Here is a 57,671-nt window from a genome sequence, read left to right on the forward strand (position 1 = left end):
GAAACTTCTGACCTACAAGATTTATTAGTTGCTGTATTGCAAAGCTTATCTGCAAGTGCAGTCACTGCCCGCTCACTGGGTATTATTGACCATGATATTGATAGTTTTGCTCCGCGCGCATTTTTCTCTACTTTAACCAACGTCAATTTTGATTCAGAGCGTATTATCGGTTACGCCCGTGAAGCTATTTATTTACGTGATAAATTAATAAAACATTGCCAATCCGTGAATAGTGTAGTGGCTTTCAATCATCCATTAATTAATTTGCAATTAAATGGTACTGACATTCCAACCTTACAGGCACAAGCGGCTCAATTTTCATTAGATATTGATAAAGCTGAAGTCGGCGAAGACATTCACGGTTTACGTATGTTATGCCTATATGGCTTAAAAGGGGCGGCAGCCTATATGGAACACGCCCATGTTTTAGGTCAGTATGATAATGAGGTTTATGGCCAATATCATGAAATTATGGCTTGGCTTGGAACATTGCCATCGGATATGAATGAACTGCTTGATAATGCCATGGCAATTGGTCTAATGAATTTCAAGATCATGGAAATTTTGGATGCAGGTGAAACGAGCGAATTTGGTCACCCAACGCCAACGGAAGTCAACGTTCGTCCAGTCGCAGGGAAATGTATTTTAATTTCAGGTCATGACCTGAAAGACTTAAAAATGTTGTTAGAACAAACTGAAGGTACGGGTATCAATGTTTATACCCACGGCGAAATGCTGCCAGCACATGGTTACCCAGAACTGAAAAAATACCCTCATTTAGTCGGTAACTATGGTAGCGGTTGGCAAAATCAGCAAGTGGAATTTGCAAAATTCCCTGGGTCTATCTTGATGACCTCTAACTGCATTATTGACCCTGATGTTGGGGATTATAAAGACCGTATCTGGACGCGTAGTATTGTGGGTTGGCCTGGTGCAAAACATTTAGTGGGTGATGATTTTTCTGCAATGATTGCTCAAGCTCAGTCACTTGCCGGTTTCCCGTATACCGAAATCGAGCACAAAATTACGGTTGGTTTCGGTCGTCAAACACTGTTAGGTGCGGCAGACGCGGTGATTGATTTAGTTTCACAGAAAAAACTACGTCACGTATTCCTTGTTGGTGGTTGTGATGGTAGCCGTGGCGAACGTAGCTATTATACGGATTTTGCCCGTAGTGTACCTGAAGATTGCTTAATCCTTACACTCGCATGTGGTAAGTATCGTTTTAATAAATTAGATTTTGGCACATTAGAAGGGCTACCACGCTTACTGGATGTGGGCCAATGTAACGATGCATATTCTGCCATTATGCTTGCGGTGAATCTATCAGAGAAACTTGGTTGTGGTATTAATGACTTGCCATTGAGTCTTATTCTGTCTTGGTTTGAGCAAAAAGCGATTGTCATCCTTTTAACATTATTAGCGTTGGGTGTGAAAAATATTTACACCGGCCCAACAGCACCTGGTTTCTTAACTGAAAACTTATTAAATGTGCTAAATGAGAAGTTTGGCATGCGTAGTATTACGACAGTTGAGCAAGATCTGGCAGAAATTTTACCTGCATGATCAATAAACCGATAGAAAAAGCTTAAAAACGATGTGAAAGATGGGGGCTGCGACCCCCTTTAAAGGAGTAGCGCGATGACCATGCCAAGCAGTTTATGTCCAAATAGAATGCAAGTTCATTCTATTATTCAAGAAACATCAGATGTCTGGACAATCAACCTTATCAATCATGATTTTTATACATATTCACCTGGTCAATATGCTTTGGTCAGCATTAAAAATAGTGATGATGTCATGCGTGCTTATACTCTTTCATCATCACCGGGGCAAAGTCGTTTTATTTCCATTACTGTCAGGCGGTTAGACGATGGTGAAGGGTCAAATTGGTTAACACGTTCGGTTAAAGAAGGCGACTATCTTTGGCTTTCTGAAGCGCAAGGGGAATTCACCTGCGCTAATCTAAAAAACACTGAGTATTTGATGTTAGCTGCTGGATGTGGTGTGACACCAATTATGTCAATGACACGTTGGCTGATGGTGAACCGCCCGAGCTCCCATGTAAAAGTACTATTCAATGTTCGCGATGATAAACAAGTTATTTTTGCCGAGGAATGGCAAAAACTCGTCCGCTTATATCCAGAACGGTTGCAATTGTGTGTTATGGCAGAAACACCAGATAATGGCGATATTGCACAAGGACGTTTAACTGAAGAGAAATTGAAAGCGTTAGTACCAGATATTGATTCACGAATTGTGATGACGTGTGGGCCTGTGCCTTACATGAAAAATGCACAGCAATTTGCTGCTAATTTAGGCGTCCCTGCTGAACATTTCTTTATGGAGCGTTTTTCAACTGAACCAGAGGTTGTTGATAGTGAAGATATTCTTACATTAAAAATCCGTCAACGATTGGTCGACTTTAAAGTCCCTGTAGGTACTTCTTTATTATCTGCACTGGAGCAAAATAAACAGCCCGTTATTGCAGCTTGCCGAGCAGGGGTTTGTGGAAGCTGTAAAACAAAAGTGTTATCAGGTAAATACACAACAACAAGCACAATGACATTAACTGAAGCAGAAATAGCTGAGGGCTATGTTTTAGCTTGTAGTTGCCAATTACAGGGTGACACTGAAATAGCGTAAAATTATATAACATGTGCAAACTGTCTCATTAGAGTATTAATGGGACAGTATTATTTAAAATAAATCATAGTAATTATTTACAATACTCAAAATGAGAGTGCAATTAATGTTTCGGTAGTGAGCTATGTAAAAAATAAATAGATAATTTACTTAATGTATTAATCGCTGATACAGCAACTTCTTTGTTTGGGTCCTGACATAAGTCTATGATTCGTATGATGGCATCATTATATTCAATCGTTGCTTTGAAATCACCTAAAGCAGAAATGGCAGCAATTTTGATTTCATCGTTTACGCGAAATGTTAGTTTCGTTAACATTCCAACAATTACTTTATCCATAATAAAACTTTCACTGTTATATAAAATAAAAAATATTCTAAGATAATTCTTGTAATATTTAATACTAAATTGATATCTGCAATTAAATATTAACAATTTAAAAGAATGCTTTTTAATGATAATTTCGAATTAAATAATGCCTTAAGTGTATTTTCTTACTTCATTATTTGTTTGTTGGCTTATTTTTAATATAAAAAACCAACTAATGACTGATATTAGTGATTACTTGTACTCTAATAAAGCGTTTTAATTATATTAAATTGGGCTTACTCCTTTATATTGTTTTTTTGTATTGTACGGTAAATAGAGAATTAAGTTTTGATTAATTATCGGTAAGGTTTACTAAATAATATTACAAATGATACTTTGATTTCTCAAAGGGTTGGTTATTGATAAGTAAATAAATATATTTACTTCAATTCTAATATTCATTCTTATTATTAGTTACATTTTGTTACTTTATAAAGATATATTTAATATAAACTTAAACAGAACCTAAACAATAAGTTTTCCATGCGTAAAAAAACGTAGATATAGGGTGGCAATTAATTCACCAATGGGTATAATTCGCGCCGCATCCAAAGTGCAGTATCTCGTTAGGCGAGGCTCCTATACAAACATAGGTTACTGATCTGACGACGTCGAGAGACGCCCAAGATTAGGACAGGATATATCGACCGAAGGTATATCCCCATGTAACTTCCTGCTAAGTCAGGATACGTTGTATAGTGCTAAAACCGAGACGAAGAGATAGCTTTCGCATTCTCTCATCTGGTTTCGCCCCTATGTGAGTACTGTTTGAGTAACCAACAGTAATAGGGACTAAAAAAATGACATTCACTACCCAGAACAAAGCGGGAGCAGTTGCTATTGCTCAATCCGCAATGAAAGGCGCACGCCTCAAAGACAATAACACACAGCCAGCAAAAGTTGATGATGCAACAGTCAGCGCTTATATGAGTCAATCATATTTGCCAGTATCTGTCGCAGACTCAATAGCTTGCGTGAAAAAAAATCTTATTGAACATCTTGATGGCGAGCAAATCCCAACCTATTTATTTGTTGTCGACAATGACAATTATTTAAATGGCATTCTTTCAGTTAAATCATTATTAGCTTCACCTGAAAATTTATTAGTGTCTGATATCATGCGACACAATTATTTTTCTGTTGCCCCAGAACAATCACGTCATGATGTTTATGATCTGATTAATCATAGCGGTTTAGATATGATACCTGTGGTGCAATTTGGCAAATTAATGGGTGTTTTGCGTCCGCAAGATATCGCCGAATTGATTGAAGATGAGAATACACTCGATGCGCAGCTACAAGGCGCTACTACCCCATTAGATGAGCCCTACTTAACGACAAGCCCTGTAACTTTATGGCGTAAACGTGTCGTTTGGTTGTTGATGCTATTTGTGGCTGAAGCGTATACAGGAACTGTATTAAAAGCATTTGAAGAACAGCTCGAAGCCGCAATTTCGTTAGCGTTTTTCATTCCGCTGTTGATTGGTACAGGCGGTAATAGTGGAACACAAATTACATCAACATTAGTCCGTGCAATGGCACTGGGTGAGGTGAGTTTACGTAACCTGGGTACCGTACTGAAGAAAGAGGTTTCTACCTCATTTTTAGTAGCGGTGACCATCGGTGGTGCGGCATTAATTCGTGCATGGATTTTAGGTGTTGGCCACGAAGTGACTATTGTGGTTAGCTTAACCATCGTTGCCATTACAATGTGGAGTGCGATTGTTTCTTCAATCATTCCAATGGTATTGAAGAAAATGAAAGTGGACCCAGCAGTTGTTTCTGCCCCGTTCATTGCAACTTTCATTGATGGTACAGGCTTAATTATCTACTTTGAAATCGCAAAATTAGTGATGACGGAGTTTGCTTAAGCGCACATCTCAAACTTGATGCGGCAGAAAGTCTAATTTTCTGCCGCAGTGACAGAAATCCCTTCTTGTTTCAATACTTCTCCACATTTTCGACATAAATATTGGTTTTCACCACGTAGTACTTTGTTGTGGCGGCGTATGGTTAATTCATGGGACGCTTCACAGGCACAACGGTAGAGAAATGTTTTACTTTTTACTGTTGTAACCGCAAAGTTGTGCGTACGTTTCGCCGTGACTTCCAGTACGTGTTGCATCATCCATTTCCATTCTTTGCCATGCGGTGCGATACCTTTGCGGCCAAATACATGAAAAACCAACAAATGCGCTAATTCATGAGGCACAACTTCATCAATAAATTGCTCTGTATTTTCGATAAGTAAACTGGGGTTAAGGCGAATTTCCCATTCTTTTAAGTAAGCACTACCCGCAGTTGTCCCCCGTTGTTTGTAATTAACCGTTGGCTCTGAAAATGACTGTTCGAGTTTGTGTTCTGCAAGTGCGAGTTTTTCTCGCAATGTGCGCATGACTTGTTGCTGTAAAAAGAGTGGAACACGGATTGTTTTCATGGGGTAAAGGATACGTGAAGGTAATGGACATAAACAAGCAATAATTGACAGTAATTATATAAAAACATATATTGTATTTTTATATAATATTAACTAGAAATAACATATGCCCAATAATACCTCTGAACCGCAACTGTTAGCGATGAAGCAGGCCGCATCAGAAACGGCTTCATTATTGAAAACACTAGGGAATCCAGATCGCTTAATTTTATTATGCCAATTAACACAGGGTGAAGCCTGCGTTAGCGAGTTAGAAGAGCAGTTAGGAATATTACAACCGACACTCTCTCAACAATTAACAGTATTGCGTAATGAAGGCTTAGTGATGACGCGTCGAGAAGGAAAGCGCATTTACTATGCGATAGCAGATGAAAAATTATTTACGTTGCTCAATACGTTATATCAGCTTTATTGCCCTGTGAAGGAGAAATGAAATGACAATAGATTGGGCTAATTTTACGCCACTTTCTGCCGCGATTGGCGGTGTGTTGATTGGCTTAGCCGCAGCAATTTTATTAGTGTTTAACGGTCGTATTGCAGGTATCAGCGGTATTTTAGGCGGGTTATTGAAACCAGCTAAGGGGGATACTGCATGGAAATTGGCATTTATTATTGGTTTGATGAGCGCCCCAACGTTGTTTACTTGGTTGGCGTATACACCAGAAGTTAACATTGCGACCAGCACACCTATTTTAGTATTAGCTGGGTTATTTGTCGGTTTTGGCTCACGACTGGGAAGTGGCTGTACTAGCGGTCATGGGATCTGCGGTATGGCAAGGTTATCCCGTCGTTCAATTGTTGCAGTATTAGTCTTTATGATTGTTGCTTTTGCGACAGTCGCACTAGCCAACCATTATGGGATAGGGAGATAAAGCAATGCCTATTCTTATCGCATTAATTTCAGGGATACTGTTTGGTTTAGGATTGGTCATTGCCGGGATGGGAAATCCAGCAAAAATTTTGGCATTTTTAGATATTACGGGAACGTGGGATCCTTCTTTATTAATTACGATGGCAGTTGGAATGGTAATCAGTGGTATTGCTTTCTTAGGGGTTAAAAAACGCTCTGTTAGTGTACTTAATTGCCCATTGCAAATTCCTACCAATCAAACGATAGATAAAAAACTAGTCACCGGAAGTGTGTTATTTGGTGTGGGGTGGGGGTTAGCAGGGATCTGCCCAGGACCTGCATTATTGTTAACAGGAATGGGATTGACACAAGGGATAATATTTACATTAGCAATGGTTGCGGGGATGGCTATCTTCCAGTTTACGCAAAAAAATTAATCGCTCATTGTGAGCAATAAAAAACCCATCATTTGATGGGTTTTTGTATGTGACTTATTGACTAAAGAGATTACAGGCCTGCAGCGGCACGCAATGCTTCAGCTTTGTCAGTTTTTTCCCAAGGGAACTGAGAACGACCAAAATGGCCATATGAAGCAGTTTGTTGGTAAATCGGGTGTAATAAATCAAGCATTTTGATTAAGCCATAAGGGCGTAAATCAAAGAATTCACGAACTAATTGAATCAATAATGACTCATCAACTTTACCTGTTCCAAAGGTTTCTACCATAATCGATGTCGGTTCTGCCACGCCGATAGCGTAAGAAACTTGGATTTCACAACGGTCAGCAAGGCCCGCGGCAACAATGTTTTTTGCCACGTAACGTGCTGCATAGGCTGCTGAACGGTCAACTTTTGACGGGTCTTTACCAGAGAATGCCCCACCACCATGGCGAGCCATACCGCCGTAAGTATCTACAATAATTTTACGGCCTGTTAAACCACAGTCACCCATAGGACCACCGATAACAAAGCGACCCGTTGGGTTAATAAAGTATTTTGTATCTTTTGATAACCATTCTGCCGGTAGGACTGGCTTGATGATTTCTTCCATCACGGCTTCATGCAGGTCTTTTTGTTGAATATCTTCAGAATGCTGAGTAGATAAAACAACAGCGTCAATACCGACAATTTTATTATTGTCATATTGGAAAGTAACCTGACTTTTTGCATCTGGGCGTAACCATGGCAATGTGCCATTTTTACGGACATCTGCTTGGCGTTGAACTAAGCGGTGTGCATAAGTAATAGGAGCAGGCATTAATACATCAGTTTCGTTGGTTGCATAACCAAACATTAGGCCTTGGTCACCAGCACCTTGTTCTGATGGGTCAACACGGTCAACACCTTGATTGATATCGGGCGACTGTTTACCAATCGCACTTAAAACGGCACATGAATTGGCATCGAAGCCCATTTCGGAACTGGTGTAGCCAATTTCGCGAACAGTTTTGCGCGTGATTTCTTCAATATCAACCCAAGCACTGGTGGTGATTTCTCCCCCGACCATTACCATACCTGTTTTGACGTAGGTTTCGCAGGCAACGCGAGCTTTCGGGTCTTGTTCCAGAATAGCATCAAGTACTGCGTCAGAGATTTGATCAGCAATTTTATCTGGATGCCCTTCTGATACAGACTCAGAAGTAAAGAGATGTGTAGCCATGAGATTAATACCTTAAGAATTCGCAAATTTATAATTGGATGTTTTAACATCTAGACGGCTATTTTAGTCCCATACAGTAAAAATTTCTACCTGTATTTATATAAAAAACGAATAGAGACATAAAACAACCATTGGTAAAGTTTTATCGCAATTTAGTCATTTTGGTTTTGCTTTTTGAGCGCAATAGATGTATAAACTGCGACCGTAACGGATGGTTGTTATTTCCCGTTATATACCAGCAGAATAATATAAAACTTCTGCTATCTATCAGGAATGTTTATAAACTTTTGAATTTCAATAAAAAATAAGGTGATATAGCTTAAATCAACAGGTCAAACTGCCAAAATAGTGCTACCACATTGAAATTTTAAAGGGGTAAACAGTTATATTGGGGGTTAATGGGTAATGATCCATAATCTACTGAATAACAGTATCCAACCGTCATATGCGGATCGCCGCGTGACTTTGGCATTTACTTTCCTGTCATTCTTTACTTCATCACGAAGTTACCGTCACATCTTTAATACACCTTCGAGGCTGAGTCATTAATCTGTCAGCTTAAGGTCGTATATTGTCACTGTTTAGAAGTTCTAAGCACTTTTTATTAAAATCTGAGTATTGCCGTTTCCCCGACATAACTGCCTTGCAGTGTTATGTCTTCACTGACATACATCAGGAAGGAGAACGCGTCACTCACCCCTCCATAAAAGGAGTTTATTATGAATGATAATATCGCTCGCAAAATGCGTCAGACGTACAACATCGCGTATTGGGGTGGTGGTTACTATCAGGTGAATGAGCGCGGAAATGTCTGTGTTTGCCCGAACCCTGAGAACCCTGACACCTTTGTTGATTTAGCTGACCTCGTTAATCAGGTTAAAGAAGAGCAGGAGCATTTACGCTTGCCTGCACTGTTTTGTTTCCCGCAAATCTTGCAGCACCGTTTACGTTCAATAAACGCAGCATTTAGACGTGCACGTGAGTCTTATGGCTATAAAGGCGATTATTTCCTGGTTTATCCAATAAAAGTTAACCAGCAACGCCGAGTCATTGAATCACTGGTTAATTCTGGGGAACCGTTAGGGCTTGAAGCGGGTTCAAAAGCTGAATTAATGGCCGTTTTAGCGAACGCAGGTAAAACACAAACCGTTATCGTCTGTAATGGATATAAAGACCGTGAATATATCCGATTAGCATTAATTGGGGAAAAATTGGGTCACAAGGTTTACCTTGTTATCGAAAAAATGTCTGAGATTGAGATGGTATTGGCAGAAGCGGAAAGCTTAAATGTCACGCCACGCTTAGGGGTTCGTGCCCGTTTGGCTTCCCAAGGCTCAGGTAAATGGCAGGCAAGTGGCGGTGAAAAATCTAAATTTGGTTTGGCTGCAACTCAAGTACTGCAATTAGTGGAAATTTTACGCAATGCTAATCGCCTAGATAGCCTGCAGTTGCTTCATTTCCATTTAGGCTCCCAGATGGCTAATATTCGTGATATCGCAACCGGTGTCCGTGAATCAGCCCGTTTTTATGTTGAATTGCATCGCCTAGGAGTCAACATTCAGTGCTTTGATGTGGGTGGTGGCCTAGGTGTTGACTATGAAGGTACTCGCTCTCAATCCGATTGCTCAGTCAACTATGGCTTAAATGAATATGCCAACAATGTCATTTGGGCGATTGGGGATGCGTGTGAAGAGTTTGATTTACCACATCCAACGGTAATTACGGAATCAGGCCGTGCGTTGACAGCGCACCATACGGTGTTAGTGTCCAATGTGATTGGGGTTGAACGTAATGAATTTACCAAAACAACACCGCCTCATGAAGATGCGCCACGTTCATTAATTTCCTTATGGGAAACGTGGGAGTCAATGCAGCACCAAGGTAATAGCCGTTCATTACGCGAATGGTTGCATGATAGCCAGTTCGACTTACAAGAAGCGCACACTCAATATGCTCATGGTGTGTTAGATTTGACCCAACGTGCATGGGCAGAAGAGTTATACCTAAATATTTGCCGCCGTATTCAACAGGATTTAGATCCAAGTAATCGTGCTCATCGTCCGATAATCGACGAACTCCAAGAGCGCATGGCTGATAAGTTTTATGTGAATTTTTCCTTATTCCAATCGCTACCAGACTCTTGGGGAATTGATCAAGTGTTCCCAGTATTACCGATTGAAGGGTTAGATAAACCATTAGACCGTCGTGCAGTACTGTTAGATATCACCTGTGACTCAGACGGTATTATTGACCATTACGTTGATGGTGATGGCGTTGAAACCACAATGCCAATGCCTGCATATGACCCAGAAAACCCACCAATGATAGGTTTCTTTATGATTGGGGCATACCAAGAAATTTTAGGTAATATGCATAATCTGTTTGGTGATACCGCAGCAATAGATGTCTGGGTTGATAGCCAAGGTAATCTGCGTTACTTGCAAAGTGAAGAGGGCGATTCTGTCGCAGATATGCTGCAATACGTCAAATTAGTCCCAGAAGTCCTATTAGAAAGCTTCACAGAGCAAGTAAAAGGGACAGGCTTGAGTGAGCAGTTACAAAAAGACTTTGTCGCTGAGTTCGAGAATGGTTTGTATGGGTATACTTATTTAGAAGACGAATAAATGCTCAATGCGCGTTATATTTCGCACCGTCGCGTTGTTGGCTGCATTTGCCAACCCTAGTCACATACTTGTGTATGCTCCTAGGGATTGGCTCATTTTGCCGTCTAGCGACAGCACGAACTATTTAGCGCATTAAGATACTGAACAGATAATAACTTTGTGCAAATAACATGATTTGTTTATTATTTATACTGTGCGAAGTTGATTTAGGTAGAACGATTCGAATCGAATATTAAAAGGGCTTGCTAACGGGCAGGCCTATTTTGAGGAACAGAAATGATAAATAGTACTTTAGGCAATCAAGTTGATAATTCACTGGTTTCTAACGCATTTGGTTTCTTACGTTTCCCGCTGAATTTTCAGCCTTATAGTTCAGATGCAGAGTGGGTGATCACCGGTGTACCCTTCGATATGGCAACTTCAGGTCGTGCAGGTAGTCGTCATGGGCCAGCCGCAATTCGCCAAGTTTCCACAAATCTTGCATGGGAAAGCCACCGCTGGCCTTGGAATTTCAAGTTAACAGACCGTTTGAATGTTGTTGACTGTGGTGATGTGGTATTTGCTTTTGGTGATGCGCAAGACATGAGTGACAAGCTGCAAGCACACACTGAAAAACTACTTGAATCAGGTAAACGTTGCTTGACCTTTGGTGGTGACCATTTCGTTACACTGCCATTGCTGCGAGCTCATGCGAAACACTTTGGTAAAATGGCCTTAGTTCATTTCGATGCACACACGGACACCTATGGCAATGGTAGCAAATTTGACCACGGAACCATGTTCTATCATGCACCAAAAGAAGGTCTGATCGACCCAAATCATTCAGTACAAATTGGTATTCGTACCGAACATGACAGCGACAATGGCTTTACTGTATTGGATGCAGGTCAGGTGAATGATCGTAGTGTGGATGATATGGTTGCGCAAATCAAAGAGATTGTTGGCGACCTACCTGTTTACTTGACTTTCGATATTGACTGCCTTGATCCAGCGTTTGCGCCGGGGACAGGAACCCCTGTTATTGGTGGTTTAACGTCAGATCGTGCATTGAAATTATTGCGTGGAATACAGTCTTTAAACATCGTGGGTATGGATTTAGTCGAAGTGGCTCCGGCTTATGACCAATCTGAAATCACGGCACTCGCCGCAGCGTCTATTGCATTAGAAATGCTGTATATCCAAGCTGCTAAAAAATAAGTTATTTATATTTTACTGTATCAAGAAGCCACCGATTGGTGGCTTTTTTATATCCACAATTTATCTATGTGATTATTATTTATACTGAAAATGAAGGAATCGCACTTTTTGTTTATTGAGTTGAGAATGATTTTTATTAACAATAATCTTGTAATTTACGTATATATGCTTTTTTCTACGGTAAAAAAAATATATTCACCATGTTAATAGTGTAATATTTTTTATAAATATTAAATGTTAGAGTAAAATCATTGCTTTGTAACTTATTGTTATTGTTGCTAACTTAATATTAAAGGTGAACTAGTCAATTTGGCTATTACTCAGTAGGAGATAAGTATGGCGTTAAATAATAAAGTTATTTTAGTTACTGGTGCAGCTCAAGGGATTGGCCGTGGTATCGCATTACGTTTAGCGAAAGAAGGGGCTGATATCGCACTGGTAGATTTGAAAAAAGACAAGCTCCAAGATGTTGCCAAAGAAATTGAAGCTTTAGGCCGTAAAGTAACAACATTTGCCGCAGATATCAGTCAACGTGACCAAGTTTTTGCTGCGGTGGCTCATGCAGAAGCTGAGTTAGGTGGTTTTGATGTAATGATTAATAACGCAGGGATTGCACAAGTTAAGCCAATCGCTGATGTTCGCCAAGAAGATATGGATTTAATCTTCAAAATCAACGTAGATGGAACCATGTGGGGAATTCAAGCTGCCAGTGAAAAATTCCAAGAACGTAAACAAAAAGGAAAAATCATCAACGCCTCCTCTATTGCAGGACATGATGGTTTTGCAATGTTAGGAGTTTACTCCGCTACAAAATTTGCGGTACGTGCATTAACTCAAGCGGCTGCAAAAGAGTATGCAAGTTCAGGTATAACTGTGAATGCTTATTGCCCAGGTATTGTTGGAACAGATATGTGGGTAGAGATTGATGAGCGCTTCTCTGAAATCACCGGTACGCCAAAAGGTGAAACCTATAAAAAATATGTCGAAGGCATCGCATTAGGTCGTGCACAAACGCCAGATGATGTGGCTGGTTTGGTTGCATTCTTAGCGAGTGATGATTCTGACTATATTACTGGTCAATCTATTTTGACTGATGGCGGGATTGTGTACCGTTAATTCACTTATGTGAATCTAAGGTGTAAATAATAGCCGCGATGAATGACTCATCGCGGTTTTTGCTTATGCAGTGTGCTGTTGAATATCGGCTAAAATAGCTTCTGCTTGTGTCCAAAGTAGGGAGCCTCCCTCATCACTTAATAAATGATGTTGGCAATTGGGAAAACGGCTGGCTAATATTTTGCCAAAATCAGGGGAATGAACTGTGCTCATATCGAGTTCGCCATACCATAAAGAGACTGGCACGCGGGTCGTTTCAGGGGTGAATTCCCATTTCTGTAATGCAATTAATAAGTCTTGAACATAACCTTGGTTGCCTTGGGCGAAAGCACGTCGCATGCAATGGCTATATGCCTCAAGGAAATGTTCTTCATTATAGAGTTGCTGGTCTATTTCTGCGCTGCAATTAAGAATAAATGCTAATAACCACTCACCAGTGACATTTTTTAATAACCAATCAGACAGCGCTTTAGGGGTGTTAAGGGCTTGTTCTTGCATGTTCACAACATCAGCACTGAGTACCGCACGAGTTGCAGGGTATTCAAATTGGTCTTGTCCTGACACGATAGACAGTGAAATAGGTTGGCAATAGTGGGCGACGGCCATGGCAAAAACGGCGCCTTGAGAAAAACCGACAACTGAAAATTGAGTAATAGATTGTTCATCTAGTAGGGCTTGAACATCCATAGCAAAGCTTTTCAATGATTTTTCAGGGTGAAATGTTGACTCACCAAGACCCGCGCGTTCAGGAACAATTAAACGAATATTTAGTTTTTCGAGTAAATCCAAACCAAACCCTAATGAACCACTCATTCCCGCTCCAGTACAAAAAATAACAGGAAAACCTGTTTTAGGACCTGATTCGAACCAGCAAAATAGACGGCTATCAGGTAATTTCATCGTGTGTTGATTCAGGTTGGTTAGTGGAACGTTATACATGGTGAATTCCTAACACAGAGCAGGTACAGATTGGGTGATAAGATAGGTCAGTTAATAATTATTAAAACTGGCATTGTTATAGTTACAATTTTAAAGTATTAAATAGGTAAAATGCAAAATATTAGCGTAATAAACATCAATTCATTAACAAAGAGAAGAGTAAAATGGCATTTTCCGAATCAGAAAAGCAGATTTTGTTGGCCGTTAAAGGTGTCGGTCCCATGGTGATTAGCCGCTTAGAACAAATGGGTTTTAGCTCACTCGCACAACTGAGTGAAGCATCTTACGATGAAATTTTAATTTCTGGTGCTGCATTGACAGGTTCAAGTTGCTGGAAAAATAGCCCGCAAGCAAAAAAAGCGGTAGAGGGGGCTATTTTAGCGGCTAAACAGGCGGTTAGGTCACCATCTTAATTAGTTTGATTTCTGGTTTTCCATTTTTTGCTGCGCAAGATATTAAGGACTTGTACTGCCATGGAAAAGAACATCGCAAAGTAGATATAGCCTTTTGATACGTGAACTTGAACACTTTCAAGTAGTAAAGTGAAACCAACTAGAATCAAAAACGATAAGGCTAAGATTTTTACGGAGGGGTAGCGCTCAACAAAGTCGCCAATGGGTTTGGCCGCAAGCATCATAATGAGTACAGCGATGACTACCGCTGCCATCATGATAAATAAGTGGTCTGATAGCCCCACTGCGGTGATCACGGAATCTAAACTGAAGATAATGTCTAATAAAGCAATTTGCACGATAGCGCCCCAAAATGAGCTCACTTTTTTATTTGCTAGATTATTTTCACTTTCCCCTTCAATCGTATCAAAAATTTCTTGGCTTGCTTTCCAAATAAGGAAGATCCCACCTGCGCATAATATGAGATCGCGAGCGGATACAACATGGTCTGCGACAGTGAAAAGCGGCGTGGTAAGGCGTGATAACCAAGCAATCGAAGCCAATAACGCAAGGCGCATCACCATTGCCGCAATAAGGCCTGTCCGTCTGGCACTATTTTGCTGGTGGCTTGGAAGCTTGCTCACCACAATACTGAGGAAAATAATATTATCGATGCCTAGGACAATTTCTAATATGGTTAGTGTGGCGAGTGCCATCCAAGCATTGGGGTCCAGTATCCATTCAAACATCTTAGTACCTTCTAATTAACAAATTAAACAGTGATAATAATTTATCGTCTGCTTTGGTACAGGCGATGGTTAGCGACTAACTTAGATTAAAATGCCGCGCTAACAGGGGCGCGGTAAAATCTTTTTTGAGATAAAAACCACGAGGTAGCGTCATAATCGGTTGACCGAACTCACCAATCGCTTCAGTTAGTGCCTTATTGTTTGCGGCCTTAGGGCGGATCTGTAATACCTGCCCATGGCGTGCAGTGATACTTTCCACTTTGCCTAATACAATGAGGTCCATTAGCTCTTCCCAATCTTGTCTTAGTAACTGTTCTTCAAAGGGAGATGGGCTCCAGATTAACGGGTTTGCGACTCTGCGTTGTGAGAGTGGAATTTGCCTTTCCCCTTCGATAGGAAACCATAAAATGCGGGATAGTTTGCGGCGAACATGGCTATTTTCCCATGTTAAGCCACTATTCCCCGTTAATGGTGCTACAGAAACAAAGGTCGTTTCGAGTGGAGCACCATAACGGTCAATAGGAATGGTTTTTAATTCAATCCCAATATGAGCGAAATCTTGCTCTGCCTTGCTTCCCGCACTCGCACCTAAATAATATTCCAATAGCATACCAACCCAGCCTTTATCTCGTTTGAGGTCAGGAGGGATAGGGATAGCAGCATGTTGGGCGAGCTCACCAAGCGTATAGCCAGCAAGGGCTTGCGCTCGACCCATTAAGGTTGCTTCGTTATCAGGTGGCGGTGGCGCAATAAATGGCATCATGGTTTGAATATTAATGTATAAAAAGTAGCCAGTGAAAATACATAGAACTGAAGAAGTATAACACTTTTTCTTTGATGTTTTTAACTATTTGATATATAGGGATATAATGTTATTTATTCATCCAGGTCATAAATTATAACAGAGGTTATTCAAGTTCATCCCAAGATAATCACAGGATCATGCACTAGGTTATCCACAGGATTTCTGGATAACTGTGAAAAATAGAGATTACTGTGTGTATTTACAGCCTTGACTAAACGGTTTTTATGACGAATATCACAAAATATGAGTAAGTTGAGCACATATCTTGTGGATAAATACAACGTTGTTTGATCTTTGCTCAGTTAAAGTCTTAAGTATTTTAGCTAGAAAAATAGCCAGTGGATAAAACGCTTTTTTGTTATTTACTTCTTTGATTTATCAATGATTATTTGACTATTCTTTTTTTTGATAAAAAAGTGGCTTGGGGATATACCCTGATTACCATGAGGTTGTTCACATGGATATCCACAGAAAAAGTGAATAACATCCTTATTATTCATTTTATCTGTTTATAACTATCATTATTTTGCTAGGTTATCCTCAGAGGGTTTAAACCATGCAGATTTAAAATCAAACCAGCCAAAGGTATTCATCCGTACGCCGCGCATGGTTTTTTGGCCTTGTAGTTCAAGCCAATGATGAAAAATAGGGTGGAAAATTTGCGAGTCAATTAAGCTTTCACACCAGGCTTCTACATCTAATTGGTTATTACGCCATAGATTAAGTTCATCGCGGAGAGTGTTATTAAGGCATTCGCGCAGTAATGGCATTTCGTACAAGGTAGCAAAGATAGAAAATTCAAGAGGTTTAAAAAAGTTAGCTGTTGCTAACCAAATATCACTTTGCCCATTGCCATTAAACCAATCATCATAATCAATGATATTAATCTTGAGCTCCACGCCTTGTGTCTGTAACACGCGTTTCATAATTTGGCTAATCGCATAGAACTCATGGTGGTTGCGATAAAAAGTAACAGTCAGCTCAGTCAAATCTTCAGGCTTAGGGAACAAGGTTAGCATTTTACTATGATGCCAATGGAGTAATAAGCCATAAGCTGGCGCCCAATGGCGCTGATAAAACGGTTCACAATGGGCAAGTAGGTTGACAGGTGTTAAAAAGCTACATAACCATTTACGGACATCTTCACGCTGAGCAACCGGTGAGCGCTGATCCATTAAGAGGAAATAGCAGCCTTCTTCCATGCGGCTTTCAAGTGAATCATTATGGTGCTTGTCACCATCCATTTTTAATGTCGTACAAACCATTTGTTCTGAAAGTTCAGGAACCACCCAAATGGTCACTTCATCTAGCAGTGCACGATAGCCAAAATAGCGGTCGAAAGCCGTGATAGTCAGCTTTTGTGGCAAGTTTTTTTCTACTTGATAGGGGCCAGTGCCGATAGGACAACGGCTAAAGTTTTCGAGGCTCTCCCACTCTTTCGGTAAAATAGCCGCATGATGGCTACCTAACAACCAAGGTAGCTGCTTATCAGGCTCACTTAACATGATATCAATGACATAAGGTTGCGGTGAGCTGACGGATTGTATATGTGAAAATAGCGGCCAACAGGTTTTTAAGCGTAAAAGGGAATAGATAATATCGTCGGCAACCATTTCTCGTCCATGGTGGAAATAAATAGCAGGGCGCAAATAGAAACGCCATTGGGTATCACTGATGGGCTGCCAATGGTGGGCAAGGCCATCTTCCACTTCCCCTTTTTCCTCATTTATATGGGTAAGACCATTAAATATTTGGCTCATCAAGTGAATTTCTGAGCGGCGCATGGGGGCGCCAGGAAGAAGTGTCGGGAAATCTCGATAATAAATAATCCGTAATAAATTCTTACCTTGTCGATAGCTGCGTTCCAGTTCAGACAATACCATTTGGCGAATGGTTTCCTTATCACCCACTAGGGCGACAAGTTTTTCAATACTTTCTTCTTTGAGTAGTTGTTCAGCCTGTGCCTGTTGTAGCTCTAAGCCATTAACATGAAAAATAAGGGCCGAGCGTTTTCCTCGACCAGACTCAGCCTGCCAACTGAGCCAACCTTGTGACTGCATATTATTAAGTAGCGTCCGAACATGACGGCGAGAGCAAAACAGTGTATCAGCGATATCTTGCAGAGTTGTTTCACTGTCTTGGCCCTGAAAGTGTTGCCAGAGACGAATGAACTGGGTTTGTAATCGTGAATTAGACATAAAAGAGGAACTCCGGCAAAAAATACATCAATTTTAATTTCCTAAAATCTCACGATAATAGAAGGCAGTAAGTAGCTCGTTTGGTCTGCATGTTGCAGGCCGACTCCCCCATTTAGAGTAATGGTGTTTATCACCGAGCCGGTTTTTACCGGCTTTTTTTTATTTTTTCGTCATATTTCGCACTGTCGCGTTGTTGGTTTCGTTCAGCTACTTGGGTCACATACTTATGTATGCTCCCCAAGATATCTTCTCTCACCGCCTAGCTACAGTGCGAACTATTTAGAAAAAATCGTTCAGTTAAAGGCAAAAATCTTATTTTGTTATTAATTATACAGGAAGAATTTAATGAGGAAGTAGTTTGAGGTCGTAAATTTGTTAATAAGGATTAATTCCGCATTTTTGGTGCGAAGTAGGCGGTTTAGTTGGATAATTAGAGCTAAAAGAGGAACTACGCCCACCAAAGTAGGCGTAGAAAAGGATTTACTGCATAAAGGATGGAATCTTGCTTTCAAAATCGGTGATCTGGTCGACATGCTGCAACGTCAAACCAATACTATCCAAGCCATTCATCATGCAGTGGCGGCGGAAGCTATCAATTTCAAAATGATAGGTTTTATCACCAGCAGTCACGGTTTGAGCTTCTAAGTCTACCGTAAACTGGCAACCTTCATGGCTATTAACATAGTTAAACAGCTCATCTACTTCAGTTTCACTTAATTTGATTGGTAATAATTGGTTGTTGAACGAGTTACCATAAAAAATATCAGCAAAACTTGGGGCGATAACCACTTGAATACCAAAGTCAGTTAATGCCCAAGGTGCGTGCTCACGGGATGAACCGCAACCAAAGTTTTCGCGAGCTAATAAAATACTTGCCCCTTTAAAAACTGGCTTATTCAAGACGAAATCAGGGTTAGGTTGTTGCCCGTTCTCATCTAAAAAGCGCCAGTCATTAAACAAGTGTTGCCCAAAACCTGTGCGAGTCACTTTTTGCAAAAACTGTTTAGGGATAATGGCATCAGTATCCACATTAGCTGCATCTAAAGGAGCGACAATCCCGACGTGTGTAATAAACTTTTCCATCATTTTCTCCTTAGATTTGAATATCACGTACATCAGCAAAATGGCCATTAATCGCTGCGGCAGCTGCCATTGCTGGGCTAACCAAGTGAGTACGACCTGCGCGACCTTGGCGGCCTTCAAAGTTACGGTTACTGGTTGATGCACAGCGTTCGCCAGGGTTTAAGCGGTCATTATTCATCGCTAAACACATAGAGCAACCCGGTAAACGCCATTCAAAACCCGCTTCAATGAAAATTTTATCTAAACCTTCTTGCTCAGCTTGGGCCTTAACAGGGCCAGATCCCGGAACAACAATAGCTTGTACGCCATTAGCCACTTTTTTACCTTTTGCAATTGCAGCAGCGGCACGTAAATCTTCAATACGTGAATTCGTACATGAACCAATAAATACTTTGTCAATTTTGACATCAGATAATTTAATGCCAGACTCTAACCCCATGTAAGCTAATGCTTTTTCAGCGGAAGCTCGTTCAACAGGGTCTGCAAATGACTCAGGAGCAGGGATCGGCTGGTTGATGGCAATCACCTGCCCAGGGTTGGTTCCCCAAGTGACTTGTGGCGCGATGCTACTTGCTTGAATAGTGATGACTTTATCAAATTGTGCATCATCATCCGTTTTTAATGTTTTCCAATAAGCAACCGCATCGTCCCATTGTTGGCCTTTAGGTGCAAATTGGCGACCTTTCATATAGGCAAAAGTGGTTTCATCCGGTGCGATAATTCCCGCTTTCGCGCCTAATTCAATTGCCATATTGCATACCGTCATGCGGCCTTCCATGCTTAAGTTTTCGATAGCTTCACCACAAAACTCAACAATATAGCCAGTACCGCCTGCGCTGCCCGTTGTACCGATAATCGCTAAAACGATATCTTTTGCGGTAATACCTGCTGGAGCTTTGCCTACGACTTCAATTTTCATTGTTTTAGCGCGTGCTTGTTTCAGCGTTTGAGTCGCCATCACGTGCTCAACCTCAGATGTTCCGATACCAAAGGCTAATGAGCCAAATGCGCCGTGTGTTGCGGTGTGGGAGTCTCCACATACAATGGTCATACCGGGTAAAGTAATACCTTGCTCAGGCCCCATCACATGGACAATACCTTGGTATGGGTGATTCAAATCATATAAAGTTACGCCAAACTCTTTACAGTTTTTCATCAACTCTTGCATTTGAATACGAGCCATATCGCCACACGCATTAATATCTTTGGTTTGCGTTGATACATTGTGATCCATTGTGGCAAAAGTTTTTCTTGGTTGATGTAAAGGACGTTTCTTAGTTCTCAAACCATCAAACGCTTGAGGTGATGTCACTTCATGTACCAAATGGCGATCGATATAAATCAAAGGGATTTCATTTTCGACCTCACGGACAACGTGGGCATCATACAATTTTTGATATAAAGTCTTGGCCATGTTAAACCCCTTCTGCAATATAACGAGCAATAATATCGCCCATTTCACTGGTACTTATTGACTGACCTGCACCCGCTAAGTCGGATGTTCTATAACCTTCTTCTAAGGCTTTATTGACCGCACGTTCGATTGCATCTGCTGCATCGGCTTGGTCTAAGCTAAATCTTAACAACATGGAAGCAGATAAAATTTGTGCAATTGGGTTGGCAATATTTTTTCCAGCAATATCTGGTGCAGAGCCTCCCGCAGGTTCATACAAACCAAATCCAGCTTCATTTAAGCTCGCAGAAGGTAACATGCCCATGGAACCGGTGATCATTGCACATTCATCAGAAATGATATCGCCGAACAAGTTAGAACATAACACCACATCAAACTGAGATGGGGCTTTGATCATTTGCATGGCTGCGTTATCGATATACATATGGCTGACTTCAACATCTGGATATTCTTTTGCGATTTGATTAACCACTTCACGCCATAAGACCGAGCTTTGTAACACGTTTGCTTTGTCGATTGATGTGACTTTGTTATTACGTTTGCGGGCTGATTCAAAAGCAATACGTGCGATACGCTCGATTTCATAGCGGTGATAAACTTCAGTATCAAATGCGTATTCTTCTTGGCCTTCACCTTTGCGGCCTTTTGGTTGACCGAAGTAAATCCCACCTGTTAATTCACGCACACAAAGAATATCAAAGCCTTGAGCTGCGATGTCTGCACGTAATGGGCAAAATGCTTCTAATGCTTGATATAAGCGAGCAGGGCGTAAATTACTGAATAATTTAAAATGCTTGCGTAAAGGCAATAATGCACCACGTTCAGGCTGGCTATCAGGTGGCAAGTGTTCCCATTTCGGCCCACCGACAGAACCAAATAAGACAGCGTCAGCTTCCTCACAACCTTTTACTGTGGCCTGTGGTAATGGTTCACCGTGCTTGTCGATTGCCGCACCGCCAACATCATATTCAGTGGTGTCGATTGTTATTGCAAAACGTTTGCTGATAGCAGCTAAAACCTTGTGAGCTTGCGCCATCACTTCTGGACCGATGCCATCTCCCGGTAATACGGCAATTTTATAACTAGACATTGTTAAACAGCTTCCTTTGTGTTTGATTGTGATTCTTGATTTATTTTTTGTTTTTCTTTTTCAACTTGCTCTGAGCGCCAAATGCTATTCAACACATGCACCATGGCTTTTGCTGAAGATTCAACGATATCTGTCGCTAACCCCATCCCGTGGAACTTACGGTTATGGCATTCAACCACGATATCCACTTGGCCTAATGCATTTTCACCGTGGCCTTTAGCTGACAACTGATAAGAGACTAACTTCATAGGGAATTGTGTAATGTTGCTGATAGCTTGGTAAATCGCATCAACGGGGCCATTACCGGTTGCAGCTTCAGATTTCACTTCATCACCACACTGCATTTTGACCGTTGCTGTCGCAACAATACTAGAGCCTGATTGCGTACTGAAATAGTCCATGACGAAGTGGTCAGTTTCATCTTGTTGTTTAGTAAAGAAAGCTAAGGCTTCTAAGTCATAGTCAAACACTTGACCTTTTTTATCGGCTAAATTCAAAAATGCAGTATATAATTCATCCAATTTGAAGTCTTTACCTTCGTAATACCCCATTTCCTCCATACGGTGCTTAACAGCGGCACGGCCTGAGCGTGAGGTTAAATTCAGTTGTTGTTCTTTTAAGCCAATGGACTCAGGCGTCATGATTTCATAGGTTTCGCGGTTTTTCAGTACGCCATCTTGGTGAATTCCTGATGAGTGAGCAAATGCGTTGCTGCCGACAACCGCTTTATTCGCTGGAATTGGTGTATTACATAATTGGCTAACTAATTGGCTGGTCCGGTAAATTTCTTTGTGATTAATATTGGTATGTACATTTAACATTTGCTCGCGCAATTTAATTGCCATAATCACTTCTTCTAATGCCGTGTTGCCAGCGCGTTCACCTAAGCCATTAATTGTCCCTTCTACTTGGCGGGCACCGGCTTGCACGGCACTGATTGAGTTAGCAACCGACATCCCTAAATCATCATGGCAATGAACAGAAATAACGGCTTTATCGATATTTGGCACACGGTTATACAAATCAGTGATAATTCCACCAAATTGGTAAGGCGTTGTATAACCTACAGTATCTGGGATATTAATGGTGGTGGCTCCCGCATTTATAGCTGTTTCTACAATGCGGCACAAATTGTCAGGGTCAGTACGGCCAGCGTCTTCACAGGAGAATTCAACGTCGTCGGTATAGCGTCTAGCGCGCTTGATGGAATTGATTGCCATATCCATTACGCCATCAAAGGATTTATTTAATTTTTTCTCCATATGCAAATTGGAGGTGGCTAAGAAAATATGGATACGAAAGGCTTCGGCAACCTTTAATGACTCGGCTGCAACATCAATATCATTTTCAATACAACGTGCTAATGCACAAATTCGGCTATTTTTGATTTCTCTGGCAATGGTTTGAACGGACTCGAAGTCACCTGGTGAAGAGACTGGGAAACCGGCTTCAATGATATCAACGCCTAAACGTTCTAACGCAAAGGCGATTTGTAATTTTTCTTTGACTGATAAACTAGCCTGTAATGCCTGCTCACCGTCGCGTAAGGTGGTATCAAAGATAATGACTTGGTTGCTCATATTGTGTTCCTCATATCGAATTTTGTTTTTACTGAGTGTTATGTTCTTCCAAAGCCGCAGGCATAAAAAAACCCGCGGTTGCGCGGGTTCTTAATGTTTGTGGACAGTTTGTTTCTATTTTTCGTCCATAAGCATACCGCGCAAATTTAATGCGAGTAGTAGTAGGCTTAGTAGGCGAATAGAAAATGTCATTGCAACCGTCTCTCTTGAGTATCTTAATTAAACTGTATTTATTGATACGTTATCTTAAAGTTAATGTCAATCATAGATTTTTAGCATATTTTTACCAATCATGAATTATGGCTTTTAGTTGGTGGTTGTTGCTATTTTTTTGGTGTAACTCTTCTGTTTTGTCTGGATTTTTATGTAATTATAAGGGTAAAATTCTTCAATCAGGCATTGTCTAAGTATTGGTTGAGTTTAATATGTTGAATTTTATAATGTTTTTCTGTTTTCCTATGAGTTGAAGTTCAACGCAAGGAATGAATCACCTACACCAATGCTTTTTAATTAAGTTAATTATCTAATAAATGAGTATTTAAAAAATAATCTGATAATGAGGATATTTATTGATTCTAAATACGATTTATTATGATTTCTTGCAAAAATTGCTTTATTATTTTTACGGTGAGTGATTGCAAGTCTAATTAGTAGTTATCACTCATTATTTTGATGAATATTTACGTTTTATGATGATATTTATACTGCAAGTTTAATTAATAGGTTAAGTAATATAAACGTCGTTTTAATAAATGCAGGGAAAGCGAAATAGCTTATTATCTATAAGTTGTTTTAAGAATAATATTTAATGAATTTATATATTCGTCGGTTTCTTTAGATGAATGACTCTTTTCGTTAATGAAAAATGATAAATATATTAGTGGAGTAAAAAATGACTGATTTTGATACAATTTCAACAGCTAAAAAAGATAGTAGCGATATTCATTTACGTAATGTTGATCTTAACCTATTAACGGTTTTTGACGTGGTTATGCAGATGCAAAATGTGACAAAAGCTGCGCAAGTTCTAGGGATGTCTCAGCCTGCAGTAAGTAATGCAGTTTCACGTTTAAAATCAATGTTTAATGACGAGTTATTTGTGCGGTATGGGCGTGGTATTCAGCCGACATCGCGTGCTAAACAATTATTTGGGCCTATTAGGCAAGCATTACAATTAGTTCATAATGAATTACCTAGCGCAGGTTTTAACCCACAAAACAGTGATCGGGTATTTAATTTATCTATCTGTTCACCGTTAGATATTCGCCTAGCTGCTATTATTGTCGAAAAATTTAAGGTAGTTTCGCCTAATATTAATATAATCATTCATTCTTTTATGGGCAATAAAATTGCTCATCAACTAAAATACCAAGAAATGGATTTCTTCCTTGGCTATAATCAATTAGAAAAGACGGAATTTCAACATCAGGTTTTATTTGACGATGAATTAGTATTAGTGGTGGCAAATCATCATCCACGTATTGGTAATTCAATTTCTGAAACTGAACTAAATAATGAACGCCACGCTATTATGTCAATGGATAACATGGGGTCATTTAGTAAACCTTATTATAATAATACTGAGTTATCGCATACGGTTAGTTATCAAGGGACTGACTTAAATAGTGTATTGAGTATTGTTGCTCAAACTGATCTCGTGGCTATTGTGCCAAAATGGTTAGTTAATCATCATTTTGGGCAACTTAAATTACGTACGTTAACGTTACCTTGGCTTAAGGATACACTGCCTTGTTACTTAACTTGGCATGAATCAACGGTTAGGGATAAAGGCCATCAATGGATGAAGTCTCAATTCAATCAATTGATTGAGGAACTCTCTGAACAGCCTGTTGCGGCATAACACGCCTATTTAAAATATTAGAGGTTGTAGGCTATCTCGAACTGATGAGAAAGAAATAGCTCATTTTGTTAAGGGAAAATAACAAATGAAATTGTCCCTTAAGGCCAACAACCTCTATATTTCTGCAAACGTGCTTATAACAAAATATACATGCCAACAAGCTGATTAACTCATTATCGTAGGTGCTATGGTGAGTTTTGTAGCAGACATAACATTTGCAAAAAATTTACATATAAATGCTTTTCACGCATCTCTTTAGTCGATACACTGCGAATATTCAGCTAACACTTGTAAGCTGAAATAATAAGAATGGTTAAGTGCTTGTGAATGTGCCGAGTAGCTTATATCGATAATGACTTATAGGGAATAAACTTTGATTACTGAAAATCTATATCCATACCACTTGGTTAATCGCTTACGTAGCAGGGTTACTGCACAAGAATCAGCGAACCGGATAGCTTTCAGTCAATGGGATAACGGGCAACGTAGCTCATTAACGTGGGGGGAGGTTGGCGATCGCACTTCAGCAATTTCTCGACACCTCTTAGCATTAAACGTTATCGCACAAGAAAATATTGGGTTATTTGCCCACAACAGTATGAATTGGTCATTAGTGGATTTTGCCGCGTTACAAATTAGGGCGGTCACGGTGCCACTTTATGCGACTAGCAGTGTCGAGCAAGCTGCGTATATTATTAACGACGCAAATATTAAAGTGTTATTTGTTGGGGAAGAGGCGCAATATCAAGTTGCATGCCAGTTACCCGCTCTTTGCCCTCAATTAACCACGATTGTTGTGATGAATGACAATGTTAAGTTGGCTGATATTTCAATCAACACCATGCATTTATCCACGTTTATGGCGCAATCACAAACCGCATACCAAGCAGAACTGGATGAACGCATCGCTGCGCATAATCTCAGTGATTTATTTACCATCATCTATACATCAGGTACTACCGGAGAACCCAAAGGCGTTATGTTGGATTACTACAACATGGCTGCGCAGCTGTATCTCCATGACGAACGATTACAACTCACCGCTGATGATGTTTCTTTAAGTTTTTTACCACTTTCACATGTTTTTGAACGTGCGTGGAGCTTTTACGTTATGCACGTTGGAGCACTAAACGTTTATTTAACGGACACCAATCAGGTTCGGGAAGCATTAGCTGAGGTAAAACCGACAGTAATGTGTGCGGTTCCACGTTTTTATGAAAAAGTTTATTCAGCAATACACAGTAAAGTGGCAAAAGCACCTTTAGTACGTAGGGCACTATTTCGCTGTGCATTATCCCTTGGCAGAAGCCGAGTGAAAGCCTTAGCAAAAGGCCGCAAACCCTCTTTTATTAACCGCGCTATTTTCCCGATGGTCGACAAACTGGTCCTCAATAAAATTCGTGAAGGGTTAGGGGGGCGAATTCGGTTCATGCCAGCTGCAGGTGCCCGTCTTGATGACGATGTGATTGCATTTTTCCTTTCTGCAGGGGTAAACATTAAATACGGCTATGGTATGTCAGAAACCTGTGCCACGGTATCTTGCTGGGAAGAAGGGAAATACCCATTAGGCTCGATTGGTACACCACTATCTTCTGTTTCAGTACGTATTGGTAAAGACGATGAAATACAAGTAAAAGGGCCGGTGGTTATGAAAGGCTATTACAACCGCCCGATTGAAACCTTAGATACATTTACAGCGGATGGCTGGTTAAAAACAGGTGATGCAGGGAAAATTGACGAACAAGGTAATTTATATATTACAGATAGACTAAAAGATTTAATGAAAACGTCTAATGGAAAATATATTGCACCGCAGATGATTGAAGGCGTATTAGGGCAAGACAAGTTTATTGAACACATCGCAGTCATTGCCGATGCTCGTAAGTTTGTTTCAGCGCTTATTGTGCCTTGCTATGACAGCTTAGAAGAATATGCCCATTCAATAAACCTGAAATATCGAGATCGTTTAGAACTCTTAAAAGACTCGAATATTGTGGCATTATTCGAAAGTCGCTTAAAAGATTTACAAAAGAATATCGAAAATTTCCATCAAGTTAAGCGTTTTACATTGCTACCAACCACATTTTCAATGGAAAAAGGTGAATTAACGCCGACTTTAAAGCTACGTCGTAAAATCATTTCTGAGCGCTATCAATTAGAAATTGAATCGATGTACAAAGAATAATTTACCATTTAATTATCTGGCTTACCTGTATTATGGGTAAGTCAGGTCTTGTTTTTGCTCTGTTTTTATTTATTCATTCAAATAATAGCTCAATATTAAAAATTGTAACGGTTCCAACTAATTAAAGTTGCACTGTTTTTTCATTCATGCCAGTCATTTTTCCTTCTATTATTTTCATACGCAGTCAATTTATCTATCAAATTCCCATGTTCAAGATGATGTGAAAGTTTCGTGATCCTTGCACTGAAATGGTGTTTGCTTCGTTTCAGCCGGAGAGATATGTTAATAGTACGAATTTCACTATTTAAATGATAAAAATAAAGAGGTAGAGCATACCTCTTCACTTGCAAATAATGTCTGGGGGCAAACTCATGGAGATGTTGTCGGGAGCGGAAATGGTCGTCAAATCGTTGATTGACCAAGGAGTAAAGCACGTGTTTGGTTATCCAGGCGGTGCCGTATTGGATATTTATGATGCACTTCATACTGTTGGCGGGGTAGAACACATATTAGTGCGTCATGAACAGGCTGCGGTGCATATGGCTGATGGTTATGCACGTTCAACAGGAGATGTTGGGGTCGTGTTAGTGACATCGGGGCCAGGGGCAACGAATGCGATTACGGGTATTGCGACAGCTTATATGGATTCAGTACCGATGGTGGTGTTATCGGGGCAGGTTGCCAGTTCGCTAATTGGTAATGATGCGTTTCAAGAATGCGACATGGTTGGGATTTCAAGGCCAATAGTAAAGCACAGTTTTTTAATTAAAAGCGCAGAAGAAATTCCTGAAACCATCAAGAAAGCTTTTTATATTGCGGCAAGTGGGCGTCCTGGGCCTGTAGTTATTGATTTCCCTAAAGACACCGTTAACCCTGCCTTGAAGTTTGCTTATCGTTATCCAGAAAATGTTTCTTTGCGTTCTTATAACCCAACGCTGCAAGGCCACAAAGGTCAAATCAAAAAAGCGTTAACTAAATTGGTTTCGGCAAAAAAACCGGTTTTTTATATTGGCGGGGGAGCGATTAACGCGAATTGCTCTGCTGAACTTATTGAGTTGGCAGAAAAACTACAATTACCAGTAGTATCAACCTTAATGGGGTTAGGAGCTTTCCCAGAAACTCACAAGCAGTCTGTCGGGATGCTTGGAATGCATGGAACCTATGAAGCTAATAAGGTTATGCATAACTCAGATGTGATTTTTGCTGTTGGTGTTCGTTTTGATGATAGAACAACGAACAACTTAGAAAAATACTGCCCAAATGCGACTGTTATCCAAATTGATGTTGACCCAACGTCTATCTCAAAAACGGTTAATGCGGACATCCCAATCGTGGGTGATGCGAAACTTACATTAAAGCAAATGTTAGGTCAGTTAGACCAGGCTTCAGCAAAACAAGATAACCAAGCGCTCACTGCATGGTGGAAAGAAATTGAACAGTGGCGTAGTAAACAATGTTTACGTTATGAAACCAGCCCAACAAAAGTTAAGCCACAACAAGCTATTGAAATGATTTACCGTTTAACGAAAGGTGAAGCGTATGTGACATCTGACGTCGGGCAGCACCAAATGTTTGCCGCATTATATTATCCCTTTGATAAACCTCGTCATTGGATAAATTCTGGAGGTCTTGGCACGATGGGCTTTGGTTTACCTGCTGCATTAGGGGTGAAATTAGCGCATCCAAAATCGACAGTTGTTTGTGTGACCGGGGACGGCAGTATCCAAATGAACATTCAGGAGCTTTCAACAGCCCTGCAATATGGTTTACCGGTTTTAGTACTCAACTTAAACAATGGTTTCTTAGGCATGGTAAAACAATGGCAAGATATGATTTATCAAGGCCGCCATTCGCAATCCTACATGCAATCATTGCCTGATTTCATCAAGTTAGCGCAAGCTTATGGCCACGTTGGTATTTCGATAACAACACCTGATGAGCTGGAAGAAAAACTAAAACAAGCCCTTGTTGAAGTAAATGAAAATCAGCGATTAGTCTTCGTTGACGTAAATATTGATGAAACTGAGCACGTTTATCCAATGCAGATCCGTGGCGGCGCAATGGATGAAATGTGGTTGAGCAAAACAGAGAGGACCTGATCATGCGTCGTATTTTATCCGTTTTATTAGAAAATGAATCAGGTGCTTTGTCCCGTGTCATAGGTCTGTTCTCTCAGCGTGGTTATAATATTGAAAGTTTGACCGTGGCGCCAACGGACGATCCAACATTGTCACGTATGACTATCCAAACTAAAGGGGATGCAAAAGTTCTTGAGCAAATTGAGAAACAATTGCATAAATTGGTTGATGTGCTGCGTGTCAGTGAGCTGACGGCGTCAGCACATATTGAACGTGAAATCATGTTAGTGAAGCTACAGGCCTCTGGATATGGGCGTGATGAAGTGAAGCGCTGTGCGGATATTTTCCGTGGACAAATTGTTGATGTAACCCCAACGCTTTATACCGTTCAGCTAGCGGGAACAAGCGAAAAACTGGATGCTTTTATCGAATCAGTGCGTGGTGTTGCTGAAATTGTTGAAGTTGTACGCTCAGGGATTGTCGGAGTTTCACGCGGTGATAAAATTATGCGATGAAAAATTTATCTTCCGAAGGTAGAATAATCGCGTTTAAGGCCCCGAATGATTCGGGGCTATTCCCAAAATTGTAAAGAGGTTAACGTGAAACTGGATGAGATAGCCCGTCTAGCGGGTGTTTCCCGCACAACGGCTAGTTATGTGATCAACGGCAAGGCCAAGCAGTATCGAGTCAGCGATAAAACTGTAGAAAAAGTGATGGCAGTCGTCAGAGAGCACAATTACCATCCAAATGCAGTTGCTGCGGGGCTACGAGCAGGGCGTACCCGTTCTATAGGGTTAGTGATCCCAGACTTGGAAAATACCAGCTATACCCGTATAGCAAATTACCTTGAAAGGCAGGCGCGTCAACGTGGTTATCAACTACTAATAGCATGCTCAGAAGACCAACCTGACAATGAAATTCGTTGTGTTGAGCACCTTTTGCAACGACAAGTTGACGCCATTATTGTTTCGACAGCTTTACCGCCGGAACACCCGTTTTATCAGCGTTGGGCGAACCGTTCTTTACCGATTATCGCACTTGATAGAGCCCTTGAAAAAGAGCATTTTATTAGTGTCGTTGGTGATGACCAAGAAGATGCTTTCATGATTTCAGCAGAACTACGCAAGTTTAATGCTGAATCCGTATTGTATTTGGGGGCGTTACCTGAGCTGTCTGTCAGCTATTTACGCGAGCAAGGTTTCCGTAAAGCATGGCATGAAGACCCGCGCAAGATTGATTATCTGTATGCAAATAGCTATGAACGCGATTCAGCAGCAGAGGTTTTTGCACATTGGCTTGATAGCGGTAACGAGATGCCTGACGCGTTATTTACAACATCATTTTCCTTACTACAAGGTGTATTAGATGTTGCGTTGAAACGTAGTGGTCGTTTACCTGAGCACATGGTCATTGCCACATTTGGTGATAATGAGTTATTAGATTTTCTCGAGTGCCCAGTGCTTTCCCTTGCACAACGCCATAGGGATATCGCTGAACGTATTTTAGAATTAGTACTTGCCAGCCTTGATGAAAAGCAAAAACCAGAACCTGGTATTACTCGTATTCGCCGTGATTTATGCCGTCGTGGAAGTTTAGGTCGTAAGCAGTAGTAAAATAGACTTAACTTTAATCGAACAGTGAATATTTACACGATAATGAGTGATGTTGGTCACAATAATGAGTAATATAACGGCCCCTATCTTGTAGGGGCTTTTTTTTTATAAGCTAAAAGTAGGTAAATATTTAACTTTAGGATTTATCTTAAGATATTTATTGCTGATTTTAAAATGAAAGCTAAATCGGATGATTAAATTAATATAAATTTATTGTAGATGTATTACTGATTTGTGCGATAAATATTTAAAATTAAATACTGTTTATTAAAACAGTTATTTATTATGTTGATATTTAATGGTTTTATTTTTCTTTCGGGGTGTTTTTACCGTTGTTAGATATTAATGATTATTTGGGGACTCAATAAAAGTAAATAACCGGTACAAGATATACTGATTAAAAATGAGACTTAAGTTGAATTTATAATGATTTGTATGATTTTGCAGCAATCTAGAGTGATCTCGCTTATTTAAGTTGCACTTTATAAAATATATTAATTATATCAACTTGTTATTTCGCATTTTCTTTCCAAGTCATATTTTACCTACCCTTATTTTTTCTGAATTGTTCTGTAAATAAAGCTAAAGCTGAGTGCGACTGGCTTGACAACGTTTTCATACCATTCGTAAACTTTATATGTGGTGAATTGTGGGGTAAAGTGGGTGGCTTGGAAATAAAAGGGGTTTAATCGGGTATGTTTCGTGGGGCAACACTGGTTAATCTCGACAGCAAAGGGCGTCTAACCGTGCCGACTCGTTATCGAGGAATGCTGAACGAGGAATCGAAAGGGCAAATGGTTTGTACCATTGACCTTCACCAGCCATGTCTGCTGCTTTATACCTTACCTGAGTGGGAGATTATCGAAGAAAAGCTTTCTCGGTTATCGACGATGAACCCTGCTGAACGACGCGTGCAACGGCTGTTATTGGGCCATGCAAGTGAATGCCAAATGGACAACGCGGGGCGTCTTTTGTTAGCCAGTACATTGCGTCAACACGCAGGGCTAACCAAAGAGGTCATGTTGGTTGGCCAGATTAATAAATTTGAACTTTGGGATGAACAAACTTGGTATCAGCAAGTGGAAGATGATATTGCCGCTGAGCGCCTTACCAATGAACCACTTTCAGCCCGCTTACAGGATTTGTCACTTTAATAATGACGCAACAGCAATTTAAACACGTAACAGTATTACTGGATGAAGCCGTTAATGGCTTAAACATTAAACCTAACGGTATCTACATTGATGGCACATTTGGTCGTGGTGGTCATTCAAGGTTGATATTAAGTCAGCTTGACGAAAATGGTCGTTTAATCGCCATAGACCGTGACCCAGAGGCAATAAAAGCGGCTCAAACTATTGATGACCCTCGTTTTATGATTAAACATGGCCCATTTTCTGCGATTGCAGAGTATGTCGAAGAAGAAGGGTTAGTCGGGCAAATTGATGGCGTACTGCTGGATTTAGGCGTTTCTTCACCCCAGTTAGATGACCCTGAACGCGGTTTTTCCTTTATGCGTGACGGGCCGTTAGATATGAGGATGGACCCAACCAAAGGGCAATCTGCACAGCAATGGTTGATGGACGCAGAAGCGGATGACATAGCTTGGGTTTTAAAAACTTTTGGTGAAGAGCGTTTTGCTAAACGAATTGCGAGAGCGATTGTTGAGCGTAACCATAACCCGGAAGAAGAACCGTTAACACGCACACGGCATCTTGCTGAATTAATTGCAAAAGTTAGCCCAATGAAAGACAGACATAAGCACCCAGCGACGCGTAGCTTCCAAGCCATTCGAATTTATATCAACAGTGAATTGGAAGAAATAGAAAAAGCGTTAGAAGGCGCAATGAACGTTTTAGCACCACAAGGGCGTTTATCAGTTATCAGTTTCCATTCGTTGGAAGACAGGTTAGTAAAACGGTTTATTCGCAAAAATAGTAAAGGTCCATCGGTGCCAGCAGGTATTCCTCTAACTGAAGCGCAGATTAAAGAGTTAGGTGCAGCGCAGTTACGTGACCTAGGTAAGATGAAACCTTCGGAAAACGAAATTGATGAAAATCCACGCGCACGTAGTTCCGTGTTGCGGTTTGCTGAGAAGGCGGCGGAATAATGGTTCCAGAAAGGCACAGCCTAGCTCGCGTCATTGGGCGTGATTTATTTCGTTATGGCATCGTTCCTTTGATTTTATTAGTGGCAATTATTATCAGTGCTGTTTTTGTGGTAACGACGGCACATGAAACTCGTTTACTAACGGCCGCAAAAGATAAGTTGTATGAAGAAAAAGACTTGTTAGATATCGAATGGCGTAATTTGATCCTTGAAGAAAACACCCTTGCGAGCCATAGCCGAATAGAACGTTTATCGGTTGAAAAATTACAGATGGTGCAAGTTGAACCATCACAAGAAAAAATTATTGTTTCTAAGCAATAAAAAGGTTCCTAATGAAAGCACCAAAAACAGCGAAAAATAAGAAACAAGAAGAGAGTACCAGCTTTGTCCGCTGGCGCTTTATTTTGCTGTGCGGATGCATTGTCTTAGCGTTAGCAGGGTTGCTAACGCGGGTGGCTTATCTGCAAATTATTGCGCCAGAGAAACTGGTGAAAGAAGGCGATATGCGCTCTTTACGAGTGCAAGAAGTTGCGACATCACGAGGAATGATTAGCGACCGAGAAGGGCGGCAACTTGCCGTGAGTGTGCCAGTCAATGCGATCTGGGCAGACCCCAAAGAGGTGTTTGAAAAAGGGGGAATAAGCAATGACGAACACTGGAAAGCACTGGCAGACGCACTTGAAATTCCATTAGAACAAATTACGAGCAAAATATCGGCCAATCCAAGAGGCCGTTTTGTGTATTTAGCGCGCCAAGTTAACCCATCTATTGGTGATTACGTTAAAAAATTAAAAATACCGGGTATTTACTTACGCAAAGAATCTCGTCGTTATTACCCATCAGGCCCAGTTACCGCTCACTTACTGGGGGTAACAAACATTGATGGTGAAGGGATTGAAGGCGTCGAAAAAAGCTTTGACCGTTGGTTAAAAGGTGCGCCGGGTGAACGTACAGTCCGTAAAGACCGTAATGGGCGAGTGATTGAAACCATTTCGTCTATTGACAGCCAAGCTGCGCATAATCTGACATTAAGCATTGATGAACGTATTCAATCCATTGTTTACCGTGAATTAACACGTGGCGTGCAGGAAAATAAAGCGGAATCGGGGGTGGCAATTTTAGTTGATGTTCATACCGGTGAAATTTTAGCAATGGCGAATAGCCCATCCTATAACCCAAATAACTTAACGGGTACATCAATGGATGCGATGCGTAACCGCGCCATTACGGATATTTTTGAGACGGGCTCAACAGTAAAACCTATGGTGGTAATGAGTGCGCTACATAACAAAATTATTAAAGAAAACTCAGTAATTAATACTTATCCGTATCGTATTAGTGGTCATGAGATCAAAGACGTAGCACGATACGCTGAGTTAACTATTACTGGGATTTTACAGAAGTCGAGTAACGTAGGTGTTTCAAAACTTGCGTTAGCGATGCCTGCCACTGAGCTGGTGGATGTGTATAGCCGCTTTGGGTTTGGCAAGCCGACTAATCTGGGGTTAGTCGGGGAAAGTAGTGGCATCTTTCCAAGTAAAAAAACACGGTGGTCTGATTTAGAAAGGGCCACCTTTTCTTTTGGCTACGGGCAAATGGTAACACCGTTACAGTTAGCGCGAGCCTATGCAACGATAGGGAGTTTCGGTATTTACCGGCCTCTATCAATCACTAAAGTTGACCCTCCCGTGCCAGGGACGCGTGTTTTTCCTGAGCCAATTATGCGTACTGTGGTGCATATGATGGAGAGTGTAGCTCTACCCGGCGGCGGGGGAGCTCGAGCAGCCATTAAAGGCTATCGCATTGCCATTAAAACCGGTACAGCAAAAAAAGTGGGCCCTGAAGGGCGCTATGTTAATAAATATTTAGCTTATGCCGCAGGTGTTGCGCCTGCGAGTAATCCACGCTATGCGTTAGTTGTGCTTATCAATGAGCCAAGTGCAGGTAAATACTATGGTGGTGCGGTTTCTGCCCCCGTATTTGGCTCAATCATGGGTGGGGTCTTGCGGTTGATGAATGTTGAACCCGATGCATTGCAACCAAACGAACAAAATGAAATCGTAAATAGTCAAAAAGAGGTTAAAAGTGGCAGATCGTAATCTTTGTGACCTACTCTCACCCTTTGGTGTGAGCACAACTCCAATCTCACTGCGTGAGATGACGCTAGACAGTCGAAAGGCTGCCGCGGGCGATCTGTTTATTGCAATAAAAGGTCATCAATCGGATGGGCGACACTATATTCCTCAAGCGATTGCTCAAGGGGTTTCCGCTGTAATAGCAGAGGCGGAAGGTGAAGCCGTTGAAGGCGAAGTTCGTTTCGTTCATGGCGTACCTGTTATTTATTTGAATGACCTGAATAACCGTTTATCTGCACTGGCCGGTGAGTTTTACCACCAACCTTCTGCAAAAATGAAACTCGTTGGTGTGACGGGGACTAACGGTAAAACCACCACCACACAATTAATTGCTCAGTGGGCTCAAGGGCTAGGGGAAACTAGCGCAGTAATGGGAACCGTGGGTAATGGCCTATTAGGCCATGTGTCACCAAGCGAAAATACCACGGGCTCTGCGGTAGATATTCAACTTGAATTGACCCAGTTATTGAACCAAAAAGCAACATTAACAGCGATGGAAGTTTCTTCCCATGGATTAGTGCAAGGCCGTGTCGCAGACTTACAGTTCGATGCCGCTGTGTTCACTAATTTAAGCCGTGATCACCTTGATTATCACGGCGATATGGAAAGCTATGAAGCCGCTAAATGGCTATTGTTTTCCACACATAATACAAAATCGCAAATTATCAATGCGGATGATGCGATTGGTTTGAAGTGGCTGCAGCGTTTACCACAAGCGTGCGCGGTGACCATGGAAAACAAAATTCCTCAAGATTGGCAAGGCCCATGGTTAAAAGCAACGGAAGTTGAATACCACGACAAAGGCGCCACTATCCATTTTGATTCCTCATGGGGAAATGGTGACTTTGAAAGCCCATTGATGGGAGCATTTAATGTCAGCAACTTATTAGTGGCAATGGCAACTTTGCTGATGATGGATTATCCGTTAAACAAACTGCTGGCTGCTACATCTTCATTGTCACCAGTTTGCGGCCGTATGGAAGTGTTTAGTGCACCGAATAAACCGACAGTTGTTGTTGATTATGCGCATACTCCTGATGCCTTAGAAAAAGCCTTAGCGGCAGCACGCTTACATTGCAAAGGGCAATTATGGTGTGTATTTGGTTGCGGTGGTGACCGTGACAAAGGTAAGCGCCCTCTGATGGGAGCCGCAGCAGAAGAATATGCAGATAAAATCGTGATCACAGATGACAACCCGCGCAGCGAAGACCCTATCGACATTATTAATGACATCATGGCTGGACTATTAGATTCCAGCCGTGCCTTGGCCATTCCAGGTCGTCCAGAAGCAGTGACAAACACCATTTTGCAGGCATCTCCTGATGATGTGATTGTGATTGCAGGCAAAGGTCATGAAGATTATCAAATTATTGGTCAGCGCAAGCTAGATTACTCCGACCGTTTAACGGTGGCACGTTTGTTGGGGGTAATCGCATGATCCCTTTAACACTCGTTCAACTGGCACAGATTACCCAAGGGCAGATTGAGTCTGCTCCAGATACCAATGTTTTGATTAGCTCTGTTAGTACCGATAGCCGCAAAATTGCTGAAAATTGCCTATTTATTGCCTTAAAAGGTGAACGCTTCGACGCCCATGATTTCGCACAACAAGTGGTGGTTACGGGAGCTAAAGCGTTACTTGTTGAGCGCAAGCTGAATGTAGATTGCCCACAAGTTATCGTGAAAGACTCGCGTATTGCGATGGGCCAATTGGCTGCATGGGTTCGTCAGCAGAGCAGAGCTCGAATCGTTGGCTTGACGGGGTCTTCGGGCAAAACATCTGTTAAAGAAATGACAGCATCTATTTTATCTGAGCGCGGTAAAACCTTATATACCGCCGGTAATTTAAACAACGATATTGGTGTGCCTTTGACACTATTTCGTTTAACAAATGATGATGAATTCGCTGTGATAGAAATGGGTGCTAATCACCCAAATGAAATCGCCTACACAACCAATATTGTTAAACCAGAAGCGGCGTTAGTTAACAATTTATTTGCTGCGCACTTAGCGGGCTTTGGTTCACCGGAAGGGGTTGCGACAGCCAAAGGTGAAATTTATCAAGGTGTTCCAGAAGAAGGAACCGCAATTGTTAACCTTGATAGCTACAGTGAAAAATGGCAGTTTCAGCCACGCCAAACTGTTTGGTATTACTCGCTAACTTCACAAGCAAAAGCGGATTTCTATCCTTCTGATATTCAAGTGAAACAGCTAACAACAGATTTTGTGTTACATACCCCTGTTGGTAGTGTCGATATCACCTTGCCATTACCAGGGCGGCATAACATTGCTAATGTGTTAGCGGCAAGTGCATTGGCGATTTCTGTCGGCGCTAGCCTAGAAGATATCAAAAACGGCATAGCAAAAACGCAAGCGGTACCTGGGCGTTTATACCCTGTGCGCTTGAGTGAACACAAAGTGGTATTAGATGACACTTATAACGCCAATGATGGCTCAATGATCGCAGCAATTCAGGTCCTCGAAAAAATGCCGGGTTACCGCATCTTAGTGGTAGGGGATATGGGGGAACTGGGTGATTATGCCGAAGATTGCCACCAACGTGTAGGTGTTGCCGCTAAGCAGGCGGGTTTAGATAAGGTATTCAGTGTTGGTCAGTTAAGTGAGTTGATCAGCCAATTTAGTGAGTGTGGTGAGCACTTCACAGTGAAAGCAGATTTATTAACCCGACTAATTCCGCTAGCGCAGCAGAAGGACGTTGTTTCTATTTTAGTTAAAGGTTCACGCAGCTCCGCGATGGAAGATGTTGTGAATGCATTGAAGGAGTGCTTCGAATGTTAGTCTGGCTTGCCGAAATGTTAGTCCACAAGTTTTCTGTTCTGAACGTCTTTTCTTATTTGACGTTCAGGGCCATTGTCGGTTTGCTGACGGCACTCGCCATTGCTCTGTGGATGGGGCCTCACTTAATTGCTTACCTGCAGAAAATGCAAATTGGTCAAGTCGTTCGTAACGAAGGCCCTGAGTCTCACTTTAGTAAGCGTGGGACCCCAACTATGGGCGGGTTATTGATCTTATTTTCAATTACCGTTTCAACATTGTTATGGGCTCGATTAGACAACCCTTACGTTTGGTGTGTACTACTCGTGCTAGTCGGGTATGGCATTGTCGGTTTTGTTGACGACTACCGGAAAGTGGTTCGTAAAGACACTCGTGGCTTAATCGCGCGTTGGAAATATTTCTGGCAATCCGTGATTGCGTTAATAGTTGCCTTTTCCATGTACGCGATTGGTAAAGATACCCCAGCAACTCAGTTAGTTGTACCATTTTTCAAAGACGTAATGCCACAACTGGGCATGCTGTATATTTTGCTGACCTATTTTGTGATTGTTGGAACCAGTAACGCAGTAAACCTAACCGATGGCTTGGATGGCTTAGCTATCATGCCAACGGTATTTGTTGCCGCAGGTTTTGCATTAGTGGCATGGGCAACAGGTAACGTCAACTTTGCCAGTTACTTACATATTCCATTTTTACCCCATGCAGGTGAACTGGTGATTGTCTGTACTGCCATTGTGGGGGCAGGGTTAGGCTTCTTATGGTTTAACACATACCCAGCGCAAGTATTTATGGGCGATGTCGGCTCATTGGCGCTTGGCGGTGCACTGGGGACTATTGCGGTATTACTGCGCCAAGAGTTTTTATTAGTGATTATGGGCGGTGTATTCGTCGTTGAGACGCTGTCAGTTATTTTACAAGTCGGTTCATTTAAATTGCGTGGACAACGTATTTTCCGTATGGCACCAATTCACCACCATTATGAATTGAAGGGTTGGCCAGAACCACGTGTTATCGTGCGTTTCTGGATTATCTCGTTAATGCTAGTCCTGATTGGGCTGGCAACCTTGAAGGTGCGTTAAGATGGTTGATTATCAGGGTAAGAACGTCGTTATTATTGGGCTGGGGATCACCGGCCTATCTTGCGTTCACTTTTTCCTTGAGCGCGGCGTGGTGCCTCGCGTTATGGATACCCGTGCAGTACCGCCTGGTGTAGATAAACTCCCAGAAAATGTAGAATGCCATAGTGGCAGTTTGAATAATAGCTGGTTACAGGCCGCCGATTTAATTGTTGCTAGTCCAGGAATTGCGTTAGCGACCCCTCAATTACAGCAGGCCGCAGAAAATGGCATCGAAATTGTGGGTGATATCGAATTATTTTGCCGTGAAGCAGATGCACCGATTGTCGCGATTACAGGTTCAAATGGTAAAAGCACTGTCACGTCATTGGTTGGCGAAATGGCTAAAGCAGCGGGTATTTCAGTTGGTGTAGGTGGCAACATTGGTACGCCAGCACTTTCATTACTCAATGCAGGGCATAATCTGTACGTTTTAGAACTTTCCAGCTTCCAATTAGAAACCACCTCAAGCCTAGAAGCGACCGCCGCGACAGTCTTAAATATTAGTGAAGATCATATGGATAGATATCCATTAGGTCTAGAACAGTACCGTGAAGCGAAATTAAAAATTTATCACAATGCTCAAAACTGCATTGTTAACGTACAAGATATACTGACCTTACCCGCTAATCATACTTTGGATGAATGCATTAGCTTTGGCTTAAATAGTGGTGATTATTTCTTTGATACCCAAAAACGGGTGTTAGTGGCTCAAGGAAAAGAGCTATTAGATGTCAATGAAATGCACTTAACCGGACAACACAATTACCTTAATGCGTTAGCCGCGTTAGCATTGGCGGATGCAGTGGATATTCCTCGTCCAGCTTGCCTTCAAGTATTGAAAGAATATACGGGGTTAGCACATCGTTTCGAATTAGTGTTATTCAATAACGGTGTTCGCTGGATTAATGACTCTAAAGCCACAAATGTTGGAAGTACAGAAGCGGCGTTAAATGGGTTACACGTGGATGGAAATATCTATTTATTATTAGGTGGGGATGGCAAGTCAGCCGATTTTTCACCATTAAAACAATATATTGCTGCGGATAACTACCGCTTATATTGCTTTGGTCGCGATGGGAAAGCATTAGCTGATATGGCACCTGAAAAATCAGTATTGACTGAGACTATGGAACAAAGCTTACGCCAAATTGCACCACAATTAAAAGCGGGGGACATGGTGCTGTTATCCCCTGCATGTGCCAGTTTGGATCAGTTTAAAAGTTTTGAGCAGCGTGGAACTGTCTTTGCTCAATTAGCCCAGGAGTTAGGTTAATGACGATACCGGGTGCGATGCGTTTAAAAAATTGGGTCATTGGTGAAAAAAATGGCGTGATTTCAGGCTCAACGCTTTACGACCGTACATTAGTGTGGTTGGCATTCGGTTTAGCCGCAGTAGGTTTTATCATGGTCACATCCGCTTCCATGCCAGTTGGCCAACGCTTAACAGAAGACCCGTTCTATTTCGCTAAGCGTGATGTGGTGTATATCGTTATGGCATTTATTTTAGCGTTGGGTGTCATGCGTATCCCGATGGCAGTTTGGGAAAAGTACAATTTCATTTTGTTGATGGTTTCACTTGGCATGCTAGTGGTGGTGCTGGTTGCAGGAAGTTCAGTTAACGGGGCATCACGCTGGATAGACATCGGTTTGGTAAAAATTCAACCGGCAGAAATTTCGAAATTTACGTTGTTTTGCTATGTGTCCAGTTACTTGGTGCGTAAATCCGATGAAGTCAGAACCCGTTTTCTTGGCTTTATTAAACCGATGTGTATTTTGATTGTCATGGCGTCATTGCTTTTATTACAACCTGACTTGGGGACCGTTATCGTATTAGTGGTTACCACTCTGGGATTGTTATTTTTAGCGGGCGCAAGGTTAGCGCCGTTTATTATTGGTATTGCCGCTTGCGCAGTGGGGGTATTGGCTTTGATTTGGTTTGAGCCGTACCGCTTACGTCGTGTTACATCGTTTTTGAACCCGTGGGATGACCCGTTTGGCAGTGGTTATCAGCTAACCCAATCTTTAATGGCTTTTGGTCGTGGTGAAGTGTTTGGGCAAGGGCTTGGTAATTCAGTACAAAAATTAGAGTATTTGCCAGAAGCACACACAGACTTTATTTTCTCGGTTTTAGCTGAGGAACTCGGGTACTTTGGCGTGGTATTGGTTCTGTTGATGGTCTTTATGTTGGCATTTAGAGCAATGATGATTGGCCGTCGCGCATTGATGTCAAACCAATTATTCGGTGGTTATTTAGCTTGTTCAATTGGTATTTGGTTTACCTTCCAAGCCTTAGTTAACGTTGGGGCTGCATCCGGTATGTTACCGACAAAAGGTTTAACATTGCCATTAATTAGTTATGGTGGTTCGAGTTTACTGGTAATGGCTGCTGCCATTGCGATATTACTGAGAATTGATTTTGAAACACGCCTTGAAAAAGCGCAGGCGTTTGTAAGGAGCACTAAATGAGTCAGGCAAAGAAATTACTCGTCATGGCAGGTGGAACTGGAGGACATGTTTTTCCAGGTTTAGCCGTGGCACATTATTTGCAGGCTCAAGGGTGGGAAATCCGTTGGTTAGGTACGGCTGACCGAATGGAAGCAACATTAGTGCCTAAACACGGTATCGATATTGAATTTATTCAAATTTCTGGCCTCAGGGGTAAAGGCATTGCCGCCCAACTGGGGGCGCCATGGCGTATTTATAAAGCGATTCGCCAAGCAAAAACAATTATCAAGCGTTATCAGCCAGATGCTGTATTAGGCATGGGAGGCTATGTTTCGGGGCCCGGTGGTATTGCGGCATGGCAATGTGGTGTACCCGTTGTGCTTCATGAACAAAATGGTATTGCAGGGTTAACGAATAAATGGCTATCTCGAATTGCAAAAAGAGTATTACAAGCCTTTCCGGGGGCATTTCTTGACGCACCAGTTGTAGGGAATCCAGTACGGGAAGATGTTTTGGCTCTACCTGCACCACAGGAACGTTTAGCAGGCCGAGAAGGCGCTATACGCGTATTGGTTGTCGGTGGTAGCCAAGGGGCACGGATTTTAAATCAAGTGATGCCTCTGGTTGCTGAAAAAGTAGGCAAACAGTTAAATATCTGGCATCAAGCGGGAAAAGGCAGTAAGGAATCGACAGAAGCATTGTATAATGAGCACATGCAAGTTTCAGTCAATTCTGAGTATAAAGTTACTGAATTTATTGATGATATGGCGCAAGCTTACGCATGGGCAGATATTGTTGTTTGTCGGTCTGGCGCACTAACCGTAAGTGAAATTGCAGCCGCAGGTTTACCGGCTATTTTTGTTCCTTTTCAACATAAAGACCGTCAACAGTATTGGAACGCATTACCGCTAGAAAAAGCGGGGGCGGCTAAAATTTTAGAACAGTCACAATTTACCGCAGATGCTGTGGCGAGCTTATTAGGGCAATGGGACAGAAACGAATTACTCTCAATGGCTGAAAAAGCACATAGTTGTGCAATTACTGATGCAACAGAGCGAGTTGCTGCCGTGATCTGTGAAGTGGCTAAATAATATTAGTCATAATTGATACCGAATTAATTTAGAAGCGAAGAAATATAGTGAATACACAACAATTAGCGAAATTAAGAACATCAGTGCCAGAAATGAGAAGAGTCAGGCACATCCATTTTGTCGGCATCGGCGGTGCTGGCATGGGTGGTATCGCTGAAGTGTTGGCAAATGAAGGCTATGAAATTAGTGGTTCAGATTTAGCTCCGAATGCAGTGACTCAACAATTAACCGCATTAGGGGCAACGATTTACTTTAATCACCGTCCAGAGAATGTTGAAAATGCCAGTGTTGTCGTCGTATCAACAGCGATCTCAAGTGAGAACCCAGAAATTCAAGCCGCCAAAGAATTGCGTATTCCTGTTATTCGTCGTGCAGAAATGTTAGCGGAATTAATGCGTTATCGTCATGGCATTGCTGTTGCAGGTACCCACGGGAAAACCACTACGACAGCAATGATTTCTGGGATTTATGCACAAGCAGGCCTTGACCCCACATTTGTGAATGGGGGATTGGTTAAATCAGCAGGAACGCATGCACGTTTAGGTAGTAGCCGCTACTTGATCGCAGAAGCCGATGAAAGCGATGCTTCATTCTTGCATTTGCAACCGTTAGTTGCAGTTGTGACCAATATCGAAGCAGACCATATGGATACTTACCAAGGTGACTTCGATAATTTAACGAATACGTTCATTAATTTCTTGCACAATTTGCCATTTTACGGGCGCGCAGTGATGTGTATTGATGATCCAGTCATTCGTTCGTTACTACCCAAAATTGGCCGCTATATCACCACTTATGGTTTTAGTGAAGACGCTGATGTGCGTATCACGCAATATGAGCAAAAAGGAAATCAAGGCTTTTTCACTATTGCCCGTGAAAATATGCCAGAACTGACGGTGGTTCTAAATGCACCAGGGCGTCACAATGCTCTCAATGCGACAGCCGCAGTCGCGGTCGCCACAGAAGAAGGTATTGACGATTTACACATTTTATCTGCACTAGTTGAATTTCAAGGAACAGGGCGTCGCTTTGATTTCCTAGGGAATTTCCCTCTGCGAAATGTGAATGGCAAAGAGGGTGAAGTGATGCTAGTCGATGACTATGGTCATCACCCAACCGAAGTGGATGCAACGATTAAAGCCGCGAGAGCAGGCTGGCCAGATAAGCGTATTGTAATGGTATTCCAACCGCATCGCTATACTCGTACTCGTGACTTATACGATGATTTTGTTAACGTTTTGGGGCAGGTTGATGTGCTGCTAATGTTAGACGTATATTCAGCGGGCGAAAAGCATGTACCAGGTGCGGATAGCCGCTCATTGTGCCGCTCAATTCGTGGTCGTGGTCAGATTGATCCTATTTATGTTGCAGATATTGAACAAATTCCACATATTTTAGCTCAAACTCTTGATGAAAATGATTTAATTTTAGTTCAAGGCGCAGGAAATATTGGTAAAATAGCCAAAAGCCTAGCAGAAGCAAAATTACAGCCACCGATGATTGAGGAATAAAAATGACAGAGAAAGTTGCGGTTCTATTAGGAGGCTCATCTGCTGAACGTGAAGTTTCACTTCAGTCAGGAAATGCTGTGCTGGCAGGGCTACGCCAGGCAGGTATTGATGCTCATCCTATCGACCCTCAAGATTTCCCTGTAGAAACATTGAAAGATGCAGGTTTCAACAAAGTTTTTATTGCGTTACATGGCCGCGGTGGTGAAGACGGTACATTACAAGGGCTGTTAGAAACACTAAATCTGCCTTATACCGGCAGTGGTGTTATGGCTTCAGCGCTTAGCATGGATAAGTTGAGAACAAAACAATTATGGCAAGGTGCAGGATTAAGTGTATCGCCATATGTTTACTTAACAAAACAGCAGTATAAGCAGGCTTCTTATGAGCAAATTGTCGCTAAAGTGCAATTTCTCGGATTACCTCTTATCGTGAAGCCAAGCCTTGAAGGCTCCAGTGTTGGTATGAGTAAAGTTGATAACTTAGAGGCATTGCCTGCTGCACTGGATCTTGCGTTTCAATTTGATGAAACGTTGTTAATTGAAAAATGGCTGAGTGGTCCTGAGTTCACGGTCGCGGTGTTAGGAGGCAACACTCTACCGTCAATTCGTATTCAACCACCAGGTATTTTTTATGACTACGAAGCGAAATATTTATCTGATGAAACTCAATATTTTTGCCCAAGTGGTTTAGATGAACAGCTTGAGTCAGAACTCGCAGACTTAGCGCTGAAAGCTTACCAAGTTGTTGGTTGTGAAGGCTGGGGGCGAGTTGATGTAATGCAAGACAGCGATGGCCAATTTTATCTGTTGGAAGTTAATACATCGCCAGGTATGACAAGCCATAGCCTAGTACCGATGGCTGCTCGTCAGGCAGGTATGAGTTTTTCACAGTTAGTTGTGCAAATTTTGAGATTGGCTCGTTGATATGTCACAAGCAGCACTAAATGTTAGGCATCATAATCAAAAGAACGATGAGGATCCTCGTTCAGGAGGACCTAGTAATGGTGCATTTTTAGGTGGGTTATTTTTCTTCCTATTTGTGGTTGGCACTATCATCTGGAGTGGTTGGATGGTAATGACTTGGATGAAAGATGCGGATCGGCTGCCGATGTCCAAGTTAGTGTTAACGGGTGAGCGCCATTACACCAAAAATGATGATGTTAGAAAGGCTATTTTAGCGCTAGGGCAGCCGGGGACGTTTATGACCGTCGATGTCAACGCTATCCAGAAGCAAATAAGCATGATGCCATGGGTACGCCAAGTGACTGTGCGTAAACAATGGCCAGATGAATTGAAAATTCATATTGTTGAATACCGCCCATTCGCTAGGTGGAACGACCAAAACATGGTGGATGAACAAGGTCGGGTATTTAACTTACCGGTTAGTGAAAATGGTAAAGGCGATTATGTGTTGCTTTATGGGCCACAAGGTAGCCAAAAAGAGGTTCTTAAAGAGTTCACAGTCTTTAAGAACACATTAGCTGCACATAATCTAAAGCTAAAATCGCTATCGATGACAGCCAGAAATGCATGGCAAATTATTTTAGACAACGATGTTAGAATCGAACTGGGTAAGAAAGATGTGTCAGAGCGGTTAAATAGGTTCCTTGAACTGTATCCGCTTTTGCAGCAAACAACGGATAAACGCGTTGACTATGTTGACTTACGTTATTCCAGTGGTGCTGCGGTGGGCTGGGCGCCACTGTTGGTTGATGCTCCACCGGAGTTACAATAAAGACGATGACTAATAACAAAAATTAGGCAGAAAAAATGATTAAAGCAACGGACAGAAAATTAGTGGTAGGCCTTGAAATTGGAACTTCCAAGGTATCAGCCCTTGTTGGCGAAATTCTGCCCGATGGTATGGTTAATATTATTGGGGTGGGAAGTTGTCCATCTCGTGGAATGGACAAAGGTGGCGTAAACGATCTTGAATCAGTGGTAAAATGTGTACAAAGAGCCATTGATCAGGCAGAACTCATGGCTGACTGCCAAATTTCATCGGTTTACCTTGCGCTATCGGGTAAGCACGTCAGTTGCCAAAATGAGATTGGTATGGTGCCAGTTTCAGAAGAAGAAGTGACGCAAGAAGATGTTGACAGTGTTGTGCATACAGCAAAATCGGTACGTGTTCGCGATGAGCACAGAATTTTGCACGTGATACCGCAAGAATTTGCAATAGATTACCAAGAAGGGATTAAAAACCCGGTTGGTTTATCAGGTGTACGTATGCAAGCCAAAGTCCATTTGATCACCTGCCATAACGATATGGCAAAAAATATTGTTAAAGCCGTTGAACGCTGTGGGTTAAAAGTTGATCAGCTTATTTTTGCTGGTCTCGCTGCAAGTTATAGTGTTTTAACGGAAGATGAGCGTGAATTAGGTGTATGTGTCGTTGATATCGGTGGCGGCACTATGGATATGGCGGTTTACACTGGCGGGGCTTTGCGCCATACAAAAGTCATCCCGTATGCAGGCAATGTGGTGACAAGCGACATCGCTTATGCATTTGGAACACCACCTAGTGATGCAGAAGCCATTAAAGTGCGTCATGGGTGTGCAGTCGGTTCTATCGTGAGTAAAGACGAGACCGTGGAAGTGCCAAGTGTTGGTGGGCGACCACCAAGAAGCTTACAGCGTCAAACCTTAGCAGAAGTGATCGAGCCAAGGTATACTGAGCTGTTAAACTTAGTAAATGAAGAAATTTTAAATTTACAGGAACAGTTACGCCAACAAGGTGTCAAACACCATTTGGCAGCTGGTATCGTGTTGACTGGTGGGGCCGCACAAATTGATGGTCTAGTCGAATGTGCGCAAAAAGTGTTCCATACGCAAGTGCGAATTGGTACACCGCTCAACATCACAGGGTTAACGGATTATGCGCAGGAGCCATATTATTCAACAGCAGTAGGGCTTCTGCATTACGGTAAAGAAAGCCATTTAGGCGATGATACCGAAGTAGAAAAACGTGCATCAGTTAGTGGATGGTTTAGTAAAATCACCAGTTGGCTGAGAAAAGAATTTTAATTTTGATAAAGAAGCATATTATTAGCTTCAAAAGTAGTAAGCACAAAACGGAGAGACATTATGTTTGAACCAATGGAGCTAACCAACGATGCGGTGATTAAAGTCATCGGCGTTGGCGGCGGCGGCGGTAACGCCGTTGAACACATGGTGCGTGAACGTATTGAAGGCGTTGAATTCTTCGCTGTCAATACAGATGCACAAGCGCTGCGTAAAACCGCAGTTGGACAAACTATCCAGATCGGTACCGGTATTACCAAAGGTCTGGGTGCAGGTGCAAACCCTGAAGTTGGCCGTAATGCCGCTGAAGAAGACCGTGAGGCGCTGCGTAATGCTTTAGATGGCGCGGATATGGTCTTTATCGCAGCAGGTATGGGTGGCGGTACAGGGACTGGTGCAGCTCCGGTCGTTGCCGAGGTTGCCAAAGAATTGGGTATTCTGACAGTTGCTGTCGTGACTAAACCTTTCAATTTCGAAGGTAAAAAGCGCATGGCATTTGCAGAGGCAGGCATCACTGAGTTGTCAAAACATGTTGACTCACTGATCACTATCCCAAATGATAAATTATTAAAAGTACTTGGTCGTGGTATCTCATTACTGGATGCTTTTGGTGCGGCAAATGACGTACTAAAAGGTGCAGTACAAGGTATCGCTGAACTGATTACACGCCCAGGTTTAATGAACGTAGACTTTGCTGACGTACGTACTGTGATGTCAGAAATGGGCTACGCAATGATGGGGTCAGGTGTTGCTCGTGGTGAAGATAGAGCAGAAGAAGCGGCAGAAATGGCTATTTCTAGTCCACTTCTTGAAGATATCGACCTGTCTGGTGCACGTGGTGTATTAGTTAACATCACGGCTGGTTTCGACCTGCGTTTAGATGAGTTTGAAACGGTGGGTAACACTATTCGTGCTTTCGCATCTGATAATGCAACTGTGGTAATCGGTACATCTCTTGACCCAGAAATGCACGAAGAACTGCGTGTTACAGTTGTTGCTACAGGTATTGGTATGGACAAACGTCCAGAAATTACTTTAGTTAGCAATAAAATGTCTCAGCAGGCGTCAATGGAACAGCGCTATCAGCAAATGCAAAATAGCATGTCTTCATTAACAGAAGAGAAACCAGCGGCTAAAGCGGTCAATGACCAAAATACGCAAACAAATAAAGAACCAGATTATCTTGATATTCCTGCGTTCTTGCGTAAACAGGCCGATTAATTTTATTTATATTGGTTTCTCCGCTTTTTGTGCTAAAATTTCCTACTGATTATCTTGTATGATGATCAGTAGGACTTATAACATTGCGAGAAAAATACGATGATCAAACAACGGACACTAAAACGTATTATTACAGCGACTGGTGTTGGTTTACATACCGGCAAGAAAGTTACGCTTACATTACGTCCAGCGCCGGCCAATACCGGGGTCATCTACCGTCGTACTGACCTTAATCCACCGGTTGATTTTCCGGCAGATGCGAAATCAGTTCGTGACACCATGTTATGTACTTGCTTAGTCAATGAAGATAATGTGCGTATTTCGACTGTTGAGCATTTGAATGCTGCCTTAGCAGGGTTAGGTATCGATAACATTGTTATTGAAGTCAATGCGCCTGAAATCCCTATTATGGATGGCAGTGCCGCACCATTTGTATTCTTACTGCTTGATGGCGGTATTGAAGAATTAAATTGTGCAAAGAAATTTTTACGTATAAAAGAAACAGTACGTGTTGAAGATGGTGATAAATGGGCTGAAATGCGACCTTATAATGGGTTTAGCCTTGATTTCACAATCGATTTTCAGCATCCAGCGATTGATAGTAGCACACAACGCTACTCACTTGATTTCTCAGCGGAATCATTTGTAAATCAAATAAGCCGCGCGCGTACTTTTGGCTTTATGCGTGATATTGAATATCTGCAATCAAAAGGCTTATGCTTAGGCGGTAGTTTCGACTGCGCCATCGTTGTTGATGACTATAAAGTTCTTAACGAAGATGGCTTACGTTTTGAAGATGAATTCGTTCGTCACAAAATGTTGGATGCAATTGGTGATTTATTCATGTGTGGGCACAATATTATTGGCGCATTCACGGCGTTTAAATCAGGCCATGCATTGAATAACAAGCTATTACAAGCAGTTTTGGCGAAAGAATCAGCTTGGGATCTCGTCACATTTGAAGACGAAGCTCAATTGCCTGTCGCATTCAAAGCACCTTCAACGGTGTTTGCATAAAATTTGATTATGCAGCTATCTTCGAGAACTGATCGAATTTAGCCTTTTCTGTTGGTTGCGCTAGTACTCTCTCCGGCTAGTGCAGCCAGCCGCTCAAACCTTTCTTTTAATCCTTTCGGGCTATTTTCGGCTAATTTCAAAAGCGCTTGTGCAGTTTGTGGACTTATCTGACGTTCGTTCATTTTTTGACTTATTGAGACTGTTTGCTTAGTTAGTGAACTATTTTGTCTCGATTTTCGCATAAGATCGGGATTGATTCTGATGTCGATAGAGGATAAAGATGGTAGAATGGACGTTCTTAATGCAGAAAGAAGATTGATTTTTTCGTAATTAAGTCGGGTCATCCAACTGGCGTTTGCCACTTCAATGACCATAACATTATTACGATAGTTTGCAACACGGCACATGGGTTTGATTTCAGCCGGCAGTAATCCTTTTACAGCACGATTCAGTTTGATAATCGCTTTTGCATTACGCTGAATAGTTTGTAAAGTGTTTGATGATGTTGCCAATGAGCCTTCAAGAACATCAAAAAGTGCTTGTGGATGACTATCTCTCATTTTTAGCTCCAGCTGAGAATGAAACAACGAATTGCAAATAATAATTTTGTCACTTATTCATTATATAAGAGTTTGATGGGCATTTTAAATTTTTGGCGACAACTTGGTAGAAAATACTTTTGGTCCCACCTGCTATTAGGTGTGGTTGCCACAGGTGTCGGCTTGCCTACAATTTTAAATGCGTTATCAGATTCTCAACATACACAGGTTAACTCTTCTCCAGTTAATCGCCAAAGCCAAGCTGTGAATGCTTTTGACAATTTATTTGCTCAACAGAATTCCCAACGCTCTTCGTCATCATCGTCATCTTATTCAGTAAATTACTGGCAGCAACATGCGGTAAGAAACGTTATTCGGCAGTTAACTTTTGCTTTTTCGGCGACAGAAGACGATGATGTAAACGCTGCAACAGAAGAGACTGAACAGCTTATTGCCCCACAACTGATGTTAGACACGCTGTATGCCATGTTAGCACAGCGTTCACTTCAGTGGGATGAAAGTGTTATTCAATTTAGTCATTATAACTATCCTCATATTATTGCCTATCAACCTGCAATTTGGATTGCTCAAGTTCACGGCATTCGTGCCGGCCCGTTAACAGTTTAATCTTCATTCATGGTAAAACAGCTCATCGTTGTGCTGTTTTACGTCATAAAATTTATAAAAATTTAAAGTAATTAATTGATTATTAGAGATTAAAATATGTTAACAAAGATTTTGACCAAAGTTTTTGGTAGCCGTAATGACCGTACGTTGCGCCGTTTACGTAAAGAAGTTGAAAAAATTAACCGTCTTGAACCCGATTTCGAAAAGTTATCTGATGATGAGTTAAAAGCAAAAACGGTGGAATTTCGTGAGCGTTTAACGAAAGGTGAAAGTTTAGAAAGTATCATTCCTGAGGCATTTGCAACTGTTCGTGAAGCAAGTAAACGTGTATTTGGTATGCGCCACTTTGATGTACAGCTTATCGGTGGAATGGTACTAAACGAACGCTGTATCGCAGAGATGCGTACAGGGGAAGGTAAAACTTTAACAGCAACATTACCTGCTTATATCAACGCATTAAGTGGTAAAGGGGTTCACGTAGTTACGGTGAATGATTACTTAGCCAAACGTGATGCTGAAAATAACCGTCCATTATTTGAATTCTTAGGCTTAACTGTGGGTATCAACCTGCCAGGTATGGCCCCGCCTGCAAAACGTGAAGCATATGCGGCAGATATTACTTACGGTACTAATAATGAATTTGGTTTCGACTACCTACGTGACAACATGGCGTTTAGCCCTGAAGAGCGTGTTCAGCGTAAATTGCATTATGCTTTGGTGGATGAGGTTGACTCCATTCTTATCGATGAAGCGCGTACACCACTGATTATTTCAGGTCCTGCAGAAGACAGTTCTGAACTGTACCAAAAAGTTGATAAACTTATTCCATATCTTCAACGTCAAGAGAAAGAAGATTCAGATACTTTCCAAGGGGAAGGCCATTTTTCTGTCGATGAAAAATCGCGTCAAGTGACTATAACTGAACGTGGACTGGTGTTAATCGAAGAGCTTCTAGCAAAAGAAGGTTTAATGGATGAAGGAGAGTCTTTATATTCACCTTCTAACATCATGTTAATGCACCATGTGATGGCGGGCTTACGTGCTCATGCGCTATTTACCTTAGACGTTGATTATATTGTAAAAGACGGTCAAATTGTTATTGTTGATGAACACACTGGCCGTACAATGGAAGGGCGTCGTTGGTCTGACGGCTTACACCAAGCAGTAGAAGCGAAAGAAGGCGTTGAAATTCAAAACGAAAACCAAACCTTGGCTTCAATTACTTTCCAGAACTATTTCCGTTTATATGAAAAGCTTGCAGGTATGACAGGTACTGCGGATACCGAAGCTTTTGAGTTTAGCTCAATTTATAAACTCGATACAATTGTTATCCCAACTAACCGCCCAATGGTGCGTAAAGATTTACCTGACCTCGTTTATATGAACGAAGCTGATAAGTTTGCAGCAATTATTGAAGATATTCGTGAAAGAACTGCCAATGGGCAACCCGTTCTTGTTGGTACAATTTCAATCGAAAAATCCGAATTGATTTCGAATGCGTTGAAAAAAGCTAAAATTGCTCATAATGTTTTGAATGCAAAATTCCATGCAATGGAAGCTGACATCATTGCGAATGCGGGTCAAGCTGGAGCTGTAACGATCGCAACTAATATGGCCGGTCGTGGTACTGACATCATGCTAGGTGGTAGCTGGCAAACTGAGGTTGCTGCATTAGAAGAGCCAACTCAAGAGCAAATTGATGAAATCAAAGCAAACTGGAAAGTTCGCCATGACGCTGTTTTAGCAGCAGGTGGTTTACATATTATTGGTACAGAACGTCATGAGTCACGTCGTATCGATAACCAGTTACGTGGTCGTGCCGGTCGTCAAGGGGATGCGGGTTCATCTCGTTTTTACTTATCAATGGAAGATGCGCTGATGCGTATTTTTGCTTCAGACCGCGTTACTGGCATGATGAAAAAGTTAGGTATGAAGCCGGGTGAAGCGATTGAACACCCATGGGTGACCAAGGCTATTGCTAATGCGCAACGTAAAGTTGAAAGCCGTAACTTTGATATCCGTAAACAATTACTTGAGTATGATGATGTTGCTAGTGACCAACGTCGTGCGATTTATACTCAGCGTAATGAACTACTGGATGGCGGTGATATTAAAGAAACGGTTGATAGCATTCGTGAAGATGTATTAACCACAACGATGGATGCCTATATTCCACCTCAATCACTTGAAGAAATGTGGGATATCGAAGGGCTACATCAGCGTTTAGTCAATGATTTTGACCTCGATTTACCAATCAAAGAGTGGTTAGATAAAGAGCCAGAGTTACACGAAGAAACATTACGTGAACGTATTATGGCAAAAGCGATTGAAGTTTATGATCGTAAAGAAGAAATTGTTGGCGCGGAAGCGATGCGTAATTTCGAAAAAGGTGTCATGTTGCAAACATTAGACACGTTATGGAAAGAGCACTTAGCGTCAATGGATTACTTACGTCAAGGTATTCATTTGCGTGGTTATGCGCAAAAAGATCCTAAGCAAGAATACAAACGTGAATCTTTCAGTATGTTTGCTAACATGCTTGAAGCATTGAAATATGAAGTGATTAGTACTTTATCTAAGGTACAAGTTCGTTTACCTGAAGAGGTTGAAGCATTAGAACAACAGCGTCGTGAAGAAGCTGAGCGTTTAGCGAAAAGGCAACAATTAAGCCATGAAGCTGGCGCTGAATCTTTAATGACTGAAACCGAAGCTAAAATTGCAACCCAAGGTCACAAAATTGGCCGTAATGACCCTTGTCCTTGTGGTTCGGGTAAAAAATACAAGCAATGCCATGGCCGTTTAAATTAATTCAACATTCACTCATTAATATAAAAAAGGCGGGGTAACCCGCCTTTTTGACGAAAAAATTATGGAAAAAAAACATTTGCATATCGCTGCTGGGATTATTCGTAACCTAGAGCAAAAAATTTTTATTACTAAACGGCCAGAAGGCACGCATATGGCTGGTTTTTGGGAATTTCCCGGTGGGAAACTTGAAGTTAATGAATCTCCTGAAGCCGCTTTAATTCGCGAACTTGAAGAAGAAGTTGGAATTGTAGTGACTAAGAACGAGTTACTTCATCGGGTTGACCATGAGTTTGATGACCGTTTCATTACACTCTATTTTTTTATGGTATCTTCATGGGAAAATGAACCGTATGGTAGAGAAGGGCAGGATTCGCGTTGGGTTTCTCAGCATGAGCTTAAAGCTGAAGAATTTCCCCCAGCAAACCGTATCATTGTTGATTTATTAACACAGAGAAGTGATCAACATAATAGCTGATAATGATATTAAGTGGAAAATACACAATAATATATTTTCCACTTAATTTACGATGTCACGACTTATACATTATTTATCTGGTTGTTCACTCCAGTCATCGCTGTCAGAAATATCCCCTTGACTCGCAATTCGTTTTTCTTCACTAGCCCATTCACCAAGGTCAATAAGTTGACAACGCTTACTACAAAATGGCCGGAACGGGCTATTTTCATTCCAAACAACTATTTTTTTACATGTAGGGCAATTAACTTCAATGATTTCACTCATAAAAATATTTCTCTAGCTAGCAACAGGATAACTCAAAATTAATAATATCGGGGAGTATACCATTCTCACTGTCGATATGTAGAAAACGTAGTGCGAATCGTGTTTTGTGGCCAGAGATTTGTGGGTATACCAAGTGTTCTGCAGTTAACTTGATGCGTAGCAGTTCTTTACCTTCTACGTTGTCTTGATAAAAACCATTATGAGACTCTTTTTGTTCAAAGATTCCATTTTGCCGAATTAGTGTTAGAACAGTTTGCAATGCATCATTGAGTGGGTCGAGGCTTTGCAACCAGCCACTAATGACCTTGTCTCGTTCAGTTTGTGGGATATTTAACCAAAGTTGTAAAGTCGGTAGGTCGAAACTACAACAGCCACCAGGAATACTTAAACGTTGGCGTACCATACTAATAATTTTATCTGTACGTAGATGGTGGCCAAAGCGTGCTGCGGACATTAAATGGGATGTTGTTTCTGATAATTGTTTTAGTAATGTAGATATTAATTGGTTATCAGCGTTAGGAGCTTCTGCCCAATTAGATAGCCGAGTTCGTTGTTTTTCTAGTTCTTTTATAAGCTCAGAACGAACTTCTCCTCTATCTAGGATTTCAATTAATTCTGAAACTGAGCGAAAAAAAGCAATACCAGTAGAGTAGGAGGTAATATTACTTAACTCATAAATTTGAGATAAAAGTGTTTCAAGGCGCAACCACGAACGAATTTTTTCATTCATTGGATATTCATAAGTAATCAAATTTGTTGTAATTAATTCGCCCATTTCAATTCCTATTTTTTTATTTTTGCTAGTGTTAAGTACTGGTTATGAAGAATTGCTACCTTGTCAGAGAGATCCGTGCCATGAGTATGGTTTGTTATTATATCATTGGCATGATTAAGTCGTTTTTCACGACTAACTTGTGCATTAAGTATATTAGTTACTTGTTCTAAACTGGTCTTATCTCTTTTTAGGGTTCGTTGAATTTGTTCTTCCACAGTAACATCGACAACTAATACCCTATCAGCCAAATGATGAATATTATTTTCAATTAATAAAGGGACTACCCATAATACATAAGGGTAATCTATTTGTTGAAATTGTTTTTGCGTTTCTTGTTGAATCAATGGATGAAGTAGAGCATTCAGCCACTTTTTTTCATCGGGCTTAGAAAAAATAATGTCTCGTAAGCGTTGCCTATCTAGGCACCCGTTGGGAAGAATAATATCTTCACCGAAGTGATATCTAATGCTTTCAAGGGCTGGGCTGTTAGGCTCAACAACCTGTCGTGCAATCACATCGGCATCAACTAGGGGGACTCCAAGTTTAGCAAACTCGTTTGCAACTGTTGTTTTACCACTTCCAATACCACCTGTTAAAGCAACTATATAAGGCATATGATTATTCATTTACTCGTTGAAAAAAAATAGATTACACTGAAATAAATCATTTGTCTTCATCCAAAGTTATATACTGTGAATAGTTTAAAAAAATATTATATAAAGTTGTTAGGGTAAAATGTAATATTCATATCCACATGAAATTATTTATAGTTCAGTTATAACATTACCTAAATTAAATATCGGTAGATACATTGCTAACATGATCATTCCTACTAGGATGGCAATTAAAAGGAGTAAAATAGGTTCAATATTTTTTAGGTTTTTTTCAGTAATAAAAATATATTGCTCTGAATAATATTTGAATAAATACTTTGAAAAGTAGTGTATTTTTCCAGATTCTTCTGCAATAGACATTAGCTGTACAGATAAATCAGGAAAGAACTTGGTTCTCTTCATAGCATGGGACAGTAACTCTCCTTTATGTACCGATATATGCACGTGTTCACAGTCTTTTTTATATTGATGGTTATTGATAGTTTGAATTGTGCATTTTAAACATTCGGATAATGATAAGCCTACGTTAATTGTTGAGTACATCGTTAAAAAATACAAACTTAAGTTATGGAGTTGTAATGATTTTTTGAATATCGGTAGATGAATTATTGTGTTTTTTAATAAAGATAATGTTTTTTCTTTGAATTTAAATACGAGAGGGAGAGAAAGTAAAAGAAAAGAAAATAAGTAAACTAAGTACTCTCTTAGAAAGCTTGAAATAAAGGTTATGATTTTTGTAACGAGTGGTAATTCGTGTCTGGTATTTTGATAGATGTTTTCAAATTGAGGAACTACATAGACCATCATAATGATTAATAACATTATTGAAAATGAAGAAAGAATTATTGGGTATCGTATCGATTTACTGATGAGTAAAGACACTTTATTATTATGTTCCAATATTGAATTGATTGTACTAAAACTTTGTTCGTATTGCCCTGTTTTCTCGGCAATGGTAACAATGCTTATTATAGTATCATTAAATATTGTTGGGTGCTTCTTCAAATACTGTGAAAACTTCTCTCCTTTTTCTATATGAACTATCGAGTTTTCAATAATATCAATCCAAAAAGGAAGTTGGCAGTTGGTATGTAATATTTTTAAACATTGTACGAGATTAATACCTGATGATGATAATAAAGATAACTGGTGGAAGAAATGAATTCGATAATTAATATTCTTTTTGTCCAATGAAAATAATGTTTTTAACTTTATTTGTACAGGAATTAAATTTCTTTCAGATATGTTGATGAATGCATGTTTTTTGCTTTTTGCTATTAATGTGCTGTATGTTAATTGATTGTTAAAATCAATGGCGATATATGAATAAATAAACATGTTAATTTACTCCATTTCCGATGATAGAATAGATTTCTTGGAGAGTTGTCTCACTCATTTCAACGAGCTCTATTCCTGCATTAAAAAGGTTAACAAAATTACTTTGATTTTCTAATGTATTTTTTGTCAGTATTTCGCTAATATTGCTTTGATCTATATATTCATAAACAGCGGTTCTTCCCATAAAACCAGAAAAACATAGCTCACACCCCTTTGAGGACCATTCATTAATTACACAGTTATTGTGTAATTTAGTTTTCTTAGGTGTTTTTTCTTTGCAGTGAGGGCAAAGTTTTCTTACTAATCTTTGTGCAATAACCATTTTCAAACATGATTTAAGTTGACTATTTTCTACTCCTAATTGGTTCATTCTCTCTATTGCACTGAATGTACAATTGGTATGCAATGTCGACAAAACTAGATGGCCAGTTTGCGCTGCTCGAGTCGCGATCTTAGCTGTTTCTTCATCACGAATCTCACCGATCATAATGACATCAGGGTCTTGTCGCAGTAGCGCCCTTAAAATAGAAGAAAAATTAAGTTTATATTTTTCATTGACTTGAGTTTGGTTGATTCCTTGTAATGGAATTTCAATTGGGTCTTCAATGGTTGTTATATTTCTTGAGGATTGATTTAAATATTCTAAGTAGCTATAAAGAGTTACTGTTTTACCGCTTCCTGTCGGCCCTGTGACTAAAATTAATCCTTGTGGACGATTTAAATACTCTTTTAATAACTCTAGAAGGGAAGAGCACATCCCTATGTGCTCTAAAGAATATTTTAATTGTGTATTTAAAATACGTAAGACCAATTTTTCACCATGAATTGTCGGAATACTAGAAAGACGGATGCTATAGTTTTGTCCATCAAAGTACC

51 protein-coding genes and 1 riboswitch (2 of these 52 running past the window's edge) are annotated in these 57,671 nt (G+C 41.0%); of the genes, 34 read left to right on the forward strand and 17 right to left on the reverse strand.

All coding sequences use genetic code 11. From position 1 onward, the window contains the following. Positions 1-1,566, forward strand: partial view of a hydroxylamine reductase gene (hcp, locus tag M1F17_RS06375; protein WP_094961350.1) — the 3' portion only. Its footprint begins 87 nt before the window's first position; the window shows 1,566 of its 1,653 coding nt (coding positions 88-1,653); its start codon lies off the left edge, out of view; it ends in the stop codon at positions 1,564-1,566. Positions 1,567-1,641: 75 nt separating this feature from the next. After that, positions 1,642-2,646 carry an NADH oxidoreductase gene (gene hcr / locus M1F17_RS06380; protein WP_036958472.1) on the forward strand — a complete coding sequence of 335 codons (1,005 nt, stop codon included), beginning with the start codon at positions 1,642-1,644 and terminating at the stop codon, positions 2,644-2,646. Positions 2,647-2,749: 103 nt separating this feature from the next. Here hcr and M1F17_RS06385 read toward each other — a convergent pair whose 3' ends face one another. Next, complete coding sequence (locus M1F17_RS06385) at positions 2,750-2,986, reverse strand: HEAT repeat domain-containing protein (protein WP_004262089.1); 237 nt, start codon at positions 2,984-2,986, stop codon at positions 2,750-2,752. A 585-nt stretch (positions 2,987-3,571) separates the two neighbouring features. Further along, a riboswitch (M-box (ykoK) riboswitch) is annotated at positions 3,572-3,743 on the forward strand. A gap of 73 nt (positions 3,744-3,816) precedes the next feature. On the opposite strand from M1F17_RS06385, the gene M1F17_RS06390 reads away from it, so the two are divergent. Beyond that, on the forward strand, positions 3,817-4,887 hold the full coding sequence (locus M1F17_RS06390; RefSeq protein ID WP_004262087.1) for a magnesium transporter: 1,071 nt from the start codon (positions 3,817-3,819) through the stop codon (positions 4,885-4,887). A gap of 32 nt (positions 4,888-4,919) precedes the next feature. Here M1F17_RS06390 and M1F17_RS06395 read toward each other — a convergent pair whose 3' ends face one another. After that, on the reverse strand, positions 4,920-5,453 hold the full coding sequence (locus M1F17_RS06395) for a SprT family zinc-dependent metalloprotease (protein ID WP_094961351.1): 534 nt from the start codon (positions 5,451-5,453) through the stop codon (positions 4,920-4,922). Between the two features lie 106 nt (positions 5,454-5,559). Here M1F17_RS06395 and M1F17_RS06400 point away from each other — a divergent pair, with 106 nt between their 5' ends. Genes M1F17_RS06400 through M1F17_RS06410 form a run of 3 tightly spaced genes read left to right on the forward strand, consistent with a single transcriptional unit; the run spans position 5,560 to position 6,740 of the window. After that, the gene (locus M1F17_RS06400; RefSeq protein ID WP_094961352.1) at positions 5,560-5,886 is read left to right on the forward strand and encodes an ArsR/SmtB family transcription factor; all 327 of its coding nucleotides are present in this window, start codon (positions 5,560-5,562) and stop codon (positions 5,884-5,886) included. A 1-nt stretch (position 5,887) separates the two neighbouring features. Beyond that, positions 5,888-6,325, forward strand: a complete 438-nt coding sequence (locus M1F17_RS06405) for a YeeE/YedE family protein (RefSeq protein ID WP_144140750.1) — start codon at positions 5,888-5,890, stop codon at positions 6,323-6,325. Between the two features lie 4 nt (positions 6,326-6,329). Next, positions 6,330-6,740 carry a DUF6691 family protein gene (locus M1F17_RS06410; protein ID WP_004262080.1) on the forward strand — a complete coding sequence of 137 codons (411 nt, stop codon included), beginning with the start codon at positions 6,330-6,332 and terminating at the stop codon, positions 6,738-6,740. Positions 6,741-6,810: 70 nt separating this feature from the next. Here M1F17_RS06410 and metK read toward each other — a convergent pair whose 3' ends face one another. After that, positions 6,811-7,962, reverse strand: coding sequence for a methionine adenosyltransferase (gene metK / locus M1F17_RS06415; protein WP_004262078.1), 1,152 nt, complete (start codon positions 7,960-7,962; stop codon positions 6,811-6,813). A gap of 719 nt (positions 7,963-8,681) precedes the next feature. Here metK and speA point away from each other — a divergent pair. The 3 genes from speA to M1F17_RS06430 all read left to right on the forward strand — a co-directional run bounded on the left by speA (position 8,682) and on the right by M1F17_RS06430 (position 12,899). Continuing rightward, a complete protein-coding gene (speA, locus tag M1F17_RS06420; RefSeq protein WP_112307307.1) occupies positions 8,682-10,586 on the forward strand; it encodes a biosynthetic arginine decarboxylase in 1,905 nt (634 codons plus the stop codon). Between the two features lie 276 nt (positions 10,587-10,862). Continuing rightward, entirely contained in the window at positions 10,863-11,783 is a 921-nt protein-coding gene (speB, locus tag M1F17_RS06425; protein WP_094961355.1) for an agmatinase, read from the forward strand. 336 nt (positions 11,784-12,119) lie between these two features. Further along, positions 12,120-12,899: an acetoin reductase gene (locus M1F17_RS06430; protein ID WP_004262072.1), complete on the forward strand. Its 780-nt coding sequence runs from the start codon at positions 12,120-12,122 to the stop codon at positions 12,897-12,899. 63 nt (positions 12,900-12,962) lie between these two features. On the opposite strand, the gene M1F17_RS06435 is transcribed toward M1F17_RS06430, so the two are convergent. Then, on the reverse strand, positions 12,963-13,838 hold the full coding sequence (locus M1F17_RS06435) for an alpha/beta fold hydrolase (protein ID WP_094961356.1): 876 nt from the start codon (positions 13,836-13,838) through the stop codon (positions 12,963-12,965). A gap of 164 nt (positions 13,839-14,002) precedes the next feature. On the opposite strand from M1F17_RS06435, the gene M1F17_RS06440 reads away from it, so the two are divergent. After that, positions 14,003-14,251, forward strand: coding sequence for a hypothetical protein (locus M1F17_RS06440; protein WP_004262067.1), 249 nt, complete (start codon positions 14,003-14,005; stop codon positions 14,249-14,251). On the opposite strand, the gene M1F17_RS06445 is transcribed toward M1F17_RS06440, so the two are convergent. The 7 genes from M1F17_RS06445 to leuA form a co-directional block, all read right to left on the reverse strand. Continuing rightward, positions 14,248-14,979 (reverse strand): TerC family protein, encoded by a 732-nt coding sequence (locus M1F17_RS06445; RefSeq protein ID WP_004262066.1) that lies wholly within the window; start codon positions 14,977-14,979, stop codon positions 14,248-14,250. The two genes, M1F17_RS06440 and M1F17_RS06445, sit on opposite strands and share 4 nt — an antisense overlap. 76 nt (positions 14,980-15,055) lie before the next feature. Beyond that, positions 15,056-15,739, reverse strand: a complete 684-nt coding sequence (gene mutH / locus M1F17_RS06450; protein WP_036958529.1) for a DNA mismatch repair endonuclease MutH — start codon at positions 15,737-15,739, stop codon at positions 15,056-15,058. A 566-nt stretch (positions 15,740-16,305) separates the two neighbouring features. After that, a complete protein-coding gene (sgrR, locus tag M1F17_RS06455; RefSeq protein ID WP_144140748.1) occupies positions 16,306-17,982 on the reverse strand; it encodes an HTH-type transcriptional regulator SgrR in 1,677 nt (558 codons plus the stop codon). A 480-nt stretch (positions 17,983-18,462) separates the two neighbouring features. Then, positions 18,463-19,068 (reverse strand): 3-isopropylmalate dehydratase small subunit, encoded by a 606-nt coding sequence (gene leuD, locus M1F17_RS06460; protein WP_094961358.1) that lies wholly within the window; start codon positions 19,066-19,068, stop codon positions 18,463-18,465. 7 nt (positions 19,069-19,075) lie between these two features. Further along, positions 19,076-20,479, reverse strand: a complete 1,404-nt coding sequence (leuC, locus tag M1F17_RS06465; RefSeq protein ID WP_144140746.1) for a 3-isopropylmalate dehydratase large subunit — start codon at positions 20,477-20,479, stop codon at positions 19,076-19,078. A gap of 1 nt (position 20,480) precedes the next feature. After that, complete coding sequence (gene leuB / locus M1F17_RS06470; RefSeq protein ID WP_144140744.1) at positions 20,481-21,569, reverse strand: 3-isopropylmalate dehydrogenase; 1,089 nt, start codon at positions 21,567-21,569, stop codon at positions 20,481-20,483. Between the two features lie 2 nt (positions 21,570-21,571). Then, a complete protein-coding gene (leuA, locus tag M1F17_RS06475) occupies positions 21,572-23,149 on the reverse strand; it encodes a 2-isopropylmalate synthase (protein ID WP_144140742.1) in 1,578 nt (525 codons plus the stop codon). Between the two features lie 892 nt (positions 23,150-24,041). Between leuA and leuO the strand changes: the two genes are divergently transcribed. The 21 genes from leuO to lpxC all read left to right on the forward strand — a co-directional run bounded on the left by leuO (position 24,042) and on the right by lpxC (position 49,352). Beyond that, positions 24,042-25,010: a transcriptional regulator LeuO gene (gene leuO / locus M1F17_RS06480; RefSeq protein WP_004262052.1), complete on the forward strand. Its 969-nt coding sequence runs from the start codon at positions 24,042-24,044 to the stop codon at positions 25,008-25,010. Positions 25,011-25,383: 373 nt separating this feature from the next. After that, on the forward strand, positions 25,384-27,195 hold the full coding sequence (locus M1F17_RS06485) for an AMP-dependent synthetase/ligase (RefSeq protein WP_036958469.1): 1,812 nt from the start codon (positions 25,384-25,386) through the stop codon (positions 27,193-27,195). A gap of 371 nt (positions 27,196-27,566) precedes the next feature. Continuing rightward, positions 27,567-29,294: an acetolactate synthase 3 large subunit gene (gene ilvI / locus M1F17_RS06490; RefSeq protein ID WP_036958468.1), complete on the forward strand. Its 1,728-nt coding sequence runs from the start codon at positions 27,567-27,569 to the stop codon at positions 29,292-29,294. A gap of 2 nt (positions 29,295-29,296) precedes the next feature. Next, positions 29,297-29,788 (forward strand): acetolactate synthase small subunit, encoded by a 492-nt coding sequence (gene ilvN / locus M1F17_RS06495; protein WP_004262045.1) that lies wholly within the window; start codon positions 29,297-29,299, stop codon positions 29,786-29,788. 84 nt (positions 29,789-29,872) lie between these two features. After that, positions 29,873-30,883: a catabolite repressor/activator gene (gene cra, locus M1F17_RS06500; RefSeq protein WP_094961381.1), complete on the forward strand. Its 1,011-nt coding sequence runs from the start codon at positions 29,873-29,875 to the stop codon at positions 30,881-30,883. Between the two features lie 698 nt (positions 30,884-31,581). Further along, positions 31,582-32,040 carry a division/cell wall cluster transcriptional repressor MraZ gene (gene mraZ / locus M1F17_RS06505; protein ID WP_004262043.1) on the forward strand — a complete coding sequence of 153 codons (459 nt, stop codon included), beginning with the start codon at positions 31,582-31,584 and terminating at the stop codon, positions 32,038-32,040. Positions 32,041-32,042: 2 nt separating this feature from the next. Further along, positions 32,043-32,996: a 16S rRNA (cytosine(1402)-N(4))-methyltransferase RsmH gene (gene rsmH, locus M1F17_RS06510; protein WP_112307303.1), complete on the forward strand. Its 954-nt coding sequence runs from the start codon at positions 32,043-32,045 to the stop codon at positions 32,994-32,996. Beyond that, entirely contained in the window at positions 32,996-33,316 is a 321-nt protein-coding gene (gene ftsL, locus M1F17_RS06515) for a cell division protein FtsL (protein ID WP_200129303.1), read from the forward strand. Before rsmH ends, ftsL begins: the two co-directional genes overlap by 1 nt. A gap of 11 nt (positions 33,317-33,327) precedes the next feature. Further along, positions 33,328-35,094, forward strand: coding sequence for a peptidoglycan glycosyltransferase FtsI (gene ftsI / locus M1F17_RS06520; RefSeq protein WP_318837320.1), 1,767 nt, complete (start codon positions 33,328-33,330; stop codon positions 35,092-35,094). Further along, entirely contained in the window at positions 35,081-36,568 is a 1,488-nt protein-coding gene (murE, locus tag M1F17_RS06525) for a UDP-N-acetylmuramoyl-L-alanyl-D-glutamate--2,6-diaminopimelate ligase (RefSeq protein ID WP_318837321.1), read from the forward strand. Before ftsI ends, murE begins: the two co-directional genes overlap by 14 nt. Beyond that, positions 36,565-37,929: a UDP-N-acetylmuramoyl-tripeptide--D-alanyl-D-alanine ligase gene (gene murF, locus M1F17_RS06530; RefSeq protein WP_318837322.1), complete on the forward strand. Its 1,365-nt coding sequence runs from the start codon at positions 36,565-36,567 to the stop codon at positions 37,927-37,929. The genes murE and murF overlap by 4 nt, the downstream gene beginning before the upstream one ends. Next, the gene (gene mraY, locus M1F17_RS06535) at positions 37,923-39,005 is read left to right on the forward strand and encodes a phospho-N-acetylmuramoyl-pentapeptide-transferase (protein ID WP_004262035.1); all 1,083 of its coding nucleotides are present in this window, start codon (positions 37,923-37,925) and stop codon (positions 39,003-39,005) included. Before murF ends, mraY begins: the two co-directional genes overlap by 7 nt. A gap of 1 nt (position 39,006) precedes the next feature. Beyond that, positions 39,007-40,317: a UDP-N-acetylmuramoyl-L-alanine--D-glutamate ligase gene (gene murD / locus M1F17_RS06540; RefSeq protein WP_272515222.1), complete on the forward strand. Its 1,311-nt coding sequence runs from the start codon at positions 39,007-39,009 to the stop codon at positions 40,315-40,317. Then, positions 40,317-41,510: a cell division protein FtsW gene (gene ftsW / locus M1F17_RS06545; RefSeq protein ID WP_318837323.1), complete on the forward strand. Its 1,194-nt coding sequence runs from the start codon at positions 40,317-40,319 to the stop codon at positions 41,508-41,510. Before murD ends, ftsW begins: the two co-directional genes overlap by 1 nt. Then, a complete protein-coding gene (murG, locus tag M1F17_RS06550) occupies positions 41,507-42,580 on the forward strand; it encodes an undecaprenyldiphospho-muramoylpentapeptide beta-N-acetylglucosaminyltransferase (protein WP_272525576.1) in 1,074 nt (357 codons plus the stop codon). Before ftsW ends, murG begins: the two co-directional genes overlap by 4 nt. 47 nt (positions 42,581-42,627) lie before the next feature. Beyond that, positions 42,628-44,091, forward strand: coding sequence for a UDP-N-acetylmuramate--L-alanine ligase (gene murC / locus M1F17_RS06555; RefSeq protein ID WP_036958462.1), 1,464 nt, complete (start codon positions 42,628-42,630; stop codon positions 44,089-44,091). Positions 44,092-44,093: 2 nt separating this feature from the next. Beyond that, positions 44,094-45,014, forward strand: a complete 921-nt coding sequence (locus tag M1F17_RS06560) for a D-alanine--D-alanine ligase (RefSeq protein WP_318837324.1) — start codon at positions 44,094-44,096, stop codon at positions 45,012-45,014. Position 45,015: 1 nt separating this feature from the next. Continuing rightward, positions 45,016-45,825, forward strand: a complete 810-nt coding sequence (gene ftsQ / locus M1F17_RS06565) for a cell division protein FtsQ (protein ID WP_004262025.1) — start codon at positions 45,016-45,018, stop codon at positions 45,823-45,825. 35 nt (positions 45,826-45,860) lie between these two features. Continuing rightward, a complete protein-coding gene (gene ftsA / locus M1F17_RS06570) occupies positions 45,861-47,117 on the forward strand; it encodes a cell division protein FtsA (RefSeq protein ID WP_004262024.1) in 1,257 nt (418 codons plus the stop codon). Between the two features lie 60 nt (positions 47,118-47,177). Then, complete coding sequence (gene ftsZ, locus M1F17_RS06575; RefSeq protein WP_004262022.1) at positions 47,178-48,335, forward strand: cell division protein FtsZ; 1,158 nt, start codon at positions 47,178-47,180, stop codon at positions 48,333-48,335. Between the two features lie 99 nt (positions 48,336-48,434). Continuing rightward, the gene (gene lpxC, locus M1F17_RS06580; protein WP_004262020.1) at positions 48,435-49,352 is read left to right on the forward strand and encodes a UDP-3-O-acyl-N-acetylglucosamine deacetylase; all 918 of its coding nucleotides are present in this window, start codon (positions 48,435-48,437) and stop codon (positions 49,350-49,352) included. A 38-nt stretch (positions 49,353-49,390) separates the two neighbouring features. Here the strand turns inward: lpxC and M1F17_RS06585 are convergent, their stop codons facing one another. After that, positions 49,391-49,912: a DUF721 domain-containing protein gene (locus M1F17_RS06585; RefSeq protein WP_004262017.1), complete on the reverse strand. Its 522-nt coding sequence runs from the start codon at positions 49,910-49,912 to the stop codon at positions 49,391-49,393. Between the two features lie 75 nt (positions 49,913-49,987). On the opposite strand from M1F17_RS06585, the gene secM reads away from it, so the two are divergent. From secM to mutT, 3 genes are all read left to right on the forward strand, one after another. Then, a complete protein-coding gene (gene secM, locus M1F17_RS06590; RefSeq protein ID WP_094961382.1) occupies positions 49,988-50,518 on the forward strand; it encodes a secA translation cis-regulator SecM in 531 nt (176 codons plus the stop codon). A gap of 96 nt (positions 50,519-50,614) precedes the next feature. Beyond that, entirely contained in the window at positions 50,615-53,326 is a 2,712-nt protein-coding gene (gene secA / locus M1F17_RS06595) for a preprotein translocase subunit SecA (protein ID WP_004262013.1), read from the forward strand. 61 nt (positions 53,327-53,387) lie between these two features. Then, complete coding sequence (gene mutT / locus M1F17_RS06600) at positions 53,388-53,801, forward strand: 8-oxo-dGTP diphosphatase MutT (protein WP_094961368.1); 414 nt, start codon at positions 53,388-53,390, stop codon at positions 53,799-53,801. 69 nt (positions 53,802-53,870) lie between these two features. Here the strand turns inward: mutT and yacG are convergent, their stop codons facing one another. From yacG to M1F17_RS06625, 5 genes are all read right to left on the reverse strand, one after another. Next, positions 53,871-54,068 carry a DNA gyrase inhibitor YacG gene (gene yacG, locus M1F17_RS06605; RefSeq protein WP_004262008.1) on the reverse strand — a complete coding sequence of 66 codons (198 nt, stop codon included), beginning with the start codon at positions 54,066-54,068 and terminating at the stop codon, positions 53,871-53,873. Positions 54,069-54,084: 16 nt separating this feature from the next. After that, entirely contained in the window at positions 54,085-54,843 is a 759-nt protein-coding gene (gene zapD / locus M1F17_RS06610; RefSeq protein ID WP_144140730.1) for a cell division protein ZapD, read from the reverse strand. Between the two features lie 8 nt (positions 54,844-54,851). After that, positions 54,852-55,457, reverse strand: coding sequence for a dephospho-CoA kinase (coaE, locus tag M1F17_RS06615; RefSeq protein ID WP_094961370.1), 606 nt, complete (start codon positions 55,455-55,457; stop codon positions 54,852-54,854). Positions 55,458-55,607: 150 nt separating this feature from the next. Then, positions 55,608-56,795, reverse strand: coding sequence for a type II secretion system F family protein (locus M1F17_RS06620; protein WP_094961371.1), 1,188 nt, complete (start codon positions 56,793-56,795; stop codon positions 55,608-55,610). A 1-nt stretch (position 56,796) separates the two neighbouring features. Next, positions 56,797-57,671: the 3' portion of an ATPase, T2SS/T4P/T4SS family gene (locus tag M1F17_RS06625; protein WP_136134546.1), read on the reverse strand. The gene runs 526 nt beyond the window's last position; 875 of the gene's 1,401 nt are visible here — the last part of the coding sequence; its start codon lies off the right edge, out of view — the gene reads right to left on this strand; its stop codon occupies positions 56,797-56,799.

Source organism: Providencia sp. PROV073, from assembly GCF_033688125.1.
In the GTDB taxonomy this organism is placed as follows: Bacteria; Pseudomonadota; Gammaproteobacteria; order Enterobacterales; family Enterobacteriaceae; genus Providencia; species Providencia hangzhouensis.

What these genes read in the sequence shown, in the direction of transcription:
- hcr (WP_036958472.1), top strand. Translation starts at nt 1,642, where the DNA reads ATGACCATGCCAAGCAGTTTATGTCCAAATAGAATGCAAGTTCATTCT.
- M1F17_RS06385 (WP_004262089.1), bottom strand. Translation starts at nt 2,986, where the DNA reads ATGGATAAAGTAATTGTTGGAATGTTAACGAAACTAACATTTCGCGTA.
- M1F17_RS06390 (WP_004262087.1), top strand. Translation starts at nt 3,817, where the DNA reads ATGACATTCACTACCCAGAACAAAGCGGGAGCAGTTGCTATTGCTCAA.
- M1F17_RS06395 (WP_094961351.1), bottom strand. Translation starts at nt 5,453, where the DNA reads ATGAAAACAATCCGTGTTCCACTCTTTTTACAGCAACAAGTCATGCGC.
- M1F17_RS06400 (WP_094961352.1), top strand. Translation starts at nt 5,560, where the DNA reads ATGCCCAATAATACCTCTGAACCGCAACTGTTAGCGATGAAGCAGGCC.
- M1F17_RS06405 (WP_144140750.1), top strand. Translation starts at nt 5,888, where the DNA reads ATGACAATAGATTGGGCTAATTTTACGCCACTTTCTGCCGCGATTGGC.
- M1F17_RS06410 (WP_004262080.1), top strand. Translation starts at nt 6,330, where the DNA reads ATGCCTATTCTTATCGCATTAATTTCAGGGATACTGTTTGGTTTAGGA.
- metK (WP_004262078.1), bottom strand. Translation starts at nt 7,962, where the DNA reads ATGGCTACACATCTCTTTACTTCTGAGTCTGTATCAGAAGGGCATCCA.
- speA (WP_112307307.1), top strand. Translation starts at nt 8,682, where the DNA reads ATGAATGATAATATCGCTCGCAAAATGCGTCAGACGTACAACATCGCG.
- speB (WP_094961355.1), top strand. Translation starts at nt 10,863, where the DNA reads ATGATAAATAGTACTTTAGGCAATCAAGTTGATAATTCACTGGTTTCT.
- M1F17_RS06430 (WP_004262072.1), top strand. Translation starts at nt 12,120, where the DNA reads ATGGCGTTAAATAATAAAGTTATTTTAGTTACTGGTGCAGCTCAAGGG.
- M1F17_RS06435 (WP_094961356.1), bottom strand. Translation starts at nt 13,838, where the DNA reads ATGTATAACGTTCCACTAACCAACCTGAATCAACACACGATGAAATTA.
- M1F17_RS06440 (WP_004262067.1), top strand. Translation starts at nt 14,003, where the DNA reads ATGGCATTTTCCGAATCAGAAAAGCAGATTTTGTTGGCCGTTAAAGGT.
- M1F17_RS06445 (WP_004262066.1), bottom strand. Translation starts at nt 14,979, where the DNA reads ATGTTTGAATGGATACTGGACCCCAATGCTTGGATGGCACTCGCCACA.
- mutH (WP_036958529.1), bottom strand. Translation starts at nt 15,739, where the DNA reads ATGCCATTTATTGCGCCACCGCCACCTGATAACGAAGCAACCTTAATG.
- sgrR (WP_144140748.1), bottom strand. Translation starts at nt 17,982, where the DNA reads ATGTCTAATTCACGATTACAAACCCAGTTCATTCGTCTCTGGCAACAC.
- leuD (WP_094961358.1), bottom strand. Translation starts at nt 19,068, where the DNA reads ATGATGGAAAAGTTTATTACACACGTCGGGATTGTCGCTCCTTTAGAT.
- leuC (WP_144140746.1), bottom strand. Translation starts at nt 20,479, where the DNA reads ATGGCCAAGACTTTATATCAAAAATTGTATGATGCCCACGTTGTCCGT.
- leuB (WP_144140744.1), bottom strand. Translation starts at nt 21,569, where the DNA reads ATGTCTAGTTATAAAATTGCCGTATTACCGGGAGATGGCATCGGTCCA.
- leuA (WP_144140742.1), bottom strand. Translation starts at nt 23,149, where the DNA reads ATGAGCAACCAAGTCATTATCTTTGATACCACCTTACGCGACGGTGAG.
- leuO (WP_004262052.1), top strand. Translation starts at nt 24,042, where the DNA reads ATGACTGATTTTGATACAATTTCAACAGCTAAAAAAGATAGTAGCGAT.
- ilvI (WP_036958468.1), top strand. Translation starts at nt 27,567, where the DNA reads ATGGAGATGTTGTCGGGAGCGGAAATGGTCGTCAAATCGTTGATTGAC.
- ilvN (WP_004262045.1), top strand. Translation starts at nt 29,297, where the DNA reads ATGCGTCGTATTTTATCCGTTTTATTAGAAAATGAATCAGGTGCTTTG.
- mraZ (WP_004262043.1), top strand. Translation starts at nt 31,582, where the DNA reads ATGTTTCGTGGGGCAACACTGGTTAATCTCGACAGCAAAGGGCGTCTA.
- rsmH (WP_112307303.1), top strand. Translation starts at nt 32,043, where the DNA reads ATGACGCAACAGCAATTTAAACACGTAACAGTATTACTGGATGAAGCC.
- ftsL (WP_200129303.1), top strand. Translation starts at nt 32,996, where the DNA reads ATGGTTCCAGAAAGGCACAGCCTAGCTCGCGTCATTGGGCGTGATTTA.
- ftsI (WP_318837320.1), top strand. Translation starts at nt 33,328, where the DNA reads ATGAAAGCACCAAAAACAGCGAAAAATAAGAAACAAGAAGAGAGTACC.
- murF (WP_318837322.1), top strand. Translation starts at nt 36,565, where the DNA reads ATGATCCCTTTAACACTCGTTCAACTGGCACAGATTACCCAAGGGCAG.
- mraY (WP_004262035.1), top strand. Translation starts at nt 37,923, where the DNA reads ATGTTAGTCTGGCTTGCCGAAATGTTAGTCCACAAGTTTTCTGTTCTG.
- murD (WP_272515222.1), top strand. Translation starts at nt 39,007, where the DNA reads ATGGTTGATTATCAGGGTAAGAACGTCGTTATTATTGGGCTGGGGATC.
- ftsW (WP_318837323.1), top strand. Translation starts at nt 40,317, where the DNA reads ATGACGATACCGGGTGCGATGCGTTTAAAAAATTGGGTCATTGGTGAA.
- murG (WP_272525576.1), top strand. Translation starts at nt 41,507, where the DNA reads ATGAGTCAGGCAAAGAAATTACTCGTCATGGCAGGTGGAACTGGAGGA.
- M1F17_RS06560 (WP_318837324.1), top strand. Translation starts at nt 44,094, where the DNA reads ATGACAGAGAAAGTTGCGGTTCTATTAGGAGGCTCATCTGCTGAACGT.
- ftsQ (WP_004262025.1), top strand. Translation starts at nt 45,016, where the DNA reads ATGTCACAAGCAGCACTAAATGTTAGGCATCATAATCAAAAGAACGAT.
- ftsA (WP_004262024.1), top strand. Translation starts at nt 45,861, where the DNA reads ATGATTAAAGCAACGGACAGAAAATTAGTGGTAGGCCTTGAAATTGGA.
- ftsZ (WP_004262022.1), top strand. Translation starts at nt 47,178, where the DNA reads ATGTTTGAACCAATGGAGCTAACCAACGATGCGGTGATTAAAGTCATC.
- lpxC (WP_004262020.1), top strand. Translation starts at nt 48,435, where the DNA reads ATGATCAAACAACGGACACTAAAACGTATTATTACAGCGACTGGTGTT.
- M1F17_RS06585 (WP_004262017.1), bottom strand. Translation starts at nt 49,912, where the DNA reads ATGAGAGATAGTCATCCACAAGCACTTTTTGATGTTCTTGAAGGCTCA.
- secM (WP_094961382.1), top strand. Translation starts at nt 49,988, where the DNA reads ATGGGCATTTTAAATTTTTGGCGACAACTTGGTAGAAAATACTTTTGG.
- secA (WP_004262013.1), top strand. Translation starts at nt 50,615, where the DNA reads ATGTTAACAAAGATTTTGACCAAAGTTTTTGGTAGCCGTAATGACCGT.
- mutT (WP_094961368.1), top strand. Translation starts at nt 53,388, where the DNA reads ATGGAAAAAAAACATTTGCATATCGCTGCTGGGATTATTCGTAACCTA.
- yacG (WP_004262008.1), bottom strand. Translation starts at nt 54,068, where the DNA reads ATGAGTGAAATCATTGAAGTTAATTGCCCTACATGTAAAAAAATAGTT.
- zapD (WP_144140730.1), bottom strand. Translation starts at nt 54,843, where the DNA reads ATGGGCGAATTAATTACAACAAATTTGATTACTTATGAATATCCAATG.
- coaE (WP_094961370.1), bottom strand. Translation starts at nt 55,457, where the DNA reads ATGCCTTATATAGTTGCTTTAACAGGTGGTATTGGAAGTGGTAAAACA.
- M1F17_RS06620 (WP_094961371.1), bottom strand. Translation starts at nt 56,795, where the DNA reads ATGTTTATTTATTCATATATCGCCATTGATTTTAACAATCAATTAACA.